Origin of the sequence: Leclercia sp. J807 (assembly GCF_009734465.1) — a bacterium.
Classification (GTDB): Bacteria; Pseudomonadota; Gammaproteobacteria; order Enterobacterales; family Enterobacteriaceae; genus Enterobacter.
The window spans coordinates 1,381,588-1,437,951 of the sequence record NZ_CP046446.1; the positions used below are offsets into that span (position 1 = coordinate 1,381,588).

The following is a 56,364-nucleotide window of genomic DNA, read 5'->3' on the forward strand; positions in this document are numbered from 1 at the left end:
GTGGAATATCCTGTGGCCATCATTGATGGACATAAAAACGCAACCGTCAGCGCCTTTTACGATTATCTGAAGGGGCCGCAGGCGTCTGCCATCTTTAAACGTTACGGATTTACGACGCACGAATGATATTGACCGATCCCGAATGGCAGGCCGTGCTGCTGAGCCTGAAAGTCTCTTCCCTCGCGGTTGCATTGAGTTTGCCCTTTGGGGTCTTTTTCGCCTGGTTACTGGTTCGCTGTCAGTTTCCGGGCAAAGCGCTCCTCGACAGTATTTTGCACCTGCCTCTGGTGCTGCCGCCGGTGGTGGTGGGGTATCTGCTGCTGATTGCCATGGGGCGGCGCGGTTTTATCGGCGAACGCCTGTATGAGTGGTTTGGCATCAGCTTTGCCTTCAGCTGGCGCGGTGCCGTGCTGGCGGCGGCGGTGATGTCATTCCCGCTGATGGTACGGGCGATCCGCCTGGCGCTTGAAGGGGTCGACCTTAAACTTGAACAGGCGGCCCGTACCCTCGGTGCCGGGCGCTGGCGCGTCTTTTTCACCATTACGCTTCCCCTGACGCTGCCGGGCATTATTGTCGGCACGGTGCTGGCGTTTGCCCGCTCGCTGGGGGAATTTGGCGCCACCATCACTTTTGTTTCCAACATTCCGGGCGAAACACGCACTCTCCCTTCGGCCATGTATACCTTGATCCAGACCCCGGGTGGCGAGGGGGCTGCGGCGCGGTTGTGCCTGATCTCCATTGTGCTGGCGCTGGTGTCGCTGCTGGTGTCGGAGTGGCTGTCGCGCATCAGCCGTGAACGGATGGGAAAATAATCATGCTGGAACTCAATTTTACCCAGACGCTGGGCGATCACTGCCTGACTCTCAACGAAACCCTGCCTGCCAGCGGCATTACCGCCATTTTTGGTGTCTCCGGCGCGGGCAAAACGTCGCTAATCAACGCGATCAGCGGGTTGACACGACCTCAGACGGGGCGGATCGTACTCAACGATCGGGTGCTGAACGATGTCGAAAAGCGTATTTTTCTCGCGCCAGAAAAGCGCCGGATTGGTTATGTCTTCCAGGACGCCAGGCTGTTTCCCCATTACAAAGTGCTGGGTAACCTGCGTTACGGCATGGCGAAAAGCATGGCCGGGCAGTTCGATAAGCTGGTGGCTTTGCTGGGCATTGAGCACCTGCTTGACCGGCTGCCGTCGTCGCTGTCGGGCGGGGAAAAGCAACGCGTGGCGATAGGCCGGGCGCTGCTCACCGCCCCGGAACTGCTGCTGCTGGACGAACCCCTGGCCTCCCTCGATATTCCGCGCAAGCGTGAGCTGCTGCCTTATCTGCAGCGCCTGGCCCGCGAAATTAACATCCCGATGCTCTATGTGAGCCATTCGCTGGATGAGATCCTACATCTGGCCGATAAGGTACTGGTGCTGGAAAATGGCAGCGTGAAAGCGTTCGGTAATCTGGAAGAGGTGTGGGGGAGCAGCGTAATGCACCCGTGGCTGCCGCAGGAGCAGCAGAGCAGCATTCTGAAGGTGAGCGTGCTGGAACACCATCCGCACTATGCGATGACCGCCCTGGCGATTGGCGATCAGCACGTCTGGGTCAACAAGCTGGATAAGCCGCTGCAAACCAACCTGCGCATTCGCATTCAGGCGTCCGATGTCTCGCTGGTACTCCAGCCGCCGCTACAGAGCAGCATCCGTAATATTCTGCGCGCCAAAGTCGCCCAGTGTTACGACGACAACGGCCAGGTGGAGGTGCAGCTGGAGATTGGCAGCCGCACGCTGTGGGCTCGCATCAGCCCGTGGGCCAGAGATGAACTGGGGATCAAACCTGGCCTCTGGCTCTACGCGCAGATCAAGAGCGTCTCCATCACCACCTGATCACAGCAGACGGGTATAGATAAATTCGGCGATACTGTTGGTGGTGTTATCGCCGATCACCACATTCGCGCGCGCTTTGACGGCGTCGTCCGCATTTCCCATCGCCACCCCGGTACCAGCCGCTTCCAGCATGCTAATGTCATTGTAGTTATCGCCAAAAGCAATGACGTCCTTCATAGAGCCGCCGATGGATTCCACATACTCCGCCAGGCGTTTCCCCTTGCTGTTGCCTTTACGGGCGATGTCCACCTGATCGTGCCATGACCATTCGCACTCCAGCCCCAGCGTCTGCTCGACCTGTGAGGCAAAGTCGTTAAGTTTGCCTGTGTCCTCACCGGTCAGGGCAAATTTCCAGATCGCGTTGACCTCACGGGCGGCCTGGGCGAGGGACGGCACCTGCGTGAACACCGGGCGCTGCGCTTCCGGCAGCGCCTGTGCCCAGTTGCTGGTGCGAATCACGTGGCCGGTAGGACGCTCGTACATCATCGCGTCGTCAACATACATCAGGCCGTGAATGGCATGTTTATCGAGCAGATCGATCAGTTGCAGCGCCTGCGGAACCGGTAAGGGATCGGCTTGCAGAACCTTTTTTGCTTGATAATCATACAAATAGGTTCCGTTACAACAAATTGCAGGTGTATCTAACGCCAGTGCCTGATAAAAAGGATGAATAGCAACGTGATGCCGACCCGTAACGATGAGGAGTTGATATCCTACCTCCTGGGCACGCTTCAGTGCTTCAAGCGAAGAGGGGAGCAGGGTTTTTTGCGGCGTTAACAGCGTACCGTCTAAATCCAGTGCAATCACACGCGAGGTCATTTGATATTCCGGGTTAATGTTGAAAGGAGGGGATGCGCAGATGGTACACCGTGCAACTAACGCTGCAAAATTCCTGGTTAAAATTCAGCATTCACCGTTAAAAACGACTATCCTGGTACATTACTTTTACGCGCAGTGAGGAAAGGAGCATTCATGAAACAAACCGTTTATACCGCCAGTCCTGAAAGCCAGCAGATCCATGTCTGGCGTCTGAATCCCGAAGGTTCGCTCACCCTGGTTCAGGTTGTCGATGTTCCCGGCCAGGTTCAGCCGATGGTGATCAGCCCGGATAAACGTTTCCTGTATGTGGGTGTTCGCCCGGAGTTCCGCGTGCTCGCGTACCGTATCTCGCCTGACGATGGCGCTCTGACATACACGGCCGAAGCCGCGCTGCCGGGTAGCCCGACGCATATCTCCACCGATCTGCAGGGACGCTTCATTTTTAGCGGCTCCTACAATGCCGGCTGCGTCAGCGTAACCCGTCTGGATGACGGTATTCCTGGTGAAACCGTTGAGGTGATTGAAGGGCTGGAAGGGTGCCACTCGGCTAACATCTCCCCGGATAACCGCACCCTGTGGGTGCCGGCGCTGAAGCAGGATCGCATCTGCCTGTTTACGCTGGGCGATGACGGCAAGCTGACCGCGCAGAACCCGGCGGAAGTGACTACCGTTGAAGGGGCCGGTCCGCGTCATATGGCCTTCCATCCGAATCAGCAGTACGCCTACGTGGTGAACGAGCTGAACTGCTCGGTGGACGTCTGGGCCCTGCGCGATCCGCACGGTAAGATTGAGTGTGTGCAAACCCTGGACATGATGCCGTCTGATTTCACCGATACCCGTTGGGGGGCAGATATCCATATCACGCCTGATGGCCGTCACCTCTATACCTGCGACCGTACCTCCAGCCTGATCACCGTGTTTAGTGTTTCGGAAGATGGTAGCGTGCTGGCTATCGAAGGCTTCCAGCCAACCGAAACGCAGCCGCGCGGCTTCAACGTCGATCACAGCGGTAAATTCCTGATTGCGGCGGGGCAAAAATCCCACCATATCGCGCTGTATGAGATTCAGGGCGAGCAGGGGCTGCTGGAAGAGAAGGGACGTTACGCCGTCGGCCAGGGGCCAATGTGGGTGGTGGTTAACGCGCACTAAGACGGATGAAACAAAAAAACCTCGCGAATGCGAGGTTTTTTTATGCCCGGTGGTAGCCGGGTGAGCACATCAACATAAACCAACCGCCTTATATTAGCGTCGTGCTGACCCTTTGCACAACGTCAGTTGCTTAATCCTGAAAGAGTGACTTGTAGTGATATTTACTTAATGCTTTGAATAATATCGTTTTTAATCTCGCTCCTTTATAAATTCCTATTTGATGAAAGACTGTTTAAATATCCAGTCTCGTCTGCTTATAATCAGAACTGTTGGTATGGATGTGTGGCAGTCCGCAATCTGGGATCACTTTTAAGTCCTGGCTGGCGGGTGGTGCCGTCAGTGCCTTAACTGCGGAGCACATCAACATAAACCAACGCCCACTGGCGACAGGCAGCGGAAAGGTAAGTCAGTGGAAGTGCTCCTGACCCAAGGAGTGGCGTATGAGCATGATGGGATGGATAATTCTGTTCCTGCAACTCATGGTTGCAGTTCTGCAACTGCTGGATGCGTATCTTAAAACCGGTGCCTGACGTTTTCAGCCGCAGCATTAAGGGGGAGTTGCTCCCCCTTTTTGCTAAACGTTTACTGCTTCGGCTCTGCGATCACTTTACTTCCCACGCCGCGGTTGTTGTATTCCCACATGCGGTTGAAGTTAGCGTCGTTGAGGTTACGCTGCACGTTGCCTTTTTCATCCACCGCACCGGTATTACCCGCATACGGACGCTGAGAGATGGCGGCGTTGCCCCACGGTTTAGCCATGTTAAAGCCTTCGTTGATCACGCTGTCGCGGATCACCACCTGACCGTTAGTGGCGGAATCGACATCCAGGGAGCGGCCGAGCTGCGCCACGCCGTCGCCCATCGCGGTAAAGCGGCTGTTCACTGCCAGGAAGCCGTAGAACAGATTGGACTGCGTCGCAGGGGCGAAGACGTAGCCTTCCTGCTGGGTACGGGTGTTCATGACGCGGAAATCGGTGTTATCAAACACCACGGCACCGCGACCAGAAACCATATCCACATCCCCTTCAATGTAGCTGTTGGTCACCAGCGTACGGGTGATACGGTTGTTTTTCAGGGTGTTGTCAACGCCGCTGTTAGTGACGAAGAAGGTGTTCTGGCGACCCAGAATGTTCACCTTGTCAATCTGCACCTGATCGCCATCGCTGCGCAGGGCCACCGCCTGGTGGTTACCGGCATCCACGCTATCACCCAGATTGTTTTCAATGGTCAGGTTCTGCAGCTGCAGGCCGTTGTTCTGCGACCAGAAGACCGCGGAACACATCAGGCCAACGGTGGCGCTGTGCTTGCTCTGGCAACGGTCGAACATATACCAGGCCGGTTTGCCCGGCATGTATTTACCGCCCGGGTTAACCAGACGACGCCAGGTTGCAGTGTCGATCTCGGAGTCGATCGCCAGACCAATTTTGACGTCAATCGGTTTTTCACCCGTACCGTAGAGCGTCACGCTCCCCGGCGCAGCAGGCACATAGACGGTACCTTCGTATTCGCCCGGTAAAATGGCGATGTACTGACGGGAGCTGCTGTGCTTCGCAATGGCAGCATCGACTGCCGCCTGGATTGTGGTGTGCGTCACGCCCTGGGTTCCCGCCGGGCCAACTACAAAGTTCGGCTGCTCAGGCAGGCGGATGGCATAAGGACTCCACGGCGCCGCGTTTGGATCCATGGCCGTAAAGTAGCGAGCCTGCTGGAAGTTTTTCGCTTCGTCAGCGGAGAGGATCGGACGGGAAGCCGTGCCCGGCGCAGCCTGCTCTGATGGCAGTTGATCCGGCGGGGTAGAGCTGCACGCCGATAACGTCACGCCAAATGCGAGTGCCAGCGCCAGACGAGAAATCCTGGAAATGTTCAAGGGAAGCTCCTGCAAAACATATCAATAGGGGGACAACTGAAATAGCCTGCTTTTTTATACTAAGTTGAGCGAAACGGGAAGAATAAAAGGCAAAAAGTTGCTTTTTCTTCCCGCGGTTAGCGGGGAAGTTGTCACAAATAAATAACAATCTCGGTAAAGGCGATTGACAGGGCGACAGGAATGAAAATAAATGTCTATACAACCCATGACAAGCGGAAGCCCGATGCTGCAACTTCATCCTGACGATCTGATCTGGCGTAACCTGCGCCTCGCGACGCTGGATCCCGACCACAACACTCCCTATGGCCTGCTGGAAAACCGGGCATTGATTGTGCGCGGTGAGACCATCCTGGCCATCGTGCCGGAATCTGACCTGCCGAAGGATCTGCCCAACACCATCAATTTACAGGGGCGGCTGGTGACGCCGGGCCTGATCGACTGCCACACGCATCTGGTGTTTGGCGGCGATCGTGCCGCCGAATGGGAGCAGCGACTCAACGGGGTCTCTTATCAGACCATCAGCGCCCAAGGCGGCGGGATTAACGCCACGGTCACTGCCACCCGGGAGAGCACGCCTGAGCAGCTCGAACAGCTCGCGCAGCAGCGCTTGCAGCGCTTAATGCGCGAGGGCGTCACCACCCTTGAGATTAAGTCGGGTTACGGCCTGGATGACGAATCCGAAGAGAAGATGCTGCGCGTGGCCCGGCGTCTTGCGCAGACCAACCCGGTAGAGATCAGCCCGACGCTGCTGGCGGCGCACGCCGTGCCAAAGGCGTATCGCCAGGATCCGGATGCCTACATCGACCATGTTTGTCAGCACATGTTACCTGCACTGTGGGAAAAAGGACTCTTCGAAGCTGTCGATGTCTTCTGCGAAAATGTCGGGTTTACGCCTGAACAGAGCGAGCGAGTGTTCCAGACGGCGCAGACGCTGGGCATCCCCATTAAAGGCCACGTTGAGCAGCTCTCCAGTCTCGGCGGTACTGCGCTGGTCAGCCGATATCGCGGACTCTCCGCCGATCATATTGAATATCTCGACGAGGCTGGTGTCGACGCGATGGCGCAGAGCGGCACCGTGGCGGTCTTACTCCCCGGCGCATTTTACTTTTTACAGGAGCGCCAGCGCCCGCCGGTTGCGCTGTTACGCCAGCGGGGGATACCGATGGCGGTCGCCACGGACTACAACCCGGGCACCAGTCCGTTCGCCAGCCTACACCTGTCGATGAACATGGCCTGCGTCCAGTTTGGCTTAACCCCGGAAGAGGCGTGGGCAGGTGTCACCCGGCATGCCGCGAAGGCGTTGGGCCGCGGCGAGACGCATGGCCAGTTGAAGGCCGGGTTTGTCGCCGATCTGGCCATCTGGGATGCGAAAAACCCGGTGGAGATGGTCTATGAGCCGGGTCGTAACCCGCTTTATCAGCGCGTATTCAGAGGAAAAACAGTATGAGCCTGTGGCAGCCGGTTTCACCGGACGTCTGGCAAGGCCGTGACGACAGCAGCGAGGCCAGCAACGCGCTGCGCCTGTTTCAAACCGTGCAACTTAGCGACACGCCAACGCCGACCGGTGACGGTATCGCCCTGATTGGCTTCGCCTGTGACGAAGGGGTCAGACGCAATCAGGGCCGCCCCGGTGCCGCACAGGCACCAGATGTGTTGCGCCGTGCGCTGGCGAACATGGCGAGCCATCAGGGGCACGATCGGCTGATGGATATGGGTAACATTGGCGTAGAAGGCAATGCGCTGGAGGCGGCCCAGCAGGCGCTGAGCGAGACGGTCACCGCCTGCCAGCAGGCGGGCATGCGCACCCTGGTTTTCGGCGGCGGACACGAAACCGCCTGGGCCCATGGTCGCGGCGTGCTGGATGCCTTTCCCGGCGAGCGGGTTGCGATCGTCAACCTCGATGCCCATCTCGATCTACGAAACGCCAGTCAGGCGACCTCCGGCACGCCGTTCCGCCAGCTGGCCCGGTACTGCGCCGCGCAGCAGCGTGAGTTTCACTATGCCTGTCTGGGTGTCAGCCGGGCGGCCAATACCCAGGCGCTGTGGGATGAGGCTGCGCGCCTGAACGTTACGCTGGTGGAGGATCTCGATTTCCGGCAGCAGGCGCTGAACACGCTCACAACGCTTCTTGAACAGGCAGACCGTGTCTACCTGACTCTCGATCTCGACGTGATGCCTGCCGGGGAGATGCCCGCCGTGTCGGCCCCCGCCGCGCTGGGGGTTCCCGCCCCGGATCTGCTCCCGGTCATCGAGCAGATCTGTCGCAGCGGCAAACTGCAGGCGGCCGATCTGGTTGAGTTCAGTCCCGGCTTCGATCGCGACGGCCAGGGGGCGAAGCTCGCCGCACGGCTGGCGTGGCAAATCGCTCACTGGTGGGCATAAAGCTTGTATATACTCGATTTTTTATGACGGCTTAAGGAATTGCTATGTTCTCTCGCGCCCCGCAGCAGCAGGCCAGTGCACCAGCCCCTTTCTATGAAAAGGTCAAGCAGGCGATCAGCCATCAGATCGCCACCGGCGTCTGGCGTCCCCACGATCGCATCCCGTCCGAGGCGGAGCTGGTGGCCCAGTTCGGCTTTAGCCGGATGACCATCAACCGCGCGCTGCGGGAGCTGACCGATGAAGGGCTGCTGGTGCGTTTGCAGGGGGTCGGCACCTTTGTCGCCGAGCCAAAAGGGCAGTCAGCGCTGTTTGAGATCCGCAGCATTGCCGATGAGATCGCCTCCCGCAACCATCAGCACCGGTGTGAAGTGCAGTTCCTCGAAGAGACGCAGGCCAGCGCTGCCCAGGCGGTGGCATTGAACGTCAAAGAGGGATCGCGCATCTTTCACTCCCTGATGTTGCACTATGAAAACGACGTTCCGGTGCAGATAGAGGATCGCTGCGTCAATGCCGCGCTGGTGCCGGACTACCTCCAACAGGACTACACCACCACCACGCCCCATGCTTATCTGTCGCGGGTTGCGCCGCTGACGGAAGGGGAGCATATCGTCGAGGCGGTGCGGGCCACGCCGAAAGAGTGCGAGCTGCTGCGCATCAAAGAGCACGATCCCTGCCTGCTGATCCACCGCCGCACCTGGTCAGCCTCCCACATCGTCTCCCATGCCCGGCTGCTGTTCCCCGGCAACCGCTACCGGCTGCAGGGCCATTTCATGTCATAAGCCAAAAGCGTGATTGCTGACGCAATATGACAAAAATGTATCTTAATTGTTAAAACCGGTCTTGTGTGCACTTGTCTATACAAGTATATCTTACCGTATATTCTGTCCCCAATGAGGAGCACACAATGTCGTCAGGTAAGTTTCGCCAGCAAGAGATCCGCGCCCCACGTGGCACCCGGCTGACTGCCAAAAGCTGGCTCACCGAAGCCCCGCTGCGCATGTTAATGAATAACCTCGATCCCGACGTGGCGGAGAATCCTCACGAGCTGGTGGTCTATGGCGGGATTGGCCGCGCCGCGCGCAACTGGGCGTGCTATGACGCCATTGTCGCCGCGCTTACCGAACTGGAAAGCGACGAAACCCTGCTGGTGCAGTCCGGTAAACCGGTCGGGGTGTTCAAAACCCACAAAAACGCCCCTCGGGTGCTGATCGCCAACTCCAACTTGGTGCCGCACTGGGCCACCTGGGAACACTTCAACGAGCTGGATGCGAAAGGGCTGGCGATGTATGGCCAGATGACCGCCGGCAGCTGGATCTACATTGGCAGCCAGGGCATCGTCCAGGGCACTTACGAGACCTTTGTCGAAGCGGGCCGTCAGCACTATAACGGCTCCCTGAAAGGCCGCTGGGTGCTCACCGCGGGCTTAGGCGGCATGGGCGGCGCACAGCCGCTGGCGGCAACGCTGGCGGGGGCTTGCTCCCTGAATATTGAATGCCAGCAGAGCCGCATCGATTTCCGTCTGCGGACCCGCTACGTCGATGAGCAGGCCGACACGCTTGACGACGCCCTGGCGCGCATCCAGAAATATACCGCCGAGGGACGGGCCGTCTCCATTGCCCTGTGCGGCAACGCCGCCGACATCGTACCGGAACTGGTGGCGCGCGGCGTGCGCCCGGACCTGGTCACCGACCAGACCAGCGCCCACGATCCGCTGCACGGCTACCTGCCAAAAGGCTGGAGCTGGGAAGAGTACCAGCAGAAAGCGCAGCAGGATCCGGAAGGCACCGTACTGGCGGCGAAGCGTTCCATGGCTGACCACGTTAACGCGATGCTGGCCTTCAGTCAGCAGGGGGTGCCGACCTTCGACTACGGCAATAACATCCGCCAGATGGCGAAAGAGATGGGCGTGGCTAACGCCTTCGACTTCCCGGGCTTTGTTCCGGCATATATTCGTCCGCTGTTCTGCCGCGGTATTGGCCCGTTCCGCTGGGTAGCCCTCTCCGGCGATCCGGAAGACATCTACAAAACCGACGCCAAAGTGAAAGAGATCATCCCCGATGATGAGCACCTCCATCACTGGCTGGACATGGCTCGCGAGCGCATCAACTTCCAGGGACTGCCGGCGCGGATCTGCTGGGTCGGGCTGGAGTGGCGCCAGAAGCTGGGCCTCGCCTTCAACGAAATGGTGCGCAGCGGTGAAGTTTCCGCGCCCATCGTCATTGGTCGCGACCATCTCGATTCCGGCTCGGTTGCCAGCCCGAATCGCGAAACCGAAGCGATGCAGGACGGCTCCGACGCGGTCTCCGACTGGCCGCTGCTGAACGCGCTGCTCAACACCGCCAGCGGCGCCACCTGGGTTTCGCTGCACCACGGCGGCGGGGTGGGCATGGGCTTCTCCCAGCATGCCGGGATGGTGATCGTCTGCGACGGCACCGATGAAGCCGCAGCCCGTATTGCCCGCGTCCTGCACAACGATCCGGCGACAGGCGTTATGCGCCATGCCGATGCGGGGTATGACATTGCCATCGACTGCGCGAAAGAGCAGGGCCTCAACCTGCCGATGATCGCGGCCACACAAGGAAAGCACTGATGAACGCCTTAACCCTGACGCCCGGTTCCCTGACTCTGGCCCAGTTGCGCCAGATCTGGCAGCAGCCGCTCCAGCTCACGCTCGATGAGGCGGCCCATAAGGCGATTAACGACAGCGTCGCCTGCGTGGAAGCCATTGTCGCCGAAGGGCGCACCGCCTACGGCATTAACACCGGGTTTGGCCTGCTGGCGCAGACGCGCATCGCCACCCACGATCTGGAAAAACTGCAACGTTCGCTGGTGCTGTCCCATGCCGCTGGCGTCGGTGAACCGCTGGATGATGATATGGTGCGCCTGATGATGGTGCTGAAGATCAACAGCCTGGCACGCGGTTTCTCCGGCATCCGCCTGAGCGTGATTGAAGCGCTGATTGCCATGGTCAATGCGGGCGTCTACCCGTGGATCCCGGCCAAAGGCTCGGTCGGTGCCTCCGGCGACCTGGCACCGCTGGCGCATATGTCTCTGACCCTGCTCGGCGAAGGCAAAGCCCGCTACCGTGGCGAATGGCTCCCGGCCGCCACCGCCCTGCAAAAAGCCGGGCTGGCCCCGGTGACGCTGGCGGCGAAAGAGGGGCTGGCCCTGCTGAACGGCACCCAGGCTTCCACCGCCTTTGCCCTGCGCGGCCTGTTTGAAGCCGAAGATCTCTTTGCCTCGGCGGTGGTCTGCGGGGCGCTGACCACCGAAGCGGTGCTCGGCTCCCGGCGCCCGTTTGATGCCCGTATCCACGAGGTGCGCGGCCAGCGCGGGCAGATCGACGCCGCAGCGCTGTTCCGCCACGTTCTGACCGACACCAGCGCCATTGCCGAGTCGCATCACAACTGCGACAAGGTGCAGGATCCCTACTCCCTGCGCTGTCAGCCGCAGGTGATGGGCGCCTGCCTGACCCAGCTGCGCCAGGCGGCAGAGGTGCTGCTGGTGGAATCCAATGCCGTCTCCGACAACCCGCTGGTCTTCGCGGCGGAAAGTGAGGTGGTCTCCGGCGGCAACTTCCACGCCGAACCGGTGGCGATGGCGGCGGATAATCTGGCCCTGGCGATTGCCGAGATCGGTGCGCTCTCTGAACGCCGTATTGCGCTGATGATGGATAAACATATGTCCCAGCTGCCGCCGTTCCTGGTGCGCAACGGCGGGGTGAACTCCGGCTTTATGATCGCCCAGGTCACCGCCGCGGCGCTGGCGAGTGAGAACAAGGCGCTGTCGCACCCACACAGCGTGGACAGCCTGCCCACCTCTGCCAACCAGGAAGACCATGTCTCAATGGCTCCGGCGGCAGGTCGTCGTTTGTGGGAGATGACGGGCAATACCCGTGGCGTGCTGGCGGTAGAGTGGCTGGCGGCAGCGCAGGGCTGCGACTTGCGTGATGGCCTCACCTCCAGCCCGCTGCTGGAGCAGGCGCGTCATATCCTGCGGGAGCAGGTGGCGCACTATGATGATGACCGCTTCTTCGCCCCGGATATTGATGCAGCGATGGATCTACTGAAGAAAGGGAGTCTGGCGGGGATGTTACCGGCCTTCCTGTAATACACGCCCGGTGGCGCTTCGCTTACCGGGCCTACAAAAAACCGGCCAATGTGCCGGTTTTTTTATTTAACTGTACATCGCGGTAATGGACGCGCTGCCCAGGGTATGAAAATGGACGTTAAAGCCCACCATCGCGCCGCTCGCCTCTTCATCCACCTCAATCCTCTCCACATCCAGGGCATGCACCGTAAAGATATAGCGATGGGTTTCGCCCTTAGGCGGCGCTGCGCCGCCATATCCTGCTTTGCCAAAATCGGTGCGGGTCTCTATGGCACCCTCCGGCAGCGCCACCAGCGAGGAGCCGGAGCCCTGCGGCAGCACGCGGGTATCGGCCGGGATATTGGCGACAACCCAGTGCCACCAGCCGGAGCCGGTAGGCGCATCGGGATCGTAGCAGGTGACGACAAAACTTTTGGTGCCCGGCGGCACCTCGTCCCACGCCAGATGCGGAGAGATGTTATCTCCCTCGTAACCCATACCGTTAAACACGTGGCGCAGCGGGAGTTTATCGCCGTCGCGCAGATCCTGACTGATGAGTTTCATTCTGTTCCTCCGTAATGAGCTCTGCCAGAAGTGTAACGCATAAACTAGAGCCTGAAGTGCGCAGGTTCCTGAACGGCATCTACCACCGCGGCGGTCAGCTTGCTGAGCTGGTCACGGCTGATCAGATACGGCGGCATCAGATAGATTAGTTTGCCGAACGGCCGCACCCAGACGCCGCGCGCCACAAAGAAGCGTTGCAGGGCTGCCATGTTCACCGGATGGGTCGTTTCGACGACGCCGATAGCCCCCAGCACCCGCACGTCGGCGACGAATGCTGAATCCCGCGCTGCCGCCAGCTCATTCTGCAGCTGGGCTTCAATGGTGGCCACCTGGGTCTGCCACTCGCCGCTCTCCAGCAGGGCCAGGCTCTCACTGGCGACGGCGCAGGCCAGCGGGTTACCCATAAAGGTCGGGCCGTGCATAAAGCAGCCCGCCTCGCCGTTGCTGATGGTCTCGGCCACCAGGCGGGTGGTGAGGGTGGCGGAGAGGGTCATGGTGCCGCCGGTCAGGGCTTTGCCGAGGCAGAGAATGTCCGGCGTAATCCCCGCGTGCTCGCAGGCAAACAGTTTGCCGGTGCGCCCGAAGCCGGTGGCAATCTCGTCGGCAATCAGCAGGATACCTTCCCGGTCGCACATCCGGCGGATGCGCTTCAGCCATTCCGGATGGTAGATGCGCATGCCGCCCGCTCCCTGCACGATGGGCTCGAGGATCACCGCGGCAATCTCGTGGCGATGGGCGGCCATCAGGCGGGCAAAGCCGACCATGTCCCGCTCATCCCACCCGCCGTCAAAGCGGCTTTGTGGAGCCGGAGCGAACAGGTTTTCCGGCAGGTAGCCCTTCCACAGGCTGTGCATTGAGTTGTCGGGATCGCAGGCCGACATCGCCCCGAAGGTGTCGCCGTGGTAGCCGTTGCGGAAGGTGAGGAACCGCTGGCGGGATTCGCCTTTGGCGTGCCAGTACTGCAACGCCATTTTCATCGCCACTTCCACCGCCACCGAGCCGGAGTCGGCCAGGAACACGCACTCCAGCGCGTCGGGGGTCATCGCCACCAGCCGACGGCAGAGATCCACCGCGGGAGGATGGGTGATCCCGCCGAACATCACGTGCGACATGCGGTCAATCTGCGCTTTCATCGCGGCGTTCAGCCGGGGGTGATTGTAGCCGTGAATGGCCGCCCACCAGGAGGACATGCCGTCTACCAACTGTTCGCCGCTGGCCAGCGTCAACTCGCAGCCGTGGGCTTCCGTCACCGGATAGACCGGCAGGGGCTGGGTCATGGAGGTGTAAGGATGCCAGATATGTTGCCGATCGAAGGCGAGATCGTCCGTTGTCATAATCGACTTGTAAACCATTTTGAAAACATTTAGGTTTACAAGTATAAACCGAAACCACACTGAACTAAACCCCTTTGGAGATGCCCCATGGCTCACCAGACTCGCTGGACAATGTCGCAAGTCACTGCATTATTTGAAAAACCCCTTCTTGAACTGCTGTTTGAAGCGCAGCAGATCCACCGTCAGCATTTCGATCCGCAGCAGATTCAGGTCAGTACGCTGCTGTCGATCAAGACCGGCGCCTGCCCGGAGGACTGTAAATACTGCCCGCAAAGTGCGCGCTACAAAACCGGCCTCGAATCCGAGCGGCTGATGGAGGTGGAGCAGGTGCTGGAGTCGGCCCGCCAGGCGAAAAACGCCGGTTCGACCCGCTTCTGCATGGGCGCGGCGTGGAAAAACCCGCACGAGCGCGACATGCCTTACCTCGAACAGATGGTGCAGGGCGTTAAGGCGATGGGCCTGGAGGCCTGCATGACCCTCGGCACGCTGGACGACAGCCAGGCGCAGCGCCTGGCCTCGGCGGGGCTGGATTATTACAACCACAACCTCGACACCTCCCCGGAGTTCTACGGCAACATCATCACCACCCGTACCTACCAGGAGCGCCTGGACACGCTGGATAAAGTGCGTGAGGCGGGCATTAAGGTCTGCTCGGGTGGCATCGTGGGCTTAGGCGAAACGGTCACCGATCGCGCCGGTCTGCTGTTGCAGTTGGCGAACCTGCCCACGCCGCCGGAAAGCGTGCCGATCAACATGCTGGTGAAGGTGAAGGGCACCCCGCTGGCCGATAACGACGACGTTGACGCCTTTGATTTCATCCGCACCATTGCGGTGGCGCGGGTGATGATGCCAACCTCCTATGTGCGCCTCTCGGCGGGCCGCGAGCAGATGAACGAGCAGACCCAGGCGATGTGCTTTATGGCCGGGGCCAACTCCATCTTCTACGGCTGCAAACTGCTCACCACCCCGAACCCGGAAGAGGACAAAGATGTCCAGCTGTTCCGCAAGCTGGGGCTAAATCCGCAGCAGACCGCGGTTCTCACTGGCGATAACGAACAGCAGCACCAGCTGGAACAGCAGCTTTTCAACGCCGATACCGACCAGTTCTATAACGCGGCGACGCTATGACCTGGCAGCAACGTATTGATGCCGCCCTCGATGCCCGTCGGGCGGCAGAGGCGCTGCGCGTGCGCACCCCGGTAGAAAACGGCGCAGGCCGTTTTCTCACCTGCGACCAGCGGCGCTACTCTAATTTTTCCAGCAACGACTATCTCGGCCTGAGCCAGCATCCGGCCCTTATCCGCGCCTGGCAACAGGGGGCGGAGCAGTATGGCGTGGGGAGCGGCGGCTCCGGCCATGTCAGCGGTTATACCCGCGCGCACCGGGCGCTGGAGGAGCAGCTTGCCGACTGGCTCGGCTACCCGCGGGCGCTGCTGTTTATCTCCGGCTTTGCTGCCAATCAGGCGCTGATTGCAGCCCTGACCGGCAAGGACGATCGCATCGTGGCCGACCGTTTAAGCCACGCCTCCCTGCTGGAAGCGGCCAGTCACAGCCCGGCCCAGCTCCGGCGCTTCGCCCATAACGATGCCGCTCAGCTCGCTTCGCTGCTGGATAAACCCTGCGAAGGCCAGCAGCTGGTGGTGACCGAGGGGATCTTCAGCATGGATGGCGACAGCGCCCCGCTGGTCGATATCCATGCGGCGGCCCGCCGTAAGGGGAGCTGGCTGCTGGTGGACGATGCCCACGGTATTGGCGTCACCGGGCCAGAAGGGCGCGGCAGTGCGGCACATCAGGGCGTCAAACCCGAGCTGCTGGTGGTGACTTTTGGCAAAGGCGTGGGTATCAGCGGCGCGGCGGTACTGTGTAGCGACCCGGTGGCCGACTACCTGTTGCAGTTTGCCCGCCATCTTATCTACAGCACCAGCATGCCCCCTGCCCAGGCGGTGGCATTACTGGCAGCCTTTAACCTTATTCGCAGCGAGGAAGGGGAGGCGCGGCGGCAACGGCTCTCGGCACTTATCAGCCAGTTCCGCGCAGGCGTGAGCGGCCTTCCGCTTGAGATCACCGCGTCGCAAAGCGCCATTCAGCCGCTGATTGTGGGTGAAAATGCGCGCGCCCTGCATCTGGCGCAGACCCTCAGAGAGAAGGGGATCTGGGTGACGGCCATTCGTCCGCCCACTGTACCGGCGGGCACGGCGCGCTTACGCCTGACTCTGACGGCGGCTCATGAAGCGGCAGACATCACCGCGTTACTGGAGGCGCTGCATGTCGGAAGTGAATAAACAAGCCATTGCCGCCGCCTTTGGCCGGGCGGCGCAAAGCTATTCCCGCCACGACGCGCTCCAGCGGCAAAGTGCCGACGGGCTGCGGGCGCTGCTCGCAGAAAACACCTTCCCCAGCGTGCTGGACGCTGGCTGTGGCCCGGGCAGCAACAGCCTCGCCTGGCGCAGAAGTGGCAGCGTGGTGACGGCGATGGATCTCAGCGCCCCGATGCTGGACGAAGCGCGCCGCAACCGGGCGGCCGACCACTATCTGCAGGCGGATATCGAAGCCATTCCGCTGGCGGATGCGCAGTTCAGCCTGGTCTGGAGCCATCTGGCGGTGCAGTGGTGCGCCAGCCTGCCGCAGGCGCTGGCGGAGCTCTGGCGCGTGGCGAAGCCCGGAGGCAGGGTGGCCTTTACCACGCTGCTGAACGGCTCCCTGCCGGAGCTGAAGCAGGCCTGGCAGGCGGTAGATACGCAGCCGCACACCAACCGCTTTCTGAGCCAGGAAGAGGTAAACAATGCCCTCGATGGCTGGCGGCACCGCTGTGCGGTCCAGACCGTCACGCTGCACTTTGACGATGCGCTCAGCGCCATGCACTCCCTGAAGGGGATCGGCGCCACCCATCTGCACGCCGGGCGGGCTGCCAGGCCCTTAACCCGGGGACAGCTGCAGGATCTGGCGCAGGCCTGGCCGCAGCGTGATGGCAAATACCCGCTTTCTTATCAACTTTTTCATGGGATTATCGAACGTGACTGAACGCTATTTTGTCACCGGCACCGACACCGAGGTCGGAAAAACCGTCGCCAGCACTGCCCTGCTACAGGCGGCGAGGGCGCTGGGGCGCAACACCGCCGGGTATAAGCCCGTGGCCTCGGGCAGCGAAATGACCGCGGAAGGGCTGCGTAACAGTGATGCGCTGGCGCTACAGCGCAACAGCAGCGTGGCGCTGAGCTACCCGGCGGTGAACCCTTACACCTTCGCCGAGCCCACCTCGCCGCATATTGTCAGCGCGGAAGAGCAGCGTCCCATCGAGTTTAGCGTGCTTTCAGCCGGGCTATGCGCGCTGGAAAGCCAGGCCGACTGGGTGCTGGTGGAAGGGGCGGGCGGCTGGTTTACGCCGCTCTCTCCGGAGCAGACCTTCGCCGACTGGGCGATCGCCGAGCGCCTGCCGGTGATCCTGGTGGTGGGGGTGAAGCTGGGCTGCATCAACCACGCCATGCTGACCGCCCTGGCGATCCGCCAGGCGGGGCTGCATTTTGCGGGCTGGGTGGCGAACGGGGTGGTGGCCCCCGGCAAACGTCATGGCGAATACATGACAACGCTGAAACGCGTACTGCCTGCACCGCTGCTGGGTGAGATCCCCTGGCTTGGCGAGCAGGCCGACACGGCGGATATCGGACGTTATCTTTCTCTCAGCGCACTGGCGCCGTCGGCCCCATCCAGTGGGCAATAAGCGGGTCATCCAGCTCGCTGACGCGGCCCTGGGCCACGTTTCGCCCGCGGTATAGCAGGCAGAAGCGCTCCGCCACCCGGCGGATCAGCGACAGGTGCTGCTCGGCCAGCAGCACCGTTAGCCCCAGTTCGCGGTTGAACCTGAGCAGCAGCTGCGCCAGCCTGATGCTAAACAGCGGGCTGGCGCCACGGCTGGGCTCGTCGAGGATCAGCAGGCGAGGGCGAGTGACCAGCGCGTTCGCCAGTGCCAGCTGGTACTGCTGATCGTCGTTCAGCCCTGACGCCCGCTGCTGGCGTAGCGGGTAAAGTTCCGGAAAGAACTCAAAAATTTCGCTACTCACCGACCCGCCCACACTCCCTTTTGCCATCCGCGCGATATGCAGGTTCTCTTCTACCGTCAGCTGGGAAAAAATTCGCCTGTCCTGTGGGACAAAGCCAATTTCGGTTCCCGGAAGCCACTCACAAGGCGAGGCTCCAGCGTCATGCCAGACCATCGTACCGCTGGCGATAGGCAGCAGGCCGGCAATGCAGTTTACGAGGGTGGTTTTCCCCATTCCGGGCAGCCCGACCACCCCGGTACAGACGCCGGGCGGCAGATCGAGGTCAACGTTCCACAGGGTGTGGCGATCCCCGTAATACTGATTAACGGCACGCAGGCTCAACATGGTCTTACTCCTTTTCAGACATCAGTGTCCCCTGATACTCTGCAAGACTCTTGCCACTGGCCAAAAAATAGCGTTTAAACCGCCTTTTTTCAGATTAGGCGCAAAAATAAGCGCTGCGAGAAGAGAGTAATGCACTGCGCCGGTGCCCCGTATGATTCACCTGGTGCAGGTACTATTTTGGTTAAAATGTGAACAATGTCTCACTGGTGGGTGAACGTTTTATTGTCATAAGATCGCCAAAATTGGGTCATAAAAATTTTTTACCGTCTCGCTGTAGGTAAAAACCGGGAATTAGCCGAGTCACGCTCCGTATGGGCTGGAGGCAGTTATCCACTATTCCTGTGGATAACCATGTGCATTAGAGTTAGAAAACGCGGGGTAAGCGAGAGAATACGCGGCCTGCGCCTGAATTGCTGCGAAACGCGTCTTTTTGAAAATAATAAATGAAATCAATGCGTTAAATAAAATCAATCTTTGTCATTAAACGGTCACGATAATGCGCTTAAGTTCGGCGTCTCGCCTTGACAAATGTTAAAAAATAAAAAGTTCTGGGGATAACCGTGCATTGATGGAATTTTATCCCGTCGCAGGCGAAATTTTGTGCAGCTTCGTTTGATTCTTGCCCTGGGTGGCACAAAACGTCGCGGTTGCCACTGTGTTTATGTCCAGTATAATTTACTGGCAAAAATAGCCATCAAGAGTAAAATTACTCACCTGCCGTATCAACCATCATCAGGTCGCCGTTCATGAGTAAACCGTTCAAACTGAATTCCGCTTTCCGTCCCTCCGGCGATCAGCCTGAAGCGATTCGCCGTCTGAAAGAGGGGCTGGAGGATGGGCTTGCGCACCAGACGCTGCTGGGGGTAACCGGGTCGGGTAAAACCTTCACCGTCGCTAATGTGATCGCCGATCTCCAGCGCCCCACAATGGTGCTCGCCCCGAACAAAACCCTGGCGGCGCAGCTCTACGGCGAGATGAAAGAGTTCTTCCCCGAGAATGCGGTGGAGTACTTCGTGTCGTACTACGACTACTATCAGCCGGAAGCCTACGTTCCCAGCTCGGACACCTTTATCGAGAAGGATGCCTCGGTGAACGAGCATATTGAGCAGATGCGTCTCTCCGCGACCAAGGCGCTGCTTGAGCGCCGTGATGTGGTGGTGGTGGCCTCGGTATCGGCCATCTACGGCCTCGGCGACCCGGATCTCTACCTGAAGATGATGCTGCACCTGACCGTGGGGATGATTATCGATCAGCGCGCCATTTTGCGTCGCCTGGCCGAGCTGCAGTACACCCGTAACGATCAGGCGTTCCAGCGCGGTACGTTCCGTGTGCGCGGTGAAGTGATCGACATTTTCCCGGCGGAGTCGGACGATTTCGCGCTGCGCGTCGAGCTTTTCGATGAAGAGGTGGAGCGGCTGTCGCTGTTCGACCCGCTGACCGGCCATGTGGAATCGACCATTCAGCGCTTCACGGTCTACCCGAAAACCCACTACGTCACCCCGCGCGAACGCATCGTGCAGGCGATGGAAGATATCAAAGTTGAGCTGGCGGATCGCCGCAGGGTGCTGTTAGAAAATAACAAGCTGCTGGAAGAGCAGCGTATCAGCCAGCGTACCCAGTTCGATCTCGAGATGATGAACGAGCTGGGCTACTGCTCCGGTATCGAAAACTACTCGCGCTATCTCTCTGGCCGTGGGCCGGGCGAAGCGCCGCCCACCCTGTTTGACTACCTGCCGGCGGATGGCCTGCTGGTGGTGGATGAATCCCACGTCACCATTCCGCAGATCGGCGGGATGTATCGTGGCGACCGGGCGCGTAAAGAGACCCTGGTGGAGTACGGCTTCCGCCTGCCGTCGGCGCTGGATAACCGTCCGATGAAGTTTGAAGAGTTCGAGGCGCTGGCGCCGCAAACCATCTACGTCTCCGCAACGCCAGGCAACTACGAGCTGGAGAAATCGGGCGACGAGGTGGTGGATCAGGTGGTGCGTCCGACCGGCCTGCTCGATCCGATTATTGAAGTGCGTCCGGTGGCTACCCAGGTGGATGACCTGCTCTCGGAGATCCGCGCCCGGTCGGCCATTAACGAGCGTGTGCTGGTGACGACCCTGACCAAGCGGATGGCGGAAGACCTGACCGAATACCTCGAAGAGCACGGTGAGAAGGTGCGCTATCTGCACTCGGATATCGACACTGTGGAGCGTATGGAGATTATCCGCGATCTGCGTCTTGGCGAGTTTGACGTGCTGGTGGGGATCAACCTGCTGCGTGAGGGGCTGGATATGCCAGAAGTGTCGCTGGTGGCGATTCTGGACGCCGACAAAGAGGGCTTCCTGCGTTCCGAGCGCTCGCTGATTCAGACCATTGGCCGTGCGGCGCGTAACGTTAACGGTAAAGCGATTCTCTACGGGGATAAGATCACCCCGTCGATGGCGAAAGCGATCGGCGAAACCGAACGCCGTCGCGAGAAGCAGCAGCGCTATAACGAAGAGCACGGGATCGTCCCGCAGGGGCTCAACAAGAAGGTGGTGGATATCCTGCAGCTTGGCCAGAATATCGCGAAAACCAAAACCAAGGGACGCGGCAAGTCGCGCTCACCGGTTGAGGCCGATACCGTGGCACTGACGCCGAAAGCGCTGCAGCAGCAAATCCACGAGCTGGAAGGGCAGATGATGCAGCACGCACAGAACCTGGAGTTCGAAGAGGCCGCGCAGATCCGCGACCAGCTGCACCAGCTGCGGGATTTATTCATCGCCGCATCGTAGTTTATGCCCGGTGGCGCTTACCGGCTCAACAACGGCACTCTGCCTGTAAGCCCGGTAAGCGAAGTGCCACCGGGCATTACAGGCCGTACAAGCTAACCCAACGCCTGAATCGCTCTCTCCAGCGCCACGCGCAGCAGATGCCGATCGTGGCGGTACTTGATGTCGCTTGCTTCGAGCGGCTCCTGCACCACCACCCGGCCCTCCATACCTGAGATATCCTCTTTCGGCCCGACCACTACCGCATCGACGATCTTTTTACCGACATACTGCTCCATCAGCGCCAGCTTTGCGGCCAGCGAAAGCCCGGCGGCGGCCGGACTGAGTTCGCGACCCAGATTGCCGATATAGACCACCGGGGCGGGCGTGCGCCGCAGCGCCTGGGCCAGCTCTTTAATCAGCAGGAGCGGCATCAGGCTGGTGTAAAAACTGCCGGGGCCGATGAGGATCAGATCCGCTTCACCAATCGCTTCTACTGCTTCGCGGGTGGCTGGGACAGTGGGGTAGAGCATCAGCTCTTTCGGCGGCAGGGCAAGCTGATCGATATTCACCTCGCCATACACTTCATGGTCGTTGCAGTCGATTGCCATCAAATCAACCGGAAGTTCGGACATGGGAATGAGAAAGGCGTCCACTTTAAGCAGATTGCGAATTAAATTGATCGCCTCCAGAGGCCGGACGCTGAGGTGATCCAGCGCCTTTAACATCAGATTTCCAAGGTTATGCCCGGAAAGTTCACCATTACCGGCAAAACGATACTCAAACATGGCCGAAGCCACGCTCGGTTCCGTGATAAGCTGATTTAAACAGTTGCGCATGTCTCCCCAGGCGATACCGCCTTCGGAGCGGCGGATGCGCCCGGTTGAGCCGCCATTATCGGTGGTCGTGACGATCCCTGTCAGGCGGGAGCCGAGCGATGACAGGGAGGACATGACCCGGCCCAGCCCGTGGCCTCCACCGAGAGCGACCACCCGGTCAAGATCCGCAAAAGTGCGATTGCGCATAAAAATTCCTTATTAAGACCAACATGTAAACAGTAACGCAACTACTCCTAAATGACGATGCTGCGACCCGCGCAAAATGACGTATATCAATGCAAAAATGTGATAATGACGTATTCTGAACCGAAATGGCACGATTAGCTCGTTATATACACATTTATATAGCGAAAGTCGACGATAGCGAAACTCGCTTTAACACGCTACTATCGACATAACCACGTTTTCATCATTGAAAACATACACTCTAGCCTTTGCGCCTGTGTCGACAGATATGGCGCTCTGGCCGTGGCGCTTTTGCCACCAGGGTACAGGAAGAAATGACTGTGCCTCCCGTATCAGGAAAGGTGTACATGGCTTCACAACTTACCGATGCATTCGCGCGTAAGTTTTTTTACCTGCGTTTGTCGATTACCGATGTGTGCAACTTCCGTTGCACCTACTGCCTGCCGGATGGCTATAAGCCCGGCAGCGTCACCAATAACGGCTTTCTCTCCGTGGATGAAGTGCGCCGCGTTACGCGCGCGTTTGCCGCCATGGGAACGGAGAAGGTCCGTCTTACCGGCGGCGAACCCTCGCTGCGCCGGGACTTCACCGATATCATCGCGGCGGTACGTGAAAACGACGCCATCCGCCAGATCGCGGTCACGACCAATGGCTATCGCCTGGCGCGCGATGTCGCGCAGTGGCGCGAAGCGGGGCTGACCGCCATCAACGTCAGCGTCGACAGTCTGGATGCCCGCCAGTTTCATGCCATCACCGGACAGGATAAATTCCACCAGGTGATGGACGGTATCGACGCAGCCTTTGCGGCCGGCTTCGACAAGGTGAAGGTCAACACCGTGCTGATGCGCGATGTGAACCATCATCAGCTGGATACCTTCCTGGCGTGGATCAAACCCCGCCGCATTCAGTTGCGCTTCATTGAGCTGATGGAAACCGGCGAGGGCAGCGACCTCTTCTCCCGCCATCACATCTCCGGCATGGTATTGCGCGATGAGCTGCTCAAACGCGGCTGGATCCACCAGCTTCGCCAGCGCAGCGACGGCCCGGCGCAGGTCTTTTGTCACCCCGACTACGAAGGGGAGATTGGCCTTATCATGCCGTATGAAAAAGATTTCTGTGCCAGCTGTAACCGCCTGCGCGTCTCGTCGGTGGGCAAGCTGCACCTCTGCCTGTTTGGCGACGGCGGCGTCGACCTGCGCGATCTGCTGGCCGATGATGCGCAGCAGGCGGCGCTGGAAGCACGCATTTCTGAGGCGCTGATGCACAAAAAACAGACCCACTTCCTGCATCAGGGCAACACCGGGATCACCCAGAACCTGTCATACATTGGCGGGTAATCGCTACAAGGAACCAGAAGATGAGTCAGGTAAGCGCTGAATTTATCCCGACGCGTATTGCTATTCTTACCGTTTCTGAACGCCGCGGCGAAGAGGATGACACCTCCGGCCACTGGCTGCGCGATGCGGCCCACGAGGCGGGGCATCAGATCGTCGACAAGGCTATCGTCAAGGAGAACCGCTACGCCATTCGCGCGGAAGTGTCGCGCTGGGTCGCCAGCGATAACGTGCAGGTAGTGCTGATCACCGGCGGCACCGGGTTTACCGCGGGCGATCAGGCTCCGGAAGCGCTGCTGCCACTGTTCGATCGCGAGATAGAAGGCTTCGGCGAGGTGTTCCGTATGCTCTCGTTTGAAGAGATTGGCACCTCCACCCTGCAGTCGCGCGCCGTGGCCGGGATCGCCAACAACACGGTGATTTTCGCCATGCCAGGCTCCACGAAAGCCTGCCGCACCGCGTGGGAAAACATCATTGCCCCGCAGCTCGATGCCCGCACGCGTCCATGTAATTTCCATCCTCATCTGAAGAAGTAAGCTATGTCGCAACTGACCCACATTAACGCCGCAGGCGAAGCGCATATGGTGGATGTCTCCGCCAAGGCGGAAACCGTGCGTGAGGCGCGCGCGGAAGCGTTCGTCACCATGCTTCCCGATACGCTGGCAATGATCCTTGACGGTAGCCACCACAAAGGGGACGTCTTCGCTACGGCGCGGATCGCCGGGATCCAGGCGGCGAAACGCACCTGGGATCTTATCCCGCTGTGCCACCCGTTGATGCTCAGCAAAGTGGAGGTGAACCTGAGGGCCGAGCCGGAGCATAACCGGGTGCGCATTGAGTCATTGTGCCGCCTGACGGGTAAGACCGGCGTGGAGATGGAAGCCTTGACCGCCGCGTCCGTGGCGGCGTTAACCATCTACGACATGTGCAAAGCGGTGCAGAAAGATATGGTCATCGGCCCGGTTCGCCTGCTGGCGAAAAGCGGCGGTAAATCAGGTGATTTCAGGGCACAAGAGAATGATTAAAGTACTGTTTTTTGCGCAGGTGCGCGAGCTGGTGAATACCGACAGCCTGACGCTGGATATTCAGGTCGATACCGTGGAAGCGCTGCGGGCGCATCTGGCGGCGCAGAGCGACCGCTGGGCGCTGGCGCTGGACGCGAGCAAACTGCTGGCGGCGGTGAATCAGACGCTGGTGGAGTTCACGCATCCGGTCAAACCGGGCGATGAGGTGGCCTTCTTCCCACCGGTGACCGGGGGCTGAGATGAGTGACACCAAAATCCTGGTTGAACAGGCGCGTTTTAACGTCGGCACGGAGTATAACTGGCTGGCGGAGCGTGACGAAGATGGCGCGGTGGTCACCTTCACCGGCAAGGTGCGTAACCATAATCTGGGCGACAGCGTGAAGGCGCTGACCCTTGAGCACTATCCTGGCATGACGGAAAAAGCGCTGGCGGAGATCGTTGAACAGGCGCGTCAGCGCTGGCCGCTCGGCCGCGTGACCGTGATCCACCGCATCGGCGAGATGTGGCCGGGGGAGGAGATCGTCTTTGTCGGCGTCACCAGCGCCCATCGCGGCAGCGCCTTTGCGGCGGGTGAGTTTATTATGGATTATCTGAAAACCCGCGCCCCGTTCTGGAAGCGCGAAGCGACCCCGGAGGGCGATCGCTGGGTCGAGTCCCGCGACAGCGACAAGGGAGCCGCCAACCGCTGGTAGCCGGATTGCCGGGATGTGTTAGGCTTTAACAGTGTGTCCACTTAAAAAGGAGTGTGTTATGGACAGATTTCCCCGTTCCGATTCCATCGTGCAGCAGAGCCGTACCGGGCTGCAAACCTACATGGCCCAGGTTTATGGCTGGATGACCTGCGGCCTGCTGCTCACCGCGTTTGTCGCGTGGTTCTCAGCAAACACGCCTGCGGTGATGATGTTTGTCTTCTCCAGCAAAATCACCTTTTTTGGCCTGATCATCGCCCAGCTGGCGCTGGTGTTTGTCCTCTCCGGGCTGGTGCATAAGCTCAGTGCCGGGATGGCCACCACGCTGTTTATGCTCTATTCGGCGCTGACCGGCCTGACGCTCTCCAGTATTTTTCTCGTCTACACCTACTCCTCCATCGCCAGCACCTTTGTGGTGGCCGGCGGGATGTTTGGTGCGATGAGCCTTTACGGCTACACCACCAAACGCGACCTGAGCGGCTTTGGCAACATGCTGTTTATGGCGCTGATTGGTATCGTGCTGGCATCGCTGGTGAACTTCTGGCTGAAGAGTGAAGCGCTGATGTGGGCGGTGACCTATATCGGGGTGATTGTCTTTGTCGGGCTGACGGCCTATGACACCCAGAAGCTGAAAAACATTGGCGAGCAGATTGACGTGCGCGACAGCTCAAATCTGCGTAAATACTCCATTCTCGGGGCGCTGACGCTCTATCTGGACTTCATCAACCTGTTCCTGATGCTGCTGCGCATCTTCGGTAACCGTCGTTAAGTAATCTGCCCGGCGGCGCTTCGCTTGCCGGGCCTACAACACCGTAGGCCGGGTAAGCGCAGCGCCACCCGGCCAATCCCGCCATTACTTCGCCATCTGTTGTTCGTTTTTGGCCCGCAACTTCTTCGCCCGGCTCTCCAGCACCAGATAACAGACCGTCGCCAGCCCCAGAGGCAGGAAATAATAGAGCATACGATAGGCCAGCAGGGCGGCGATGATGGTGCCGTGAGAGACATGCTCTCCCGCTAACAGCGCGATAAACACCGCTTCCAGCACCCCAATCCCGGCAGGGATATGGACAATCACCCCGGCGATACTGCTCACCAGCAGCACACCCAGCACGAAGAAGTAGTTGATATCTTCACCCATCAGAAGCCAGATAATGGCCCCCATCGCCATCCAGTTGGCGGCGGAAATGCCCATCTGCGCCAGCGCAAAACGCCAGGAGGGAAGTACCAGCTTTTGCTTTTTGATGGTCACATGGCGCCGCTTAGCGAACGCACAGGCCCACAGGTAGAACGCAATCACCAGCAGCAGTACGATGCCAATAATTCGCAGCGTCGACTGATCGATATACCAGTGAGCGGGCAACTGCACCACGCCCGCGGTGAAGATTACCCCGCCCAGCAGGACGTAACCCAGCCAGTTGGTAGTAATGCTCAGGGAGAAGATGCGGGTGATGGTGCTGCTGGGTAGCCCCAGACGGGAGTAAAGGCGGTAACGCATCCCGATGCCGCCCACCCAGGTACTCAGGGTCAGGTTAAAGGCGTAGCAGATAAACGACACCAGCATAACCTGGCGCTTGGCCAGCTTATGCCCGCAGTAGACTCGCCCCAGCAGGTCGTAACAGCCATACAGCAGGAAGCTCAGTATCACCAGCGCCACGGCGCCCATCAGCGATACACGGTCGTAGTCGCGGATGACCTTCCACACCTCGCCCCAGTCGACCTTTTTGGCGTAAATCACCAGCAACACTGCAACGGCTATAAAAAATACCCAGGTGAGGATCTTTTTTGCCAGACGCCAGCGCGAATGTTTTTTGCTCATCAGGGTTTTACCCCCGTGTTGCTCGCTTCAACGCGATCCTGAGTCTCCATCTCGGGTTGTACCGGCGGGGGGACCTGCGCCAGTTTAGGCGTATGCGCAGGCAACCAGCCGACCAGCGCCGGGAAATGGCGCAGGAAGTGGAACACCACCACGCTTTTGCCCAGATTCCACCAGGTCCGTTTCGGCACCATCGACTCATCCACCCGGACGCAATCCTCGGCGATAATGGCGGTGAGATTGTCACGCAGGGTCTGGTTAAACTCGCGATCGTGAATAATCAGGTTGGCCTCCAGGTTCAGCGACAGGCTAAGGGGATCGAGGTTGCTGGAGCCGACAGTTACCCAGTGATCGTCCATCAGCGCGACCTTGCCGTGCAGCGGACGACGGCGGTATTCGTAAATCTCGACGCCGCCTTTCACCAGATAGTTGTAGAGCAGGCGGGCACCCACGGTCACAATGGGCATATCCGGCTCGCCCTGCACAATGAGCTTAACCCGCACGCCGCGCCGGGCTGCGTTACGCATGGCGTGCAGCAGGCGATAGCCCGGGAAGAAGTAGGCGTTGGCGATAATCACCTCCCGACGGGCGTTGGTCAGCATCTTGAGATAGTGCCGCTCAATATCGTCCCGGTGCTCTTCGTTATCGCGCCAGACAAACAGCGCCTGCGCTTCACCTGGTTTGGTATTCTCTTCGGCGCGATGACGCCGCTTCCACCAGCGACGCACTGCAGCTTTGCCGGGGAGGTTTTCCACGACAAACTGCAAAATATCCTGTACCACCGGGCCTTCGACCTGGACGGCATAATCCTGTTTGGCTTCAGGACCGTAGTCCGACATATGTTCCGCGGAGTAGTTAATCCCGCCCACAAAGGCCACCTGATCATCCACCACCACAATTTTACGGTGCATGCGGCGGAAGACGTTGGTGCGCATTCCCAGCAGTGGCGGGCGTGGATCGTAATAGCGGAATACCACGCCTGCTGAGGTGAGTTCCCCCACGAACTCATCGCTGAGGTCGGGGGAGCCGTAGCCGTCCAGCAGCACTTCGATATGCACCCCGCGCTGGGCCGCCCGCAGGATCACCGAATGCAGTTTTCGCCCCACGTTGTCTTCAAACCAGATAAAGGTTTCAAGCAGTACCCGGCTTTGTGCTTTCTCGATGGCGGCAAATACCGCCGGGTAATATTGATCGCCATTTTCCAGCAGCTTTATCCGGTTGCCGCTTTGCCATGAACATTTCATAGATGAATCTCCGCACTTAACGGCGCATGGTCGGAAAGGTGACGCCAGTTGCTCAGGGCCAGCGCGGTAGGGCTGCTGGCGTGAGCGTTTTTGACATAGATCCTGTCCAGACGCAGCAGCGGGAATCTCACCGGGAAGGTACGGGCGGGCCTGCCGTGGGCAAGGGTGAAGATCTCTTCTAACCCGGCCCCCGTTTTCAGCGGATGGTTGGCGCGCTGGCGCCAGTCGTTAAAATCACCGGCGACCACCACCGGTTCCCCTTCTGGCAGGCCATTGACCCACTCGGTCATCATCTGCAGCTGCGCCTGGCGGTGAGCTTCGCGCAGGCCAAGGTGGACCGAGGCCACATGCAGCGGTCTGGTCAGCTCCGGGATCGCGACACGGCAGTAAAGCAGCCCACGTTTTTCACTCTCGCCCACCGAGACATCGTGATTTTCATAGTGTTCGATAGGGTAGCGGGAGAGAACGGCATTGCCGTGATGCCCCTCGGGATAGACGGCATTACGCCCGTAAGCGTAGTCGCTCCACATGGTGTCGGCGAGAAATTCGTAGTGGCTGGTATCCGGCCAGTTTTCCACATGCAAAGGATGGACTTCATGCGCGCCCATCACCTCCTGCAGGCAGACGATATCCGCGCTGACGGTTCGTACAGCGTCACGCAGTTCGGGCAGAATGAAACGGCGGTTAAAAGCCGCGAATCCTTTATGAATATTGATTGTTAACACTTTAAGCGAAAAATGCCGGGTTTGTTGGGCCATACACTCCTTCCCGCGTCACTATCCTGATGAAAATAAAGTGTAGTCGTCGTCACAAAAAGGTGCTGTGTTACGGAATTTTCCGTAAAGTGCGATAGTCTGAACAGGCAGAGTAAAATCCTTCAGGAGAGTGCCATGAAGTGGCAACAACGCATACGCGTCGCAACCGGCCTGAGTTGCTGGCAGATTATGTTGCATTTATTGGTGGTGGCCGTGCTGGTGATGGCCTGGATGAGCGGTACCCTGGTGCGGGTCGGCTTAGGATTATGCGTGCTGTACGGCGTGACTGTCCTGTTGATGCTCTTTTTACAGCGTCATCATGAAGCGCGCTGGCGCGAAGTGGCGGATGTGCTCGAAGAGCTCACCACCACCTGGTATTTTGGCGCGGCACTGATTGTGCTGTGGCTGTTGTCCCGCGTGCTGCAAAACAACTTTTTGCTGGCTGTCGCAGGGCTGGCTATCCTTGCTGGGCCCGCGGTCGTTTCACTGTTAACCAAAGACAAAAAGCTACGCGATATTCCGCCTAAACATCGCGTACGCCACTGAACCCGTCACGGCCGCTATCACCAGTAGCGGCCACAAACTCCCCCAGACAATATCCAGACTCGCATCCTTGAGATAGATCTGCTTGGTGATATCGGTAAAGTGCCGGATCGGATTCACCCAGGTTAAGTTCTGCAGCCAGACCGGCATGTTCTCCACCGGCGAGACATAGCCCGAGAGCAAAATGGCGGGCATCATAAAGACGAACACCCCGATAAACGCCTGCTGCTGGGTCGAGCAGAGCGCCGAGATCAGCAGACCAAACCCCACCAGCGACAGCCCGTAAATCACCATTGTGAAGTAAAAGAGCAGAAGCGATCCGGCAAAGGGGATGTGATAGGCCCAGATGCCAATCGCCAGCACAATGCTGGCCTGGAAAGTGGCGACAATCAGCGCCGGGACCGCCTTGCCGACAAAGATTTGCCAGGTCGCCAGCGGGGAGACCACCAGCTGATCGAAGGTGCCCTGTTCGCGTTCGCGGGCTACCGACAGGGAGGTGACGATCATCACCCCGATGGTGGTGATCATGGCGATCAGCGACGGCACCACAAACCATTTGTAGTCGAGGTTCGGGTTATACCAGTTGCGCACCACCAGCTCGCTGTTGTTCGGTTTCGGTTTGCCCGCCATCAGCTCCTGCTGGTAATCCTTCACTACCTGTTGCAGGTAGTTGGCGGCGATTTGCGCGCTGTTGGAGTTACGCCCGTCGAGGATGAGCTGCATAGGGGCGGTTTGCAGGGTGTCGAGGTTACGGGAAAAATCGGCCGGGAAGCGCACCAGCAAGAGCGCCTTTTGCGTGTCGATGGTGGGTTGTATTTCCTGTGGGCTGTTAAGGATGAGCACGTGGGTAAAGGCTTTGGCGCGGGCGAAGCGCTGGGTCAGCTCCACCGAATGTTTGCCGTTATCTTCGTTATAGACAGCGATCGTGGCGTTGGTTACCTCCAGGGTGGCTGCCCAGGGGAAGAGCAGCACCTGGATCAGCACCGGCAGAATTAATATCGCCCGGGTCTGCGGCTCGCGCAGCAGGGATTGCAGCTCTTTGCGAATCAATGTCCATAAACGGTGAAACATAATCACTCCTCAAAACGCCGGGCGGCACTACGTTTGCCTGGCCTACAAGACCCGTAGGCCCGGTAAGCGTAGCGCCACCGGGCGAAACCTAATCTAATCGCCGTTTGGTTTTCATCCACGTCAGGCCGATAAACATCACCGCCGAGGCAATCAAAAACAGCAGGTTCACCATCAGCACCACCGGAATATTGCCCGCCAGGAACAGGCTTTGCAGGGTGCTGACGAAATAACGTGCCGGGATGATATAGGTCACCGCGCGGATCACCGCCGGCATACTGTCGATCTGGAAAATAAACCCGGATAGCATTATCGACGGCAAAAACGCGGCATTCAGCGCCACCTGGGCGGCATTAAACTGGTTGCGGGTGACGGTGGAGATAAGCAGCCCCATCCCCAGCGTGCTGAGCAGGAACAGGCTGGTGATAGCGAACAGCACCAGCAGCGAGCCGCGATACGGCACGCCGAGAATAAATACGGACACCAACATGCAGAGCAGCATCGCCAGCATCCCGAGGAAGTAGTAGGGGATCAGCTTGCACAGCAGCAGTTCCGTGCGCGTCACTTCGGTGGAGAGCAGCGCCTCCATGGTGCCGCGCTCCCACTCACGGGCAATCACCAGCGAGGTCAGAATGGCGCCGATCACCGTCATGATAATGGTCACCGCGCCAGGAATAATAAAGTGCTGGCTGATGGCCGCTGGGTTAAACCAGTAGCGGGTCTGGACGTCAATCAGCGGCTCAAACGTCTCGCCGCGATCGTCCGCCCGCTGCATCTGCCACAGCTGCCAGATCCCCTCTGAGTAGCCCTGCACAAAGTTGGCGGTATTGGGCTCGCTGCCGTCGGTGATCACCTGGATCGGGGCGGTGTCGTTCGGGCGCGCCATGCGGGCGGCAAAATCCACCGGAATGACAATAATCCCGCGAATGCGCCCGGCCTGCATCATCTGGGTGAGCTTATGGCGATCGTCACTGATGGTGGCGTCGATGTAGGGCGAGCCGGTCAGGGTATGGGTGAAGTCGAGCGCCTCTTCGCTGTGCTGCTCCAGCAGGATCCCCACCCGCAGCTTGCTGGAGTCGAGGTTTATGCCGTAGCCGAAGATAAAGAGCAGCAGCAGGGGGATCACCACCGCAATCAGCCAGCTGCTCGGATCGCGCACAATCTGCCGCGTCTCTTTGATGCACAGGGCGCGGACCCGACGCCAGGAGAGGGCTTTGTCAGACATGGCCATGCTCCTTATCCCAGTCGTTAATGAGCGTGATAAACGCCTGTTCCATGGTGGGATCGGGCTGCTGCGCGTCCGCCACCTGAGCTTTCAGATCGTCGGGTGTGCCGTGAGCAATCAGCTTGCCGCGATAGACCAGCCCAATCCGGTCGCAATACTCCGCCTCATCCATAAAGTGAGTGGTCACCATCACCGTGACCCCTTTTTCCACCATGCTGTTGATATGCAGCCAGAACTCACGGCGGGTGAGGGGATCGACCCCGGAGGTGGGCTCATCAAGAAACAGAATGTCCGGCTCATGCATCAGGGAGCAAGCCAGCGCCAGCCGCTGTTTGAACCCGAGCGGCAGCGCGTCGGTGGCCTGGCTGGCGATGCTGCTCAAACCAAAGGCCTCGCTCATGCGGGCAATCTTTTCACTCTGCGCTCGCCCGCGCAGGCCGTAGACGCCGGAGAAAAAGCGCAGGTTTTGCTCAACCGTCAGGTTGCCGTAGAGCGAGAACTTTTGCGCCATATATCCCAGATGCTGGCGCGCTTTGCCGGAGCTGACCTTCAGATCCATATCCAGCACCAGCGCTTTGCCGGCGGTGGGCACCAGCAGGCCGCACATCATTTTAAAGGTGGTGGATTTACCCGCGCCGTTGGGGCCCAGCAGGCCGAAGATTTCGCCGCGTTTTACCGTAAAGTTCACATTGTCGGTAGCGGCAAAGTCACCGAACTTTTTGGTCAGAGATTTGGCCTCGATCACCGTCTCGCCGGGGGTGCCTTCCACAGTATGCAGGATCGCCCCCAGCGGCGATTCGGCGGTGCCTGCGCCGCCGAGCAGATCGATAAAGGCATCTTCAAACCGCGGCGCAGTCTCATCAATCGCCAGATCCGGCAGATCCGCGTTTTGGCGTAGATCGTCGGCGCTGGCCTCTTTTTTGAGGATCACCCGCACCGATTTCCCCTGGATCATGCCGTCGCTCACCTGGGGCAGCTTCAGCACCCGTTGCAGCAGGCGGCGGTTATTCTCATGAGGGGAGTGCAGCAGCACGCTGCGCCCGGTCATGCTCCGGGTCAGGGCTGTGGGATCGCCCTGATAGAGCAACTCCCCTTCGTTCATCAGCAGCACGTCGCGGCACTGCTCCGCTTCGTCGAGATAGGAGGTGCTCCAGAGGATTAACATTCCGTCCCCCGCCAGCTCGTGCACCATCTGCCAAAGCTCGCGGCGGGAGATGGGGTCGACGCCAACGCCGGGCTCGTCCAGCAGCAGCACCTTCGGTTGCCCCACCAGCGTACAGGCCAGCCCCAGCTTCTGCTTCATGCCGCCGGAGAGCTTGCCCGCCAGCCGGTCGGTGAAGGGGCCGAGCGACGTAAAATCAAGCAGGCGCTGAAAGGTTTTCTCCCGCGTCTCGCCGGTGACGCTGCGCAGGTCGGCATACAGGGTCAGGTTCTCCATCACCGTCAGATCTTCATACAGACCAAACTTCTGCGGCATATAGCCCAGCATCGCATGCAGGGCGCGATCGTCGCGAACCGGGTCCAGCCCCAGCACGCTGGCGCTGCCTTCGTCGGGCTTCAGCAGGCCGGCAAGCATCCGCATCAGGGTGGTTTTGCCCGCGCCGTCCGGGCCGACCAGCCCGGTGACGTAACCTTTATGCACCGTGCAGTCGAGCGGCGCGACGGCGGGTTTGTCCATCCCGGCAAAGCGTTTGACCAGACCGGAGAGCTGGATCACCGCATCACTCATGGGCTTGCCCATTGTCGAAGCTGACGGTTACCGGCATCCCCTGGCGCAGGGCATCGTCGGCATCGTTCACGATAATGCGCAGGCGATAGACCAGATCGGTACGCAGGTCCGGGGTTTCGACGGTTTTTGGCGTAAATTCCGCGGTCGGGGAGACAAAGCCGATTTTCCCGTGGTACGGCCTGTCGGGACGACTGTCGGTATAGAGCAGCACTTCGCGCCCCGGTTTCGCCTCGCCGAGACTGGCTTCATTGACGTAAGCCCGCACCCACACCGGACGCGTCAGGGAGAGGGTCAGCACCGTACTGCCCGCGTTCAGCATGCTGCCGGGCTCGACGGCGCGGGTCAGCAGCGTGCCGTTAGCCGGGGCCACCAGGGTAGTGTCGTGCAGATCCAGCTGCGCCTGTGCCAGCTGGGCCTGGGCCTGTTCGAGGCTGGCTTTTGCCTGGGCGATATCCTGCTCGCGGTTGCCGGAGCGGTACTGGCGCAACTTATCCTGGGAGGATTTCAGCGTCGCCAGAGCCTGATCCCGCGAGGAACGGGCGTTCTCCAGATCGTTGGCCGACACGGTGCGGCTTTTCCACAGCCCTTGCTGACGGACAAAGAAGTTCTGGGCATAGTCATAGGCGGCCTGCGCCTGTTTAACGGCGGCGGCGGCCTGGGCGACCTCTTCGTCACGATAGCCCGCCTGCATTAAGTCGTATTGCGCCTGTGCCACGGCAACGCCCGCCTGGGCCTGCAACAGCGCGTTCTGGTAGGGGGCTTTGTCCAGCGTGCCCAGCGTCTGACCAGCGGTAATGGCATCGCCTTCATCCACGCTCAGGGAGGCCAGCCGTCCGCCGACGCGAAAGCTCATGTTCACGGTGCGGATATCGACGTTACCGTACAGGGTCAGCGTTTTATCCTGCTGGCTCTGATACCACAGCCAGCCGCCGATACCGGCTGCCAGCACAACCACCACAGCCACAATAATGGCGACAGGTTTTTTCATGACTCCAGGCTCCTTTGCGTTAAGCCCTGCAGGATCAAATCGACATGACAGGTGATGACCTGACTGATTTGCAGCGCTTTATCCTCATCGAATTCGGTCCAGCCGGTGCGTAACAGAATGGTTTCACGCCCCAGGCGAAAGGCGAGCACTTCGCCCAGCAGGGCATGGGTATGCAAAATGGTCTGCGTATCAAGAGGGTCACGCCCGGTATAAGCCGCCACCAGCCGGGTCAGATGGGAGTGCATCGGGGCGATAACCTGATCGTGGACCAGCTGGTAAGCGGCAGAGGGCGAGAGTTGCTCGCGTGAAATAAACTTACTCAGGTTCAGCGTATCGTCATGCGTCAGCAGCTGAATCATATTGTTGCAGGCGGTTAAGATCAGGCCACGAATGGCGGCGCGATCCGGTGACGGCTCGGCAAGCAGGGCGGTGGCTTCCTCCACGTGGGGGCGAAACTGGGTGCCAATGAAGTCGGCGATCCACTGGGCGCAGGCGAGGTAGAGATCCTCTTTCGAGCCAAAATAGTAGGTGATGGCGGCGATATTTTGCCCGGCTTGCGCAGCGATATCGCGGGTGGTGGCATGCAGCCCATATTCGCCAAACTGCGCCAGCGCGGCAGCGATTAACTGGCTTTTAGCCTGCTCACCTTTGGTGGTGGTCGGGATCGGATTCATAGCGGCACACAAAATTAATCAATCGATTGATTAAGAGTATGACTGTTTTTTGAGCGTGTCCAGTTTTCTTGCCGGTATCCGGCTTGTTTAATAGCGTAAATGCAGCCCCCGACGGGATATTTATGCGCTGTATCACAAAAGCTGCTACACTCCGCTGCTTCGCGACACCGTGGTTTTTGTCCTTTCATTTGTTATATCTCCCTGAAAACTACACCTGAAAATGGTCGGGGCGGTTCGGAGTTGTTATGTCTTTTGATACCCTTGGCCTGAACCCGGAAATTCTGCGCGCTGTAGCGGAGCAGGGTTACCGCGAACCGACCCCTATTCAGCAGCAGGCCATTCCCGCTGTACTGGCAGGCCGCGATCTGATGGCCAGCGCCCAGACCGGGACCGGTAAAACCGCTGGCTTTACCCTGCCGCTGCTGCAACGCCTGATCTCAAGCGAACCGCACGCCAAAGGCCGTCGCCCGGTGCGCGCCCTGATCCTGACCCCAACCCGTGAACTGGCCGCCCAGGTGGGTGAGAACGTGCGTGAGTACAGCCGCTATCTCAACATCCGCTCGCTGGTGGTGTTTGGCGGGGTGAGCATCAACCCGCAGATGATGAAACTGCGCGGCGGCGTGGACGTGCTGATCGCCACCCCGGGCCGTCTGCTCGACCTGGAACACCAGAACGCCGTTAAGCTCGACAGCGTGGAGATCCTGGTGCTCGACGAAGCCGACCGCATGCTGGACATGGGCTTTATCCATGATATTCGTCGCGTGCTGGCAAAATTGCCGGCCCGTCGTCAGAACCTGCTCTTCTCCGCCACCTTCTCCGACGAGATCAAAGGTCTGGCGGAAAAGCTGCTGCACAATCCGCTGGAAGTGGAAGTGGCGCGTCGCAACACCGCTTCCGAACAGGTGACCCAGCACGTTCACTTTGTTGATAAAAAGCGCAAGCGCGAACTGCTCTCCCAGATGATTGGCGAAGGGAACTGGCAGCAGGTGCTGGTCTTCACCCGTACCAAGCACGGGGCGAACCACCTGGCGGAACAGCTGAACAAAGACGGCATCCGCAGTGCGGCCATCCACGGTAACAAGAGCCAGGGGGCTCGTACCCGCGCGCTGGCCGATTTCAAATCTGGTGATATCCGCGTACTGGTGGCAACCGACATCGCCGCCCGCGGCCTGGATATTGAAGAGCTGCCGCACGTGGTGAACTACGAGCTGCCGAACGTTCCGGAAGATTATGTCCACCGTATCGGCCGTACCGGTCGCGCGGCGGCAACGGGCGAAGCGCTGTCTCTGGTCTGTGTGGATGAGCACAAGCTGCTGCGCGACATCGAACGCCTGCTGAAAAAAGAGATCCCGCGTATCGCCCTCGAGGGCTATGAGGTAGATCCGTCCATCAAAGCTGAGCCGATCCAGAACGGGCGTCAGGGCGGACGTGGTCAGGGTGGTGGACGCGGGCAGGGCGGCGGTGGCCGTGGTCAGCAGCAGCCGCGCCGTAGCGAAGGCGGCGCGCCGAAAGCGGCCAGCAAGCCACCGCGTCGCGATGGCGACGCGAAACCGGCAGGTGAAGGCCAGCGCCGACGCCGTCCGCGCAAACCTGCCAGCGCGCAGTAATCTGGAAGCCCGGTCGTAAAGCCGGGCTTTTCTTTTGCGGCCCGCTTAAGAAAGTGCCACAATAGTGGCTGTTTATACAGTATTTCAGGTTCATCATGGCTTTAACCGCCGCGCTGAAAGCGCAAATTGCCGCCTGGTATAAGGCGCTACAACAGCAGATCCCCGACTTCATTCCCCGCGCACCGCAACGGCAGATGATTGCCGATGTGGCAAAAACGCTGGCCGGTGACGAGGGTCGACATCTGGCAATTGAAGCCCCGACCGGCGTCGGTAAAACCCTCTCCTACCTGATCCCCGGCATCGCTATCGCCCGGGAAGAACAAAAGACGCTGGTGGTCAGTACCGCCAACGTCGCCCTGCAGGATCAGATCTACAGCAAAGACCTGCCCCTGCTGCGCAAAATTATTCCCGAGCTGCGCTTCACTGCCGCCTTTGGTCGCGGGCGCTATGTCTGCCCGCGCAACTTAACCGCCCTTGCCAGCACCGAGCCCACCCAGCAGGATCTGCTGGCCTTTCTCGATGACGAGCTGACCCCTAACAATAAAGCTGAGCAGGAGCAGTGCGCCCGCCTTAAAGCCGATCTCGATAGCTATAAATGGGATGGCCTGCGGGATCACACCGATCAGGCGCTCAGCGACGATCTGTGGCGCAGACTCAGTACCGATAAGGCCAGCTGTCTGAACCGCAACTGCCACTACTATCGCGAATGCCCGTTCTTTGTCGCCCGCCGTGAAATTCAGGAGGCCGAAGTGGTGGTCGCCAACCACGCGCTGGTAATGGCGGCGATGGAGAGCGAAGCGGTGCTGCCGGATCCTAAAAATCTGCTGCTGGTGCTGGATGAGGGCCATCACCTGCCGGACGTCGCCCGCGACGCGCTGGAGATGAGCGCCGAGATAACTGCCCCCTGGTTCCGCCTGCAGCTCGATCTGTTCTGCAAGCTGGTGGCGACCTGCATGGATCAGTTCCGGCCGAAAACCATTCCGCCGCTGGCGGTTGCGGAGCGCCTCAGCGAGCACTGTGAAACCATCTACACCCATATCGCCTCCCTGAACAGCATCCTCAATCTCTATCTGCCACCCGGCCAGGAGGCAGAGCACCGCTTTGAGATGGGCACGCTGCCGGAGGATATCATGGATCTTTGCCGCGAGCTGGCGCAGCTTATCGAGAAACTGCGCGGGCTGGCGGAGCTGTTTTTAAACGATCTCAGTGAGAAAACGGGCACCCATGACGTGGTGCGTGTGCACCGGGTGCTGCTGCAGATGAACCGCGCCCTGGGCATGTTCGAGGGGCAGAGCAAGCTGTGGCGGCTGGCGTCGATGGCCCAGGCCTCCGGCGCGCCGGTCACCAAGTGGGCAACGCGGGAAGTCAGGGAGGGGCAGGTGCATCTCTTCTTCCACTGCGCGGGCATTCGCGTCAGCGATCAGCTGGAAAAGCTGCTCTGGCGCAGCGTTCCGCATGTGGTGGTGACCTCCGCCACGCTGCGCTCGCTGAACAGTTTCTCCCGCCTGCAGGAGATGAGCGGTCTGAAGGAGAAGGCGGGCGATCGCTTTGTGGCCCTCGACTCGCCGTTCAACCACTGCGAGCAGGGCAAGCTGGTGATCCCGCGTATGCACTATGAGCCGCTGATCGACAACGAAGAACAGCACCTGGCCGAAATGGCGGCCTACTTCCGCGAACAGCTGGAAAGCAAAAAGTATCCCGGCATGCTGGTGCTGTTCGCTAGCGCCCGGGCAATGAACCTCTTTTTAACCTTTGTCACCGACCTGCGCCTGTTGTTGCTGGTGCAGGGGGATCAGCCCCGTTACCGGCTGGTGGAGCTGCACCGTAAACGTATCGATGCCGGAGAGCGCAGCGTGCTGGTGGGGCTCCAGTCCTTTGCCGAAGGGCTGGATCTGAAGGGCGATTACCTGACTCAGGTGCATATCCATAAGATCGCCTTCCCGCCCATCGACAGCCCGGTGGTGCTCACCGAGGGCGAGTGGCTGAAAAGCCTGAACCGCTTCCCGTTTGAGGTGCAGAGTCTGCCCGCGGCGTCGTTCAACCTGATCCAGCAGGTCGGGCGTCTGATCCGCAGCCACAGCTGCTGGGGCGAGGTGGTGATCTACGATAAGCGGCTGCTGACCAAAAATTACGGTAAGCGGTTACTGAATGCCCTGCCGGTCTTTCCTATCGAACAACCTGAGGTTCCCGAAGTAAAAAAACGCCCGGCCAAGATTGCCGCCGGGCGCAGGAAAAGCATCCGTGCTAAGGGGCGCGGTCCTACTGGTAAGTGAAGGTAAACAGCACCGTGCTTGAAAACTCCCCCGCGTGGACCGGAACGTACGAGGCGTAATAGCGTGCCGCCATCGGGAAATCGGCGGTGTGGGTGATTGGGTCAATTACCGCATTGAAGCGCGCTTCCGGCGCCAGAATGATCGAGTCGGTGCGGTCGGCCAGCTCCAGCGCCAGCCCTCTCGCCGTACCGGTGTTGGCGAACTTGAACGGGTGGAGCGTGTCGCGCTTCCCCTCCAGGTTGATGGTTGCCAGAGTCAGGCTTTGTGGACAGTGCGAGAGGGTGATATCAAAATTCTTCCACACGCCGACATCCCCCGGCGCTTTAAAATCACTGGCCACCGCCTGGCCGAGATCGACCACTTTATTCTGGCTGGTGCTGTCCACTTCACAGGCAGTGTCGTAAATATTGCCTTTGATGCTGAGGAGCACGTCGGTGGCTGAGACGGGCAGGCTGGCCAGCAGCACGAGCAGGGCTACATATTTCATCGGGATCTCACTGGTATTCAATGTCGATTGTGGCAATGGTATTGGCTCTTCCGGCGGTCGCCTGAGCGCCAGTCTGGTAGTACTGCACCTGGAAGGGCAGGTCGAAAGGCTGGTTGGGAATGGTCTGGTCGCCAAAGGGGATCGGGTAGTCGTAGCGTAACACCACCCCGCCGAGGGTCATTCTTACGCCCACCCCGCTGGCACTGTCGGGGCCTGGCGTCAGGTTCAGAACATCATTGCCATCGCTGATCGTCGTCGCGCCATTTGGGCTGGTGATCCGGGCCGTCATGGTGACAGTATCAGAACAGATCGCCGTTAGATTGAACGCTTTCCAACTGCTGAAACTGCCGCGATGGGTAAAGCCGCTCAACGGAAAATCCCCCAGCGTAACGACCAGACTTTTCGGATCCACTGAACAGGTGGTGGCCTTCAGCGCCAGGTTGCCGCCATAGCGCACGGCGTTCAACTGACCCAGCTGTTGATCGGGATAGATGCCCAGTGACCAGATGCCGTTATGCACCGTGGTTGACGCCAGCTCTCCAGTTTTGCTTGCGGTTTTGATCAGCTGCATCGTCAGCGATACGTTGAAGCTGCCGGAGCCATCGCTGCTGACGTACCCCAGGGGCGTACTTCGGCTGTCACAGTGGGCGGTGCGGCCCTGCACCGGCTGGCCGGCGCTGTTCAGCAGTTCAATGCCAACCCCCTCGATACCGCTGCGATAGACCCCCGGCATCCCCGGTATTTCATCGCCTTCGCCCAGATGGCAGGCGGTGATTGGCTTACCGCTGTCGGCGGCGTCACAGTGGCCTTTCACCGTGTGCGTACGGGCGGAGCCCGGGATGGCATTGCCCACCCCGAGCGTAGCGGGCACCGTCAGCGTACCCGGCGTGGCCGTCCAGGGCAGATCTGCGGTAGAGCAGGCCGCTTTGGCCTGCGGCATAAACAGAAACAGGGTGGCAAACAGGGCCAGTACACAGCCGTAACGGAAGGGTTTCATCTTTTCCTCGATGCTGTCAGGTGCACTGCGCGGTGACGCTAATCACCGGGTCAGCGGATCGAGACGGCAGTTGATAGTGGGCGGAGCAGTGCGCGCCTGGGCCTTTGCCCCAGCTGACGTTGACACTGCCCCGGGCGTGCATCCCGGTCAGGTAGACCTGACCGCCATCACCAACGATAAATTCGCCGCTCTCATGGGCCGGCGCCGCCGTGGCACCAAAGGGCACCGGACGTCCATCGGCGCGGGTGAGGGTCAGCAGCACCCGGCTGCCGACGCGGGTATTAAAGTGGGTACGCACAACCGCCCCACGAGTTGGGGTAATCACTTTGGCTGCCTGGCCGACGTCGGCCCCCGCAGGCAGACTCTCGGTATCCAGCGCTACGGTGTTGTGATGGTACGGCGTGACGTAAGGCACGATGGCATAGCCGCGATAGTCGGTTTTCACCCCGGTCTGGTTTTCGATTCTGGTGCCGCTGGCCCCCGGCGCCTCCACCAACGCCACCGTATCCCCCATCGGCTGGCCGAGGGTCACGCCGTGGGCGTGGACAATCATGCTCCCCTGCACGCCGAGGTTGAGCTGGCGCTGTTGGTCATCCTGGGAATAGCCTGCCGTCATCTCGCCGTAGGTGGCTTTGTAATCGCTGTTCAGGTTGGTGCTGTAGCCGGAATCGTGGCTGTGGCCCTGCTGCACCCCCCAACTGAGGTTATTACCCGCCAGCGCAGTGCCGTTCAGTCCGAAGCTCTGGCTGGTGTCATGCTTGCTGTTGTTAAAGGTGTAATTGACCCAGGTATTGCTCAGCCAGTGATCCAGCGGAACGGAGACGTTAAAGCCGAAGGTCTGCTCGTTCTCCCGCTGGTCATCGTCATTGTCATTTTCATCCTGGACGTTTTTGCTCAGGCCATAGTTGATACCGTAGCTGATGCCGTGCCAGCTGCCGTTATAGCCGATGCTCAGCGAGGTCATGCTCTGATCGCTGTGCCAGTAATTCTCTTTGACCAGGCTTAACGTCAACGAGCCCAGGGAGTCGCCCAGGGATTGATCGACGGTGGCCTCCTGGCGGTTACGCCGGCGATCCGCCGGGCTCCAGTCGTCGTTGTGGGTATGGGAGTCAAACACATCCGCCATGGTCTCAAACCCGGCGCTGTTGTAGCGATACCCGGCCACCGTAAAGTGGGTGCCGGTGTTAGCGAAGTCTTTGCTGTAGCGCACCCGCCAGGCGCGGCCACGGGAGGTTTTCTGTCCCGCCATCTGCGATTTTGCCGCGGTCATATCCACGGAAAACGCTCCCCAGTTACCGATGTTCTTCCCGGTGCCAAGCGCCAGGGCATCGTAATATTCACTGGTCTGGATGCCGCCGTAGGCAGTGATATCGTACGGCAGGCCGTAAATCCCGGTGCCCTGCAGAAACGGCGTCTTCTCCACGCTGTGGTCATAGCTGCGGTAGCGCCCGCCGGTCAGGCTGTACTTGAACCGGCCCTCACGCTGCAAAACCGGCACCGAGGCGTAAGGCACCACGAAGTGCTGCTCGCTGCCGTCGGTCTCTTTGACGGTGACGTTCAGATCGCCGCTGCCGCCGGTAGGGTAGAGATCGTTAATTTCGAACGCGCCGGGCGCGACGTAGTTCTGATAGATCACGTAGCCGTTCTGGCGCACTACCACCTGGGCGTTGCTGTGCGCCACGCCGCGAATGCGCGGGGCGAAGCCCTTCAGGCTATCCGGCAGCATGTCATCGTCGGAGGCAATCTGCGCCCCGGTGAACGACAGGCTATCAAACACGTCGGAAGGGGTGGAGCTTTCTCCAAGGGTGACGACGCTGCCCAGCGACAGGATATTGCGCTGGGCATAGCTGTAGACCGGGGAGAAGTCGTGCTGCGTGGTGCGATCGTCCCGGGTCCGGCTCCAGGTGGAGTAGTTGCGCAGACGCCAGGCGCCGAGGTTCAGTCCCGGCCGCAGGTTCAGGTATTCATTGCGCTCGTGGCTGCTCTCTTCACCCCGGCCGTGGCTATCCCCGGCGGAGTAGCTGTAGTTCAGCAGGAAGGCGTTGATCCCGTTGTCCATCTCTTCCGGCGCCACGTAACCGTGGGGCACCGGTGTGATGGCCGCCTGGGGGATACTCAGCAGCAGCTGCTGCTGGCCGGGGCGGAAAGTGGCACTGGCGGCAGGTAACCCAGAGAGATCGACACAGCCGTCATCCGTTGTGACGCTGAATTTATCGCTCTGGATACCCAGGCTCTTGAGGGTGTCTGGCGAGAGGCAGGGTTGCAGGGTGGCCGGGCCGTTGGCCGGCTGTTGCAGGTCAAAGGCAATTTTTCTGTTGGCGACTTTATTATTATTCACATAGACATCCACCTGATAGTTCCCCGGCGCGATGCCCGGGCCCTTCTCATACAGCGAGAGGTCGGTTTTGCCCTGGCCGGGGGGGTCGATATCCAGCAGCGCCGGGTTGAAGTAATCCTCCGCCAGCACCTGCTGCACCCCCACGCTCAGCACCGCGCAGCCCAGGGCAACCAGCAGAGCGCGCAGGGGATTACGGGGGGCTTTGGTGGAGTAGTCCCAGGCCATGGCAGCGTCGGGCTTATTGCAGAGGCGCAGACAAGGCGTGGCTCACCGCGCCATAGTCGTTGATGATTTTCCAGGAAACGGTGTTTCCGGTGATGCCGCCCGGCACGGCAAAGTGCGCGTCGCTGTCCGGGGCTACCCAGGTGACGTTGCTGACTTTTTTGCCGCCCACGGTGATGGCCTGGAAATTCATGTAAAACGGTGTTGGGTTGCTCACCACCAGGTTATTACCCTGTTTGTGCCAGCGTAATTTATCCGCCACCTCATCCGGCTTGCCGCTCACTCCGCTCGGACGGTAGATCAGTTTGATCCGCGTTTTAATGGCGATTTGCAGCGTGTTGCTGCTCTCGTTGCGGGAGGTGGAGGGAATGGATTTGATATTCAGCCAGTAGAGCGATTCGCGGTCGTCTGGCAGATTGCCCCCGGTGCGCACCACGCGCAGGACGTTGTCCTGTTTGCCATCAAGGCGAAACAGTGGCGGGGTGATGAGGAACGGCGCTTTATCCTGCCCGGCATCGGCGTTCTCTACCCAGGACTGCACCAGGTAGTCGAGGTTATCCGGGTTGGAAATCCCTAACGACGCTTCTTTTTTATCTCCCTGATAAATTAAACGGGTCCCTTCGATAATCACGCCGGCGTGAGCGGCAGTGGTCATAACTAACAGGGAGGCGATGAAAATAGATTTACGCATGGTGGGACTCTGAATAAAGCTGACAACGCCTGGCCGCAGAGGCCAGGCGCCGCAGGATTAGTTGTACATGACGGTAAAGGTGGAGACCGCATTAGCCGAACCGGCGGTGATGGTGCTGCCGGTCTGGATATAGCGTGCGCCGAATACCAGATCGTTGGTGGTGGTGCCAGACTGCAGCGCATAGCTGGTCGAGGCGGTATAGAGGCTCAGCGGATTTTCGGTTTTATCCAGCAGCTGAATACCCACGCCGGTTGCCGCACCAGTACCTGGGGTGACGGCCAGCACGTTGGCGTTGGTGCCGTCAGCGGAGCCACCAAAGGTGATGGCCGCGCTGGTGATGGTTTCCGGGCAGTCTTTCAGCTGAATATCAAAACGGGTTGTCGCAGTGGTGGAGCCGGAACCGGTAAAGGCCGTTTGTGACACTTTGCCGAGGGAAACATCCAGCGGGCTGCTGACACCATTGACCACCTGGCAGGCGGAGTCGATGATCTCACCCGTAAAATTAATTTGCCCCTCGCCGCTGGTTGCAGCCCAGGCAGAGACAGAACAACATAATGCAGTGGCAATAAAGGTGCCGGAGACAATTTTACGCATAATAATTCCTGAGTGAATTCCGGTGTTTATAACATCCGTTGTGATTAATTTTTGGAAAAAAGCGGGGCGACTTTTTACCGGGGGTAATTTACGAAATTAATCATTGGTAGATAACTATTGGCCCGGTCAATAGTGATTTCATTAATGCTTGATTTTTTATTTTTACTGTAATTACAGTGGGATGGTGTTATTGCCGCCCGGCAGCAATAAGAGAAATGTCTGTCCGATGGCCTCTTATCAACGCTATAGTGTTAACAAGATGTCACAAGGGGAAACAACGTGGATTATCGCAAAATTATCAAAGAGGTCGGGCGGGGGAAAAACCACGCCCGCGACCTGGATCAGGAGACCGCCCGGGCGCTCTATACCGCGATGCTGAACGGCGAGGTGCCGGACCTGGAGATGGGCGGCATTTTGATTGCCCTGCGCATTAAGGGTGAAGGCGAAGGCGAAATGCGCGGCTTCTATGAGGCGATGCAGGCACAAACTCTGCGCCTGACGCCGCCGGTTGCGAAGCCGATGCCGGTGGTGATCCCGAGCTACAACGGCGCACGCAAGCAGGCCAACCTGACCCCGCTGCTGGCGATCCTGCTGCATAAGCTAGGTTTCCCGGTGGTGGTGCATGGCGTGAGTGAAGATCCGACCCGTGTGCTGACGGAAACCATTTTCACCCTGCTGGGCATTGAGTCGACCCGTCACGGCGGCCAGGCGCAGGCGAAGCTCGACGGCCATCATCCGGTCTATATCCCGGTGAGCACTCTCTGTCCGCCGCTGGAAAAACAGCTGGCGATGCGCTGGCGCATGGGGGTGCGTAACAGCGCCCACACCCTTGCCAAGCTGGCGACGCCCTTTGCAGAAGATGCCGCGCTACGCCTTTCCAGCGTGTCGCACCCGGAATATGTCACCCGCGTGGCGACGTTTTTTGCCGATATCGGCGGCAGAGGGCTTCTGATGCACGGGACGGAAGGCGAAGTCTATGCCAACCCGCAGCGCTGCCCGCAGCTAACGCTGATTGATGCGGCGGGCACCCGGGTGGTGCTGGAGCGTGGCGAAGAGAACAGCGACGTTGTGCTGCCGCAGGCAAAAGATGCCGAAACCACGGCGCGCTGGATTGAGGGCTGCCTCGCCGGGCGCGAAGCGGTGCCGCACTCCCTGAAGCTGCAGATGGCCTGTTGCCTGCTGGCGAGCGGCCAGGTGGAAACGGTCGATGCCGGGCTGGCGTGGGTTAACCAGAGTTTTTAACTAAAAAAAGGCCCGTCCAGCGATGGACGGGCCAAAAAATAACAACAGGGTCAATGAGGGTTGGAACATCTCGCCAGCGAACTGGCGAGCAGAGCAGAGATAAGGGTCAGGTTATTTGTAGATAACCGCAGTACCGCTCAGCTTGTTGTTGGTGTTAGCGGAGGTAATGGTGTAACCGGTCGCGCCAGCGGCTTCAGCTTTTGCCGCCAGGCGTGCTTCCAGACCATCCAGAGTGGTCGCGCCTTCTGCACTGACCACACCGATTTTATTCATGCTGTTTGCCTGGGCAGCGGTTACAGATTCCGCAGCGAAAGCACCGAAAGAGAGGGTGGTCAGGGCAACAGCAGCAACAGCATATTTGATGGTTTTCATGGTCAGTATCTCGCAGGTTATTCTGTTAAGGGGACGTTGTTCCGTCGATGTGATAAGTATCACGCTTTTTTGCGAGAGATAAAATCGAAGAGAATTGACGTCATCATTCGAAAAATTTGAATGACAAATAAGTTATTGAATATTAATAAATTCAGTGAATGGATTTACGTTTCTTGCCGTTGCGCTTTACAGACGCGGCGGTGAGGGCACATTTTGCCAAACCTGCGGTGAAAAAGCATGCGCTAAAAGGTAATCGCTTGCGTGGTGATGTCGCCGTACGGCCAGTCATCGCAACTGGCTGTCTTTCGATCCTCTGCGATTATATCCTGCATGTGATGCGTTATGTGAATCTTTCTCCTGCTGACAGGCGATGCACAGCCGCACGCCAGGCACCGCTTTACGCCGCGCTTCGGGGATCGGCTCTTCACACTCTTCGCAGAATTTCAGGCTTTCGCCTCGCGGAATTTCGCCCCGCGCCCGCGCCACCGCATCTTCAATGGTACTGTTGATCTGTTCGTTAACGGCGTCATCATTCGCCCAACCGGAAGCCATAGACCCCTCCTGACAGGTTATTGCGCTGTTCAGTAACTATGGGGCCAAAAAACGTACAATCAAGGCGAACGGCTAGATTTCAGACCATTCACGCAGCAGGTTGTGATAGAGATTCAACAGGGAGAGCACTTCATCGCTTTCGCCGTGGCGGGCGCGAAGGGTCTGAATGTTGCGATCCAGCTCGAACAGCATGCCGCGCTTTTTATCGTCGCGGATCATCGACTGGATCCACATAAAGGAGGCTACCCGCACGCCGCGGGTGACCGGCGTGACGCAGTGCAGGCTGCTGGAGGGATAGAGCACCAGATCCCCCGCCGGGAGCTTGATGCTGTGCTGGCCGTAGGTGTCGTTCACCACCAGCTCGCCGCCCTCGTAGCTGTCGGGGTCGCTTAAAAAGAGGGTGGCGGAGAGATCGGTCCGCATCCAGCCGCTTTGTGGATGGCTGCGCACGGCGCCGTCAACGTGAAAACCGTAGGTCTCCTGCTGCTGGTAGCGGTTAAACAGCGGGCTTGAGATCTGGCGCGGCAGAGCGGCGGCAAAAAAGAGCGGGTGCTGATTCACCGCCTGCAATACCGCGGCCTGTAGCGTGGCATACAGCGGGCTTTGGGTGTCGACCTGCTGGTTGTTTTTAACCTGCGCGCCCTGGTTGCCTACCGTAGCGCGCCCGTCAATCCAGGGGGCCTGCTCCAGTTGGGCGCAAAAGTGCGCTACCTCATCGGCGTTCAGCACGCCCGGAATGTGATACATCATAAAAGGTTCTCCGAAAGGTGGGGCCGAAGCCCCACGCGGGATCAGAAGTGCAGGTTCGCCGTTAACATAAAGGTGCGTGGCTCGCCCGGATGGTAACGGTAGCCGCTCTTATTGATGGAGGCGACATAGTCTTCATCAAACAGGTTGTAGACGTTGAGCTGCATGTCGAGGTTGCGGTTGACGCGATAGCCCAGTTTGGCATCCGCCACCCAGTACCCTTCGGTAAACGACGGCGTACCCACCGCGCCGTCAGCGCCACGATGCATGCTGCCAATATAGCGGGCGCCTGCGCCAACGGAGAGATCGTCCGTGGCCTGGTACTGGCTCCACAGGGTGAAGGCATGTTCCGGGGTATACGGGAGGGAAGAGGTGCCATCCTGCGCCACGTCATTGCCGGTGCGCACGCTGGCGCGCTGCTGGGTATAGCCGCCGATCACCTGCCAGGCCGGGGTGATGTTACCCGCTGCCGACAGCTCATAACCCTCGACACGTTTTTTACCGTACTGGGAGTAAGTGCCGTCGTCGTTCTGCTCGACTTCGTTTTCGATGTCGGTGCGGAAGATCGCCGCGGTCAGCAGCAGACGCTTATCGAGCACTTGCCATTTGGTGCCCAGCTCGCTGGTTTTGGCCTTCTGCGGCTTAAAGTCGGTGCGGTTGGCGCTGCTGCCGGTTCCGCCCTGGGCCAGCGCGAAGTTATTGCCGCCCGGCGGCTGCTGGGAGATGGCGTAGTTCACATAGACGTTGCCGTATTCGTTCAGGTGATAAAGCGCCCCAGCCTTCCAGTTGACCAGGTTACCGGAGGTGGCGGTATCAACCGTCGTGACCGGGGAACCTTTCGGCGTGCCGCTCGGGCAGGCCACAGCCCCACGCCCCGTGCCGCCGCAGATGCTGGCGCTGTCATATTCGGTATGGTACGTGTCCAGACGAATCCCGCCGTTCAGCTCGAAGTCACGGGTGACCTGCAACGTATCGAAGGCGTACAGACCGAAGGTATCGGTCCGGCCATTGGCATTGGCACCGCTGTTGTTCAGACCGCCGATGTCGATATTGCTGTTCGGGTGATAGATATTGACCGGCGGCGGGGTGATGGCATCCACGCCGTAGTTGGTCTGGGTTTCGCGGGTGAACTCCACCCCGGTGCTGATGTCGTGCCCGACGCTGCCGGTATAGAATTTGGTGGTCAGGTTGGTCTGGTTGGTGAGGATCTTGTTGCTGACATCTTTGGTGTTGGCGTTACGCGACCAGGTCCAGGTGTCCACGTTGTTGCGATCCGGCTGGGTGATATTGCTGGCCCCGCCCATCACGGCGGTCATCAGATAATCCTGCTTCACCCGCGACCAGCGCGTGGTGTTGCGCAGGGTGGTGTTGTCGTTAAAGTCGTGCTCAAAGCGCATCGTGGCGGTGTCAGACGTAGAATCGTCGTAATCGGAATCGGTGCCGTAGAAGTTGCTGGTGTTCACCTTGCCGGAGTGATTCAGCGCCGCGGTGCCTGCCGATGGGGCAGAGTAGCCCGGCAGCCCGATCGTCGGAATGCCGCCATCCGGGGTGTTGTGCTGGGTGACATGCAGGTAGTTCAGGTAGAGGCGGTTTTCCGTTCCCAGCCCCAGGGCGAGGGAAGGGGCCACGCCGTAGCGCTCGTTTTTAACGTTATCGCGCCCTTCATCGTGAGTTTTTTCCCCCATCAGGTTCAGACGAAACGCCGAGGTATCGCCCATCACCTGGTTAATATCGAGGGTTCCACGGCGCATATAGGCGCTGCCAATGCTGGCAGAGGCATCAATACCGGAATCCAGACGCGGCTGTTTGCTGATCATATTGATGGAGCCGCTCGGGGCGCTGCGTCCGTAATCGCTGCCGGACGGCCCTTTGATCACTTCTACCTGTTCGGTGTTGAAGGTGTCGCGGGTGGTGGTGCTGATGTCGCGAATACCGTCAACGTAGATGCTGTTCGAGGTATCCACGCCGCGCATGTAGACCGCGTCACCGGTGGTGGAGTTGCCGTTTTCACCGGCAAAGAAGGCGCCGACACCCGGGACGTTTTTCAGCGCGTCGGTCAGATTGGTGGTGCCCTGATCCTTCAGCACCTGCTCGGAGATCACCGTCATGGTACGAGTCGTGTCTGCCACCGGGCGGCTGAATTTGGCGTCGGCAGACTTCTGCGGGGCGTAGAGCGAAGGCGGGGCGGCCTCTACCACCAGGGTATCGTCAGGTTTGTTATCCGTGCTGTCTGCGGCAAGAGCTGTCGCCACCGGGGAAAGACCGATACACAGACCCGCAAAAAAGGTCAGCGAGTTAAAGCTGTTCGGAACGTTGCGATTTTTATCCATATTGTTTAGCGACTTATAATTTTTAGTATTGAGTTTCCATTACGTTGTCAGGCAGGTCTGAGCCTTATCCTGTGCCACGTGATATCCGTAATGAGCCTACAAATGATAATTATTGTGATAAACATTATCATTTGGCGTGACTTTTTATCACTCTCGTCAACAAAATGAAATACGTAAATTTACATTGCCTGCTAAAAAACTTCACAAAGTGGATTTCGGGCAAGAAATGAACTGCACCCCGGGGGATGCAGTTGCAGTGCAGGGCGGGGGATTACTTGTAAATCGTGGCGGTACCGAACATGGTGTTGTCGCCGCTGGCAGAATTCACCACATAGCCTTTAGCACCTTGTTCACGCGCTTTCTCAGCCAGTTTGTCCTGCAGATCGTCAAGGTTTCTTGCGCCAGAAGCCTGCACGGTTCCGGCTGGTCTTAGTTGACCGGTATCGCCATTGCTGAGTGATTCGATTGACCATGCAGCAAACGACGCACCTGCCAGTGAAGCGGCAGCGAGCATTACCAGGTATTTTTTCATAATCACTTCCTCTGATTGACAACGGGTGATGCACACTAAGTGTAGAACGGCCCAGAGTGTGATTTAGGGCAAAAAATTGATGATGATCTGCTTATTTTTTGAACGACATTTTTTGACAATTACATGACAAATCAGCGACATACAGGTGACTGATTTCTGGTGTTTTATTCTGCGGCGCAGAGAAATATTTACCGTTGCGCCCGCAACGGGTATCTTACGCCGCTGTTTACAGGAGAACGCCATGACATCCCAGAAGCCGGGGTTGCACCCTCGCAACCGCCACCGTAGCCGTTACGACATGAATGCCTTATGCGAGAGCTGTCCGGCGCTGCGCGAATTTATCACCCAGACGCCCACAGGCGAGCCAACGGTGAACTTCGCCGATCCACAGGCGGTGAAGACGCTGAATAAAGCGCTGCTGATGCATTTCTACGGGGTAACGCAGTGGGATATTCCGGACGGCTATCTCTGCCCACCGGTGCCGGGGCGTGCCGACTATATTCACCATCTCGCCGATCTGCTGGCGGAGGGTAACAATGGCGTCGTTCCCGCAGAGGCAACCCTCCTGGATATTGGCACCGGCTCGAACCTTATTTATCCGCTGATTGGTGTGCATGAATATGGCTGGCGCTTTACCGGCAGCGAAGTGGACCCGCAGGCGTTTGCCAACGCCACGGCCATCATTAACGGTAACCCCGGCATGAGCCGCGCCATCCGTCTGCGTCGTCAGAAAGAGGCCTCGGCGATCTTCACGGGTATCATCCATAAAAACGAACAGTACGACGCCACCCTGTGCAATCCGCCGTTCCATGATTCCGCTGAATCCGCCCGGGCGGGCAGCGAGCGTAAGCGTCGCAACCTCGGCCAGGCGACCGATGCCGCGCTGAACTTCGGCGGCCAGCAGCAGGAGCTGTGGTGCGAAGGCGGCGAAGTGGCCTTTATCACAAAGATGATTGCCGAAAGCGCCCAGTTTGCCCGTCAGGTGAAGTGGTTTACCACCCTGGTCTCCCGCAGCGAAAACCTGCCGCCGCTCTACCGCGCCCTGACCGACGTCGGCGCGGTGAAAGTGGTGAAAAAAGAGATGGCCCAGGGACAGAAGCAGAGCCGCTTTATCGCCTGGACCTTTATGGACAACGCCAAACGCCGCCAGCGTTAACCGCTTCTCCCCGGTAGCGCTGCGCTTACCGGGGCTACAGGGTGGGCTCCTGCGGTGACGGTGGTGTCGTGCCCGGCGACGGCAGCAGCTGATACATCTGCACCGGCATCCGCACGTTCGCCAGGTCAAAGTGCTTTTTCACCATGCTGTCGAGGGCGAAACGCACCGTCCACTGTTTCAGCGGCTGGGTGGTGAACGACACGCGCAGAGTAAAGGCGGTGCTGGTCAGGCCGACAATCCCGGCAAACGACGGCTCGCCGATAATCAGCCCGCGAATATCCTCTCTTTCCAGCAGCTCATCCACTGCCGCTTTCAGCGCATCTTTCGCTTTTTCGGCATCTTCATGCCTGTCCACGTCATAGTTCGCCACCACCGACCCGATGCCGCGGACAAAGTTGGCAAAGGTAGTGATCGATGACCACGGAATGATGTGATACGCCCCGGTATCCTGCCGCACCCCCACCGAACGAATCGACATCCGCTCCACCGTGCCGGTCAGCGGCCCGATGGTTACCAGATCCCCGGTATTCATCCCGTTTTCAAACTGAATAAAGATCCCGGTGATGATGTCTTTTACCAGCGTCTGGGAACCAAAAGAGATCGCCAGCCCCAGCGCCCCGGCCCCTGCCAGCAGCGGAGCGATGTTGACGCCAATTTCCGAGAGCACAATCATGATGGTAATGGTGCTGATGACCACCGCCAGCGCGTTACGAAACAGCGTCAGCAGCGTTCGGGCGCGGGCGCTGGGCAGTGGACGGCCATGAATATCTGACGCCAGCCGGTTTTCGATCAGGCTCGCCAGGATTGTCCAGCCGATGGCGGAGAAGAAGAGGATCAGCGCGATACGGATCAGAATATCGACCGTCTTTTCCCCTGCGCCGTTGTGCAGCCAGTTCCAGAAATCGAACAGCCCCCAGGCGCTGAGCAGCAGCATAATGGCCACGCAGACCGTCAGGAACCGCGCCACCTTCAGCGACACGGAGATCCAGCCGTTGAGCCGTTTTTGCAGCTCCGGGTAGCTGCGCTGCACGTGCGGTGAGAGGGTGATGGTTTTAGCCAGCCAGCGGGAGAGCAGCCCCGACACAAAGGCGGCAATGCCGACGATGGCCAGGCTGCGGAAGGTCGCCCCCATCATAAACTTGAGGCTGTTGCCCGGATCGAAGAGGGAGAAGAAGCAGAGCACAATAAAATAGGCGCTCGCCAGCCAGTGCCACACGAGGGCAAAAGCGCGAATAAACAGGCTGAAGAAGGCCAGCGAACGGTCGGCAAGGTGGAGCAGCCCCTCGGTAATGGCGCGCTTGTTATGAAAGATCAGGTACAGCGCCCAGACGGTAATACAGAGCATGATCAGCACGTTGGCCAGGGCGCCAATCTGCACGTTGACCTGATTGGAGATAATTGGCACCGCCACCAGCAGGCCATAGCCGATAAGGCCGCTCAGAATACTCAGGCGTAGCGACCAGTACTGCGCGGCGCTGTCGTTAATGGCGAAAGGTCGCAGATCGGGCACCCGCGGGCAAAATATCAACCGCAGGATCGCTTTGAAGAATTCAATCAGCGCGAAGGCATTGAGGAACAGCGCCTGCTGGAAGGCAATGGTCGGGTTGCCGGTGTTGAGGTACTCGCGCAGCATCTGGCCAATAAACAGGGTTAGCGCCAGCAGCAGCAGATCGATAATAAAGGCCGCGGCGATGGTCAGCGGCAGATGAACCCAGCTGCTGGTTTCGCGGTTCTTTTTGCGCCCCCAGCTCCCCATTTTGCGGTACAACGGCCAGGCGCAGAGCCTCACCATCCAGTAAAAGGCAAAGACCAGTCCGGCCAGGATCAGAAACTGCTGCGCGGCGGCGGTAAAGGTTTGCGGGTTAAAGGCCTTATGCGGGGAGCCGATCAGGTTGCGGTAGAGCTGGGCGAAACGGGAGGCGAGGGCATCGCCATAGTGACGGCTGATATCAGTGACGTTCTCCAGCACCGTTTTCTCTTCGGTGATCTCCGGCGGGGTTATTTTAGGCACCGGTGTCTCAGGCGGTGTGGCAGCTACGCTGCGCAGCTGATCGATCAGCTCCTTGCGCGAGGCGTCATTTTCCAGCACATCTGCCAGCGCCGAGTAGGCCGCCTTTTTCTGCTCAACGTCCGGCTCCGGTGGCGGCGTGCTCTGCTCGCTGGCAGTGGCGGCGGGAATGCCCGGCAGGCTGACGGCCTGGGCAGGCAGACAAAACAGGCTTATCAGGAGCAGCAAAATCCACGGCACGATGTCCTCCGGTGACAAAATTGTGCAAAGTGATAAGTATAGAAGGCGAGCGGAAGCGGGGGGTTTTTGGGAGAATTCCGGCAATAAAAAAGCCGGGTGGCGGCTACGCCTACCCGGCTTACAAAAGGCAAAAACTTACGAAACGTGCTGCAAAAACTCCTGCAAACGCTGGCTCGGTGGGTTTTCAATCAACGCCTGCGGATTACCATCTTCGGCAATACGGCCTTTGTCGATGAAAATCAGGCGTGAGGCCACTTTCTCAGCAAAGCCGATTTCGTGGGTCACGATCACCATGGTCATCCCTTCTTCCGCCAGATCCTGCATAACCTTCAGCACTTCGTGGCGCAGTTCCGGGTCGAGGGCCGAGGTTGGCTCATCGAAGAGCATCATCTTCGGTTTCACCGCCAGCGCACGGGCGATGGCCACGCGCTGCTGCTGGCCGCCGGAGAGCTCGGACGGGTAGTGATGCCCGCGCTCCGCCAGCCCCACTTTCGCCAGCAGCTCTTTTGCAAGCCGCTCGGCTGCCGCTTTGTCGGCACCGCGCACGCGCAGGGGGCCAAACATCACGTTTTCCAGCGCCGTCAGGTGCGGGAAGAGATAAAACTGCTGGAACACCATGCCCGCTTCCTGGCGGATCAGGCGTTCGTCCACTTTCGGGTCGTTGACCTTCAGGCCATCGACAATCAGATCGCCGCTGGTGATCTCCTCCAGCTTGTTGATGCAGCGCAGCAGGGTCGATTTACCGGAGCCGGACGGCCCGATAATGACCACCACTTCGCCGGTCTGAATAGTCAGGTCGATGTTGTGCAGCACCTGGGTCTGACCAAAGTGCTTGGAAACGTTTTTAAATTCAATCACAGGATTTTCATCCTTTTTTCAAGACGACGCAGCACGAAGCTCAGCGCCAGCGTAATAATCAGATAGACCACGGCCACGGCGCTCCAGATCTCCAGCGCACGGAAGTTACCGGCAATGATCTCCTGGCCCTGACGGGTCAGTTCAGCCACGCCGATAACAATGAACAGCGAGGTGTCTTTAATGCTGATGATCCACTGGTTACCCAGCGGTGGCAGCATACGGCGCAGCGCCAGCGGCAGGATCACGTGGCGGATGGTTTCGCGACGGGAGAGACCCAGTGCCAGACCAGCCTCGCTGAAGCCTTTATGGATCGACAGTACCGCACCGCGGGTGATCTCGGCGATATAGGCGCCGGAGTTGATCATGATGGTGACCACCGCCGCGCTGAAGGGGTCAATGCGCAGGTCGGTAAAGGCCATCGGCAGGGCGAAGTAGATAAACATCACCTGCACCACAATCGGCGTGCCGCGGATCACTTCGATGAAAACCAGCGCTACGTGGTTGGCTATCCAGCCGCCGTAAGTGCGGGCAAAACCGGCGACAAGGCCGATAATCAACCCGCCAACCAGACCGAGGACCGAAATCCACAGGGTCATTTTGGCGCCTTCAAGCAAAAGAGGAATGGCGGGCCAGATGGCGCTCCAGTCAAACTGCATGATGAGTTCCTGTATACCGTGGTGAAAACAAACAGTCAGCGACAGTGTGCGTGACTAAAATTGCAGGCCCGGTGAGCGCGCGCCACCGGGCCTGACAGAGCCTGGATCAGGCTGAATTATTTAGGTTCAGTACCGAACCATTTTTTATAGATTTCGTTGTAAGTGCCGTTCTCGCGCAGGGTTTTCAGCGCGCCATTCACTTTAGTACGCAGCTCGTCGCTACCTTTCGGGAAGGCGATACCGTATTCCTGTGCTTCCAGGGAATCACCTACCGCTTTGAACTTGCCATTGCCTGCGGTTTTGATGAAGTAAAGGATGTTTGGTGTGTCGTGCAGCACAGCGTCAGCACGGTTGGTGCCGAGTTCCATATAGGCGTTGTCGATGTTCGGGAACTGGCGCAGATCTTTCGATTTGATGTTGGCCTTGGCGTAATCAACAGAACCGGTCCCGCTCTTCACCGCAACCACTTTGCCGTCGAGATCTTTCACGCTTTTAACGTCGTTGTTATCCGCTTTCACCATCACCAGCAGGCCGCTTTTGTAGTAGCCGTCAGAGAAGTCGATCGCTTTTTTACGTGCGTCAGTAATGGTGATACCGGCCAGCGCCAGGTCAACGTTTTTGGTTTGCAGTGCCGGTACAATGCCGCTGAAGTCCATTGGCTTCAGGGTGTAGTCCAGCTTCAGTTCTTTCGCGATAGCCGCCCACAGATCCACATCAAAACCAACGTACTGGTCGCCCTGTTTAAATTCGAACGGTACGAAGGCGGTGTCGGTGGCAACAATCAGTTTCTTATCAGCAGCCTGAGAAGAGACCGCAAAAGCCAGGGTAAGTGCAGCCAGTGAAACTTTTAATACAGACTTCATAGCATTTCCTTTTATATCCACGGGGCGATCCCCTGCGAGAACGAACGCTCTATGAAAAAATCGTGCCAACTTTACAACGTGTTGTTTTTGCAAGGCCAGGACGGATTTCATTGCACAAAAAAGGTCACAATGGCGGTCAATTGCACCATAACGAAGCACTGTTTTGGTGCAGTGAAACGCCATCACTAACGGTTATGCTATTTAGCGCAAATATTGATGAGAAAACAATCTTTCATTAACGATTGTGTGAGGTGATTATTACAAATGCTTTACGTTTAGCGGGGGAGAGGA

The 56,364-nt window shown here is 59.1% G+C and carries 54 protein-coding genes and 1 riboswitch (1 of these 55 only partly in view); of the genes, 26 read left to right on the plus strand and 28 right to left on the minus strand.

Translation table 11 applies throughout. The features are described from left to right. The 3 genes in view from modA to modC are tightly spaced (at most 2 nt apart) and all read left to right on the plus strand, a layout consistent with a single transcriptional unit that may run on beyond the window. Positions 1-126, plus strand: partial view of a molybdate ABC transporter substrate-binding protein gene (gene modA / locus GNG26_RS06420; protein ID WP_156238139.1) — the final stretch only. Its footprint begins 651 nt before the window's first position; 126 of the gene's 777 nt are visible here — the last part of the coding sequence; its start codon lies off the left edge, out of view; the stop codon is at positions 124-126. After that, a complete protein-coding gene (gene modB, locus GNG26_RS06425) occupies positions 123-812 on the plus strand; it encodes a molybdate ABC transporter permease subunit (RefSeq protein ID WP_103823540.1) in 690 nt (229 codons plus the stop codon). The genes modA and modB overlap by 4 nt, the downstream gene beginning before the upstream one ends. A 2-nt stretch (positions 813-814) precedes the next feature. Continuing rightward, entirely contained in the window at positions 815-1,873 is a 1,059-nt protein-coding gene (gene modC, locus GNG26_RS06430; RefSeq protein WP_103823539.1) for a molybdenum ABC transporter ATP-binding protein ModC, read from the plus strand. Here the strand turns inward: modC and GNG26_RS06435 are convergent, their stop codons facing one another. After that, complete coding sequence (locus GNG26_RS06435; protein WP_156238142.1) at positions 1,874-2,692, minus strand: pyridoxal phosphatase; 819 nt, start codon at positions 2,690-2,692, stop codon at positions 1,874-1,876. Between the two features lie 153 nt (positions 2,693-2,845). Here GNG26_RS06435 and pgl point away from each other — a divergent pair, with 153 nt between their 5' ends. Both pgl and tisB read left to right on the plus strand, forming a co-directional pair. Beyond that, on the plus strand, positions 2,846-3,841 hold the full coding sequence (pgl, locus tag GNG26_RS06440; protein ID WP_156238145.1) for a 6-phosphogluconolactonase: 996 nt from the start codon (positions 2,846-2,848) through the stop codon (positions 3,839-3,841). Between the two features lie 440 nt (positions 3,842-4,281). Then, positions 4,282-4,371, plus strand: coding sequence for a type I toxin-antitoxin system toxin TisB (tisB, locus tag GNG26_RS06445; protein ID WP_103178749.1), 90 nt, complete (start codon positions 4,282-4,284; stop codon positions 4,369-4,371). A 52-nt stretch (positions 4,372-4,423) separates the two neighbouring features. Here tisB and GNG26_RS06450 read toward each other — a convergent pair whose 3' ends face one another. Then, the gene (locus GNG26_RS06450) at positions 4,424-5,707 is read right to left on the minus strand and encodes a putative acyl-CoA thioester hydrolase (RefSeq protein WP_156238148.1); all 1,284 of its coding nucleotides are present in this window, start codon (positions 5,705-5,707) and stop codon (positions 4,424-4,426) included. A gap of 223 nt (positions 5,708-5,930) precedes the next feature. Here GNG26_RS06450 and hutI point away from each other — a divergent pair, with 223 nt between their 5' ends. The 5 genes from hutI to hutH all read left to right on the plus strand — a co-directional run bounded on the left by hutI (position 5,931) and on the right by hutH (position 12,199). Then, positions 5,931-7,154, plus strand: a complete 1,224-nt coding sequence (hutI, locus tag GNG26_RS06455) for an imidazolonepropionase (protein ID WP_156240146.1) — start codon at positions 5,931-5,933, stop codon at positions 7,152-7,154. After that, positions 7,151-8,089, plus strand: coding sequence for a formimidoylglutamase (gene hutG / locus GNG26_RS06460; RefSeq protein WP_156238151.1), 939 nt, complete (start codon positions 7,151-7,153; stop codon positions 8,087-8,089). Before hutI ends, hutG begins: the two co-directional genes overlap by 4 nt. Positions 8,090-8,133: 44 nt before the next feature. After that, the gene (locus GNG26_RS06465) at positions 8,134-8,868 is read left to right on the plus strand and encodes a histidine utilization repressor (RefSeq protein ID WP_103178753.1); all 735 of its coding nucleotides are present in this window, start codon (positions 8,134-8,136) and stop codon (positions 8,866-8,868) included. Positions 8,869-8,993: 125 nt separating this feature from the next. Continuing rightward, on the plus strand, positions 8,994-10,679 hold the full coding sequence (hutU, locus tag GNG26_RS06470) for a urocanate hydratase (protein WP_156238154.1): 1,686 nt from the start codon (positions 8,994-8,996) through the stop codon (positions 10,677-10,679). Continuing rightward, complete coding sequence (hutH, locus tag GNG26_RS06475; protein ID WP_156238157.1) at positions 10,679-12,199, plus strand: histidine ammonia-lyase; 1,521 nt, start codon at positions 10,679-10,681, stop codon at positions 12,197-12,199. The genes hutU and hutH overlap by 1 nt, the downstream gene beginning before the upstream one ends. A gap of 66 nt (positions 12,200-12,265) precedes the next feature. Here the strand turns inward: hutH and GNG26_RS06480 are convergent, their stop codons facing one another. Both GNG26_RS06480 and bioA read right to left on the minus strand, forming a co-directional pair. Next, positions 12,266-12,742, minus strand: coding sequence for a kinase inhibitor (locus tag GNG26_RS06480; RefSeq protein WP_156238160.1), 477 nt, complete (start codon positions 12,740-12,742; stop codon positions 12,266-12,268). A 44-nt stretch (positions 12,743-12,786) separates the two neighbouring features. Then, positions 12,787-14,094 (minus strand): adenosylmethionine--8-amino-7-oxononanoate transaminase, encoded by a 1,308-nt coding sequence (gene bioA / locus GNG26_RS06485; RefSeq protein ID WP_156238163.1) that lies wholly within the window; start codon positions 14,092-14,094, stop codon positions 12,787-12,789. Between the two features lie 69 nt (positions 14,095-14,163). On the opposite strand from bioA, the gene bioB reads away from it, so the two are divergent. Genes bioB through bioD form a run of 4 tightly spaced genes read left to right on the plus strand, consistent with a single transcriptional unit; the run spans position 14,164 to position 17,794 of the window. Beyond that, positions 14,164-15,204 (plus strand): biotin synthase BioB, encoded by a 1,041-nt coding sequence (bioB, locus tag GNG26_RS06490; RefSeq protein ID WP_103823529.1) that lies wholly within the window; start codon positions 14,164-14,166, stop codon positions 15,202-15,204. Next, positions 15,201-16,358 (plus strand): 8-amino-7-oxononanoate synthase, encoded by a 1,158-nt coding sequence (bioF, locus tag GNG26_RS06495; RefSeq protein WP_156238166.1) that lies wholly within the window; start codon positions 15,201-15,203, stop codon positions 16,356-16,358. The genes bioB and bioF overlap by 4 nt, the downstream gene beginning before the upstream one ends. Then, positions 16,342-17,097 (plus strand): malonyl-ACP O-methyltransferase BioC, encoded by a 756-nt coding sequence (gene bioC, locus GNG26_RS06500; protein WP_156238169.1) that lies wholly within the window; start codon positions 16,342-16,344, stop codon positions 17,095-17,097. The genes bioF and bioC overlap by 17 nt, the downstream gene beginning before the upstream one ends. Then, positions 17,090-17,794: a dethiobiotin synthase gene (bioD, locus tag GNG26_RS06505; RefSeq protein WP_197080135.1), complete on the plus strand. Its 705-nt coding sequence runs from the start codon at positions 17,090-17,092 to the stop codon at positions 17,792-17,794. The genes bioC and bioD overlap by 8 nt, the downstream gene beginning before the upstream one ends. On the opposite strand, the gene GNG26_RS06510 is transcribed toward bioD, so the two are convergent. Beyond that, positions 17,754-18,458: an ABC transporter ATP-binding protein gene (locus tag GNG26_RS06510; protein WP_103823525.1), complete on the minus strand. Its 705-nt coding sequence runs from the start codon at positions 18,456-18,458 to the stop codon at positions 17,754-17,756. The genes bioD and GNG26_RS06510 overlap by 41 nt on opposite strands. Positions 18,459-19,204: 746 nt before the next feature. Between GNG26_RS06510 and uvrB the strand changes: the two genes are divergently transcribed. Next, positions 19,205-21,220 carry an excinuclease ABC subunit UvrB gene (uvrB, locus tag GNG26_RS06515; protein WP_156238175.1) on the plus strand — a complete coding sequence of 672 codons (2,016 nt, stop codon included), beginning with the start codon at positions 19,205-19,207 and terminating at the stop codon, positions 21,218-21,220. Positions 21,221-21,312: 92 nt separating this feature from the next. Here uvrB and yvcK read toward each other — a convergent pair whose 3' ends face one another. Next, entirely contained in the window at positions 21,313-22,221 is a 909-nt protein-coding gene (gene yvcK / locus GNG26_RS06520) for a uridine diphosphate-N-acetylglucosamine-binding protein YvcK (protein WP_103178763.1), read from the minus strand. 225 nt (positions 22,222-22,446) lie between these two features. Beyond that, positions 22,447-22,581, plus strand: a riboswitch (molybdenum cofactor riboswitch). Between yvcK and moaA the strand changes: the two genes are divergently transcribed. From moaA to GNG26_RS06550, 6 genes are all read left to right on the plus strand, one after another. After that, positions 22,569-23,558: a GTP 3',8-cyclase MoaA gene (gene moaA / locus GNG26_RS06525; RefSeq protein WP_156238178.1), complete on the plus strand. Its 990-nt coding sequence runs from the start codon at positions 22,569-22,571 to the stop codon at positions 23,556-23,558. Its footprint overlaps the riboswitch before it by 13 nt. A 20-nt stretch (positions 23,559-23,578) precedes the next feature. Further along, complete coding sequence (moaB, locus tag GNG26_RS06530; protein WP_156238181.1) at positions 23,579-24,091, plus strand: molybdenum cofactor biosynthesis protein B; 513 nt, start codon at positions 23,579-23,581, stop codon at positions 24,089-24,091. A 3-nt stretch (positions 24,092-24,094) separates the two neighbouring features. Continuing rightward, positions 24,095-24,580 carry a cyclic pyranopterin monophosphate synthase MoaC gene (gene moaC / locus GNG26_RS06535; protein WP_156238184.1) on the plus strand — a complete coding sequence of 162 codons (486 nt, stop codon included), beginning with the start codon at positions 24,095-24,097 and terminating at the stop codon, positions 24,578-24,580. Continuing rightward, positions 24,573-24,818, plus strand: a complete 246-nt coding sequence (moaD, locus tag GNG26_RS06540; RefSeq protein ID WP_156238187.1) for a molybdopterin synthase sulfur carrier subunit — start codon at positions 24,573-24,575, stop codon at positions 24,816-24,818. The genes moaC and moaD overlap by 8 nt, the downstream gene beginning before the upstream one ends. 1 nt (position 24,819) lies before the next feature. Then, positions 24,820-25,272: a molybdopterin synthase catalytic subunit MoaE gene (moaE, locus tag GNG26_RS06545; RefSeq protein WP_156238190.1), complete on the plus strand. Its 453-nt coding sequence runs from the start codon at positions 24,820-24,822 to the stop codon at positions 25,270-25,272. A 58-nt stretch (positions 25,273-25,330) separates the two neighbouring features. Next, complete coding sequence (locus GNG26_RS06550; protein WP_103178769.1) at positions 25,331-26,038, plus strand: Bax inhibitor-1/YccA family protein; 708 nt, start codon at positions 25,331-25,333, stop codon at positions 26,036-26,038. An 84-nt stretch (positions 26,039-26,122) separates the two neighbouring features. Here the strand turns inward: GNG26_RS06550 and GNG26_RS06555 are convergent, their stop codons facing one another. From GNG26_RS06555 to GNG26_RS06565, 3 genes are read right to left on the minus strand one after another with little or no spacing between them, the layout of a single operon-like run. Continuing rightward, a complete protein-coding gene (locus tag GNG26_RS06555; RefSeq protein WP_156238193.1) occupies positions 26,123-27,085 on the minus strand; it encodes a YbhN family protein in 963 nt (320 codons plus the stop codon). Continuing rightward, positions 27,085-28,326 carry a cardiolipin synthase ClsB gene (gene clsB / locus GNG26_RS06560; RefSeq protein WP_103178771.1) on the minus strand — a complete coding sequence of 414 codons (1,242 nt, stop codon included), beginning with the start codon at positions 28,324-28,326 and terminating at the stop codon, positions 27,085-27,087. The genes GNG26_RS06555 and clsB overlap by 1 nt, the downstream gene beginning before the upstream one ends. After that, entirely contained in the window at positions 28,323-29,084 is a 762-nt protein-coding gene (locus GNG26_RS06565) for an endonuclease/exonuclease/phosphatase family protein (RefSeq protein WP_114387620.1), read from the minus strand. Before GNG26_RS06565 ends, clsB begins: the two co-directional genes overlap by 4 nt. Before the next feature lie 132 nt (positions 29,085-29,216). On the opposite strand from GNG26_RS06565, the gene GNG26_RS06570 reads away from it, so the two are divergent. Further along, positions 29,217-29,627: a YbhQ family protein gene (locus GNG26_RS06570; protein ID WP_156238196.1), complete on the plus strand. Its 411-nt coding sequence runs from the start codon at positions 29,217-29,219 to the stop codon at positions 29,625-29,627. Here GNG26_RS06570 and GNG26_RS06575 read toward each other — a convergent pair. From GNG26_RS06575 to cecR, 5 genes are all read right to left on the minus strand, one after another. Next, positions 29,589-30,695 carry an ABC transporter permease gene (locus GNG26_RS06575; RefSeq protein ID WP_114315571.1) on the minus strand — a complete coding sequence of 369 codons (1,107 nt, stop codon included), beginning with the start codon at positions 30,693-30,695 and terminating at the stop codon, positions 29,589-29,591. The genes GNG26_RS06570 and GNG26_RS06575 overlap by 39 nt on opposite strands. An 88-nt stretch (positions 30,696-30,783) precedes the next feature. Continuing rightward, positions 30,784-31,917, minus strand: a complete 1,134-nt coding sequence (locus GNG26_RS06580; protein WP_156238199.1) for an ABC transporter permease — start codon at positions 31,915-31,917, stop codon at positions 30,784-30,786. Next, positions 31,910-33,646 (minus strand): ATP-binding cassette domain-containing protein, encoded by a 1,737-nt coding sequence (locus GNG26_RS06585; RefSeq protein WP_156238201.1) that lies wholly within the window; start codon positions 33,644-33,646, stop codon positions 31,910-31,912. The genes GNG26_RS06580 and GNG26_RS06585 overlap by 8 nt, the downstream gene beginning before the upstream one ends. After that, positions 33,639-34,634: a secretion protein HlyD gene (hlyD, locus tag GNG26_RS06590; RefSeq protein ID WP_156238203.1), complete on the minus strand. Its 996-nt coding sequence runs from the start codon at positions 34,632-34,634 to the stop codon at positions 33,639-33,641. The genes GNG26_RS06585 and hlyD overlap by 8 nt, the downstream gene beginning before the upstream one ends. Continuing rightward, positions 34,631-35,308 carry a transcriptional regulator CecR gene (gene cecR, locus GNG26_RS06595; protein ID WP_114315569.1) on the minus strand — a complete coding sequence of 226 codons (678 nt, stop codon included), beginning with the start codon at positions 35,306-35,308 and terminating at the stop codon, positions 34,631-34,633. The genes hlyD and cecR overlap by 4 nt, the downstream gene beginning before the upstream one ends. Before the next feature lie 245 nt (positions 35,309-35,553). Between cecR and rhlE the strand changes: the two genes are divergently transcribed. Continuing rightward, positions 35,554-36,915, plus strand: a complete 1,362-nt coding sequence (gene rhlE, locus GNG26_RS06600; protein ID WP_156238205.1) for an ATP-dependent RNA helicase RhlE — start codon at positions 35,554-35,556, stop codon at positions 36,913-36,915. Between the two features lie 95 nt (positions 36,916-37,010). Continuing rightward, the gene (gene dinG / locus GNG26_RS06605; RefSeq protein ID WP_156238207.1) at positions 37,011-39,188 is read left to right on the plus strand and encodes an ATP-dependent DNA helicase DinG; all 2,178 of its coding nucleotides are present in this window, start codon (positions 37,011-37,013) and stop codon (positions 39,186-39,188) included. Here dinG and GNG26_RS06610 read toward each other — a convergent pair. The 5 genes from GNG26_RS06610 to GNG26_RS06630 are packed head-to-tail and all read right to left on the minus strand — an operon-like array spanning position 39,175 to position 44,517. Beyond that, positions 39,175-39,675: a fimbrial protein gene (locus tag GNG26_RS06610; RefSeq protein WP_114317125.1), complete on the minus strand. Its 501-nt coding sequence runs from the start codon at positions 39,673-39,675 to the stop codon at positions 39,175-39,177. The genes dinG and GNG26_RS06610 overlap by 14 nt on opposite strands. A 7-nt stretch (positions 39,676-39,682) precedes the next feature. After that, the gene (locus GNG26_RS06615; RefSeq protein ID WP_114387617.1) at positions 39,683-40,672 is read right to left on the minus strand and encodes a fimbrial protein; all 990 of its coding nucleotides are present in this window, start codon (positions 40,670-40,672) and stop codon (positions 39,683-39,685) included. A 16-nt stretch (positions 40,673-40,688) separates the two neighbouring features. Continuing rightward, the gene (locus tag GNG26_RS06620) at positions 40,689-43,235 is read right to left on the minus strand and encodes a fimbria/pilus outer membrane usher protein (protein ID WP_156238208.1); all 2,547 of its coding nucleotides are present in this window, start codon (positions 43,233-43,235) and stop codon (positions 40,689-40,691) included. Positions 43,236-43,248: 13 nt separating this feature from the next. After that, positions 43,249-43,923, minus strand: a complete 675-nt coding sequence (locus GNG26_RS06625; RefSeq protein ID WP_114315564.1) for a molecular chaperone — start codon at positions 43,921-43,923, stop codon at positions 43,249-43,251. A gap of 57 nt (positions 43,924-43,980) precedes the next feature. Continuing rightward, positions 43,981-44,517, minus strand: a complete 537-nt coding sequence (locus GNG26_RS06630; RefSeq protein ID WP_103823507.1) for a fimbrial protein — start codon at positions 44,515-44,517, stop codon at positions 43,981-43,983. A gap of 279 nt (positions 44,518-44,796) precedes the next feature. Between GNG26_RS06630 and ybiB the strand changes: the two genes are divergently transcribed. Continuing rightward, positions 44,797-45,759, plus strand: a complete 963-nt coding sequence (gene ybiB, locus GNG26_RS06635; protein WP_156238210.1) for a DNA-binding protein YbiB — start codon at positions 44,797-44,799, stop codon at positions 45,757-45,759. A 111-nt stretch (positions 45,760-45,870) separates the two neighbouring features. On the opposite strand, the gene ybiJ is transcribed toward ybiB, so the two are convergent. From ybiJ to mcbA, 5 genes are all read right to left on the minus strand, one after another. Further along, entirely contained in the window at positions 45,871-46,131 is a 261-nt protein-coding gene (ybiJ, locus tag GNG26_RS06640) for a DUF1471 family protein YbiJ (RefSeq protein ID WP_103178785.1), read from the minus strand. Positions 46,132-46,416: 285 nt separating this feature from the next. Next, positions 46,417-46,683, minus strand: a complete 267-nt coding sequence (locus tag GNG26_RS06645; protein WP_039029401.1) for a DksA/TraR family C4-type zinc finger protein — start codon at positions 46,681-46,683, stop codon at positions 46,417-46,419. Positions 46,684-46,755: 72 nt separating this feature from the next. Further along, positions 46,756-47,433, minus strand: a complete 678-nt coding sequence (gene ybiX / locus GNG26_RS06650) for a PKHD-type hydroxylase YbiX (protein ID WP_156238211.1) — start codon at positions 47,431-47,433, stop codon at positions 46,756-46,758. A 41-nt stretch (positions 47,434-47,474) separates the two neighbouring features. After that, the gene (locus GNG26_RS06655) at positions 47,475-49,760 is read right to left on the minus strand and encodes a catecholate siderophore receptor Fiu (protein ID WP_156238213.1); all 2,286 of its coding nucleotides are present in this window, start codon (positions 49,758-49,760) and stop codon (positions 47,475-47,477) included. 271 nt (positions 49,761-50,031) lie between these two features. After that, the gene (mcbA, locus tag GNG26_RS06660; protein WP_103823503.1) at positions 50,032-50,292 is read right to left on the minus strand and encodes a DUF1471 family periplasmic protein McbA; all 261 of its coding nucleotides are present in this window, start codon (positions 50,290-50,292) and stop codon (positions 50,032-50,034) included. A 241-nt stretch (positions 50,293-50,533) separates the two neighbouring features. Between mcbA and rlmF the strand changes: the two genes are divergently transcribed. Then, entirely contained in the window at positions 50,534-51,448 is a 915-nt protein-coding gene (rlmF, locus tag GNG26_RS06665; protein WP_197080136.1) for a 23S rRNA (adenine(1618)-N(6))-methyltransferase RlmF, read from the plus strand. Between the two features lie 34 nt (positions 51,449-51,482). Here rlmF and ybiO read toward each other — a convergent pair whose 3' ends face one another. From ybiO to glnH, 4 genes are all read right to left on the minus strand, one after another. Continuing rightward, complete coding sequence (gene ybiO / locus GNG26_RS06670) at positions 51,483-53,696, minus strand: mechanosensitive channel protein (protein ID WP_156238215.1); 2,214 nt, start codon at positions 53,694-53,696, stop codon at positions 51,483-51,485. Between the two features lie 135 nt (positions 53,697-53,831). Then, on the minus strand, positions 53,832-54,554 hold the full coding sequence (glnQ, locus tag GNG26_RS06675) for a glutamine ABC transporter ATP-binding protein GlnQ (RefSeq protein ID WP_156238216.1): 723 nt from the start codon (positions 54,552-54,554) through the stop codon (positions 53,832-53,834). After that, entirely contained in the window at positions 54,551-55,210 is a 660-nt protein-coding gene (glnP, locus tag GNG26_RS06680) for a glutamine ABC transporter permease GlnP (protein WP_103823501.1), read from the minus strand. Before glnP ends, glnQ begins: the two co-directional genes overlap by 4 nt. A gap of 116 nt (positions 55,211-55,326) precedes the next feature. Continuing rightward, the gene (gene glnH / locus GNG26_RS06685) at positions 55,327-56,073 is read right to left on the minus strand and encodes a glutamine ABC transporter substrate-binding protein GlnH (protein ID WP_103178793.1); all 747 of its coding nucleotides are present in this window, start codon (positions 56,071-56,073) and stop codon (positions 55,327-55,329) included. Positions 56,074-56,364 lie beyond the last annotated feature (291 nt).

Coding starts and splice junctions, on each gene's coding strand:
- GNG26_RS06550 (WP_103178769.1), top strand. CDS start 25,331: ATGGACAGATTTCCCCGTTCCGATTCCATCGTGCAGCAGAGCCGTACC.
- bioA (WP_156238163.1), bottom strand. CDS start 14,094: ATGGTTTACAAGTCGATTATGACAACGGACGATCTCGCCTTCGATCGG.
- clsB (WP_103178771.1), bottom strand. CDS start 28,326: ATGAAATGTTCATGGCAAAGCGGCAACCGGATAAAGCTGCTGGAAAAT.
- dinG (WP_156238207.1), top strand. CDS start 37,011: ATGGCTTTAACCGCCGCGCTGAAAGCGCAAATTGCCGCCTGGTATAAG.
- rhlE (WP_156238205.1), top strand. CDS start 35,554: ATGTCTTTTGATACCCTTGGCCTGAACCCGGAAATTCTGCGCGCTGTA.
- GNG26_RS06465 (WP_103178753.1), top strand. CDS start 8,134: ATGTTCTCTCGCGCCCCGCAGCAGCAGGCCAGTGCACCAGCCCCTTTC.
- hutG (WP_156238151.1), top strand. CDS start 7,151: ATGAGCCTGTGGCAGCCGGTTTCACCGGACGTCTGGCAAGGCCGTGAC.
- GNG26_RS06510 (WP_103823525.1), bottom strand. CDS start 18,458: ATGTTGAGCCTGCGTGCCGTTAATCAGTATTACGGGGATCGCCACACC.
- glnH (WP_103178793.1), bottom strand. CDS start 56,073: ATGAAGTCTGTATTAAAAGTTTCACTGGCTGCACTTACCCTGGCTTTT.
- GNG26_RS06435 (WP_156238142.1), bottom strand. CDS start 2,692: ATGACCTCGCGTGTGATTGCACTGGATTTAGACGGTACGCTGTTAACG.
- GNG26_RS06630 (WP_103823507.1), bottom strand. CDS start 44,517: ATGCGTAAAATTGTCTCCGGCACCTTTATTGCCACTGCATTATGTTGT.
- GNG26_RS06625 (WP_114315564.1), bottom strand. CDS start 43,923: ATGCGTAAATCTATTTTCATCGCCTCCCTGTTAGTTATGACCACTGCC.
- GNG26_RS06615 (WP_114387617.1), bottom strand. CDS start 40,672: ATGAAACCCTTCCGTTACGGCTGTGTACTGGCCCTGTTTGCCACCCTG.
- modB (WP_103823540.1), top strand. CDS start 123: ATGATATTGACCGATCCCGAATGGCAGGCCGTGCTGCTGAGCCTGAAA.
- moaD (WP_156238187.1), top strand. CDS start 24,573: ATGATTAAAGTACTGTTTTTTGCGCAGGTGCGCGAGCTGGTGAATACC.
- moaA (WP_156238178.1), top strand. CDS start 22,569: ATGGCTTCACAACTTACCGATGCATTCGCGCGTAAGTTTTTTTACCTG.
- GNG26_RS06575 (WP_114315571.1), bottom strand. CDS start 30,695: ATGTTTCACCGTTTATGGACATTGATTCGCAAAGAGCTGCAATCCCTG.
- pgl (WP_156238145.1), top strand. CDS start 2,846: ATGAAACAAACCGTTTATACCGCCAGTCCTGAAAGCCAGCAGATCCAT.
- GNG26_RS06555 (WP_156238193.1), bottom strand. CDS start 27,085: ATGAGCAAAAAACATTCGCGCTGGCGTCTGGCAAAAAAGATCCTCACC.
- GNG26_RS06585 (WP_156238201.1), bottom strand. CDS start 33,646: ATGAGTGATGCGGTGATCCAGCTCTCCGGTCTGGTCAAACGCTTTGCC.
- modC (WP_103823539.1), top strand. CDS start 815: ATGCTGGAACTCAATTTTACCCAGACGCTGGGCGATCACTGCCTGACT.
- moaB (WP_156238181.1), top strand. CDS start 23,579: ATGAGTCAGGTAAGCGCTGAATTTATCCCGACGCGTATTGCTATTCTT.
- hutU (WP_156238154.1), top strand. CDS start 8,994: ATGTCGTCAGGTAAGTTTCGCCAGCAAGAGATCCGCGCCCCACGTGGC.
- GNG26_RS06645 (WP_039029401.1), bottom strand. CDS start 46,683: ATGGCTTCCGGTTGGGCGAATGATGACGCCGTTAACGAACAGATCAAC.
- GNG26_RS06580 (WP_156238199.1), bottom strand. CDS start 31,917: ATGTCTGACAAAGCCCTCTCCTGGCGTCGGGTCCGCGCCCTGTGCATC.
- cecR (WP_114315569.1), bottom strand. CDS start 35,308: ATGAATCCGATCCCGACCACCACCAAAGGTGAGCAGGCTAAAAGCCAG.
- moaC (WP_156238184.1), top strand. CDS start 24,095: ATGTCGCAACTGACCCACATTAACGCCGCAGGCGAAGCGCATATGGTG.
- hutI (WP_156240146.1), top strand. CDS start 5,931: ATGCTGCAACTTCATCCTGACGATCTGATCTGGCGTAACCTGCGCCTC.
- GNG26_RS06480 (WP_156238160.1), bottom strand. CDS start 12,742: ATGAAACTCATCAGTCAGGATCTGCGCGACGGCGATAAACTCCCGCTG.
- ybiJ (WP_103178785.1), bottom strand. CDS start 46,131: ATGAAAACCATCAAATATGCTGTTGCTGCTGTTGCCCTGACCACCCTC.
- bioB (WP_103823529.1), top strand. CDS start 14,164: ATGGCTCACCAGACTCGCTGGACAATGTCGCAAGTCACTGCATTATTT.
- GNG26_RS06565 (WP_114387620.1), bottom strand. CDS start 29,084: ATGGCCCAACAAACCCGGCATTTTTCGCTTAAAGTGTTAACAATCAAT.
- tisB (WP_103178749.1), top strand. CDS start 4,282: ATGAGCATGATGGGATGGATAATTCTGTTCCTGCAACTCATGGTTGCA.
- GNG26_RS06570 (WP_156238196.1), top strand. CDS start 29,217: ATGAAGTGGCAACAACGCATACGCGTCGCAACCGGCCTGAGTTGCTGG.
- hlyD (WP_156238203.1), bottom strand. CDS start 34,634: ATGAAAAAACCTGTCGCCATTATTGTGGCTGTGGTGGTTGTGCTGGCA.
- uvrB (WP_156238175.1), top strand. CDS start 19,205: ATGAGTAAACCGTTCAAACTGAATTCCGCTTTCCGTCCCTCCGGCGAT.
- GNG26_RS06610 (WP_114317125.1), bottom strand. CDS start 39,675: ATGAAATATGTAGCCCTGCTCGTGCTGCTGGCCAGCCTGCCCGTCTCA.
- moaE (WP_156238190.1), top strand. CDS start 24,820: ATGAGTGACACCAAAATCCTGGTTGAACAGGCGCGTTTTAACGTCGGC.
- GNG26_RS06655 (WP_156238213.1), bottom strand. CDS start 49,760: ATGGATAAAAATCGCAACGTTCCGAACAGCTTTAACTCGCTGACCTTT.
- GNG26_RS06620 (WP_156238208.1), bottom strand. CDS start 43,235: ATGGCCTGGGACTACTCCACCAAAGCCCCCCGTAATCCCCTGCGCGCT.
- bioF (WP_156238166.1), top strand. CDS start 15,201: ATGACCTGGCAGCAACGTATTGATGCCGCCCTCGATGCCCGTCGGGCG.
- yvcK (WP_103178763.1), bottom strand. CDS start 22,221: ATGCGCAATCGCACTTTTGCGGATCTTGACCGGGTGGTCGCTCTCGGT.
- mcbA (WP_103823503.1), bottom strand. CDS start 50,292: ATGAAAAAATACCTGGTAATGCTCGCTGCCGCTTCACTGGCAGGTGCG.
- bioC (WP_156238169.1), top strand. CDS start 16,342: ATGTCGGAAGTGAATAAACAAGCCATTGCCGCCGCCTTTGGCCGGGCG.
- glnP (WP_103823501.1), bottom strand. CDS start 55,210: ATGCAGTTTGACTGGAGCGCCATCTGGCCCGCCATTCCTCTTTTGCTT.
- rlmF (WP_197080136.1), top strand. CDS start 50,534: ATGACATCCCAGAAGCCGGGGTTGCACCCTCGCAACCGCCACCGTAGC.
- hutH (WP_156238157.1), top strand. CDS start 10,679: ATGAACGCCTTAACCCTGACGCCCGGTTCCCTGACTCTGGCCCAGTTG.
- ybiX (WP_156238211.1), bottom strand. CDS start 47,433: ATGATGTATCACATTCCGGGCGTGCTGAACGCCGATGAGGTAGCGCAC.